Genomic DNA, 57,671 nt, shown 5'->3' with positions numbered 1-57,671 from the left:
TGCGCCAAAACCCCGATTAACACATAGAGAGGTTTACGATAAAGCTCCTTAAAATCTTCACCAGATAACGTAAGCCCCATCCCAAACATAATGACACCTAATAAAAAAGGGATATACGGTCCAATCTGAGAAAATACGTCAGGAAAAGTAAATCCAAGACATGCAAAGATAATGACCCAGATTGCAAAGGTTCTTCCTGCAAATTGACTAATGGTTAAAAGAATGTTCATTCATTGCTTCATCTCACTTTCCTCACATATCTTTCCTATTTTAAACGAATTTTCTGAAAAAACAACCCATTCTTTATAAAGGTGTTAATAATAAAATTATGTAAACTAAAAATACCCCATATAAGCATTGGCCTATATGGAGCATCGTTTTAAAAAGGGGTCCATCTCACTTGTTGTGCCTGCTTAAGCCTAGCTTCTGGCTCACGCCAGTCGACTACACTCCACCAACGATCTACGTATTTCGCTTTTTCATTCAGATATTGAAGGTAGTAGGCGTGCTCCCATACATCAAGGGCTAGAAGGGGGATCACGTCCCATTGTGACAAAAATTGATGGCGTTCTGCTTGTAAAATCTCTAATCGCTGAGATCTGGGCGCCCATACGAGAATGGCCCAGCCAACACCCTCTACTTGTTTGGCCGCTGCTGAAAATTGAGATTTAAATGCATCATAGCTGTCAAACGATTGTTCAATGAGACGAAGCATTTGTCCAGTGGGCTTTCGTTTTCCTGAAGGACTCATGGAAAACCAAAAAATACAATGTAAATAGTGCCCCGCACCATTGAAGGCAAGCTCCCGTTCCCAATGCTTAATCATTTTAAAATCATTGGTTCTTCTTGCATTTTTTAATGCAAGCTCAGCTTGGTTCAAACCATCTACATATGATTGATGATGCTTCTGGTGATGCAAATACATAATTTCTTTTGAAATAAACGGTTCTAGTGCATCATACCGGTAAGGGAGAGGAGGTAACTTGTGACTTCCAGCTGCTACCTCTCGCATGTCTTCTTGTGGGTTCATGTCCTCAGCAATACGTTCTGCCAGTTCGTACCACTCTTGTTCACTGGAATGTTCATCATCCATTGAGAACCATAAATGGTCTACTTTCTGACGGATGTTGTCATCTTGAATCGCGGGTTGAATGGAGCTAAGCCACTCTTTGAGCTGCAAACGGTACTCTTCCTTATTCATTCTTACGCCTCATTTCTTCTAAAAATGTGGAACAAGCCATCATCGGAAAGACAAATGGGTAGCTATGATAAGTGATGTAAAATTGCTTTGGCAGGCCAATGCCTACTGGATAGTGCAAGGCTTCACTCGTGTGCTGATGATGGATCAAAAATGAGATGGCTTTTAAAATCGTTTTGTCATCGGGCTTCTCATATTGTAAAAGTGCCTCTGCTGCCCAAGCCGTCTGAACCACTGTGCCAAACGGGAGGGGGACATACGTTTTTACCTCTGCACTTTTACATGATTCTCCGAAGCCGCCATCTTCTCGTTGAATCTGCTTTAAAAATCGGCATGCTTTTTGGACAGCAGGATGGGTGGAGGGGATGCCGGCAGCTTTTAGACCTGTTAATGCTGCCCACGTTCCATAAATATAGCAAACACCCCATCTGCCAAACCATGATCCATTTTTCTCTTGATGATTTAGGAGCCATTTGACACATTGGTCTTTTTGCCTGTGAATAGGCGGTGACATGTTTTTCTCTTCAAGACCCATGAGATGAAGCACGCGGCCTGTAATATCGGGAGTCGATGGATCAATAGCTGCATCCTCCGCAGATTCAAGCGGCAGATGTCGAAGCAGGAAGTGATCTTGATTTTTTTCAAAAGCAGAAAACCCGCCATCACGGTTTTGCATGGAAAGAAGCCAATTGAATCCTCGATTCCACTGAACTGGTGCGTACGTTCGAGGAATGGCTTTTAAGACAATTTGCGTATCATCACAATCAGGATTATTCGTGTTGATATCTGAAAAACCAAAGCCTCCCGGAGCAGCATGCCGGTTATGGATCGCCCAGTCTGCTTTCTTCATTTGCTGCCGGTTCAGTAAGTATGAGAAAGACTTTGTGATGACTGGGTCTTCTTGTTTTTTGCCAGCTTTTTGAGAAGCATAACTGACAAGTGCTGTATCCCAAACTGTGGATGTGGAATTTTCTGCATACATTCTGCCCTGACAGTTTGTGACTAGCTTTTTCATGCCTTTGACTGCTTTTAAAATGAGATGATGTCCCGGGGAGTATCCAAGGCTCATCAGTGCATAGACCATAAAAATACTTGCACTTAAATAGCTGTACAGTGTGCCATCTTTTTCGAGGCGGTCAAACATATATCGCTTTGCTGCTTCATATCCGAAAAAGTCCAGCCGGCTGTCGAGTGCTGTATACGATCGCATGTAAGTCAGAAAGTGATGAGTGGAACGTTCTTCTCTTGCCATAAACCAGTCAAATGGATTCTTAGACATGTTTGCATCAAGGTGTGCTAGGCTTGGAAATTTCTCATGAGAAGTATATCGTTTGTTGAGTGCAATCATCATTGGCACAAAGTGAATTCTTGCATATGCACTAAGATGATAGAAGTGAAGTGGAAAGTATGTAGGGATGAGTAAAAAGGAAAGTGGTGCATAGAAGTACGGCCAAGGGTGCATGCCGTTGACGGCGAGCATCCACTTTGTCATAAAGTGAACGTTCTTTAATCCGCCATTTGATCGAATATATTGCGCTGCTTTTTCCATATGAGGCTCATCTTGTTGAAACCTGCCTGAAACGAGCATTCCGCAATAGCCCTGCACAGTAGCTGTTACATGTCCCGTTTGATCATGATACAAAGAAAAAGACCCATCCTCATTTTGCTTTTCGCGTATCGCTTCTGCTAATTGATCAACGAAAGCTTGATCCGTATCGCCGACAGCCTTTAACAGCATAATCAAAAAAGCATTTGTCATCATTGGACCTTCAAAGCAGAAAACAAAGGCGCCATCTTCTCGTTGTCTTCGCTGCATTTGCATGTTCAATTCTTCAATAAATTCGTTTACTTTCAATTTAAAATCTTGCATATGCGGCCATGCTCCTTCCCTTTCATACTATATTCAGGAGCCGGCCTGTCACATGCAAACACAAAAAAGCCGATGACACGGTCACCGGCTTTTTTGACGTCATTAGTCTTGGAGATTAATCCATACACTTTTGACTTCTGTATAGTTGTTAAGGGCATATGATCCCATTTCTCTGCCAAGACCTGATTGCTTATATCCTCCAAACGGGGAGGCGGCATCAAAGACATTATAGCAGTTGACCCAAATCGTTCCTGCTTCAAGACGTGCAGCGATATCATGGGCATGCTTTAAGTTTTCTGTCCAAAGTCCTGCTGCTAATCCATATTCAGACTGGTTGGCTCGTTCAACCACTTCATCAATGGAATCGTAAGGAATGGCAGATAAGACAGGTCCAAAGATTTCCTCTTTAGCAATGGTCATTTCATCTTCTACATCTTTAAAAATAGTAGGGGAGACGAAATAGCCAGCCTCATAAGGGCAATCGCCCCCGACAACGGCTGTTGCCCCTTCGGATTTACCTTTTTCAATATAGCCTAACACGCGTTCGTGCTGTTCTTTACTTACAAGAGGTCCAATTTGCGTATCTTGATGAAGACCAGCGCCTTGCTTGAGGGATCCTGCATATTTGGCCATTTGATCGACCACTTCATCATATTGGCTCCGATGAACAAAGACTCTGGAACCCGCGCAGCATACTTGGCCTTGGTTAAACATGACGCCATTTAAAGCACCTGGAATGGCTTTCTTTAAATCGGCATCAGGTAAAATAATATTCGGTGATTTTCCGCCAAGCTCTAATGTGACCCTCTTAATGGTTTTAGCCGCTTTCTCCATAATTAATTTCCCAACACTTGTTGACCCTGTGAAGGCCAGCTTGTTCACGTCAGGATGATCAGTTAAGGCTTCTCCGGCTGTTTCGCCAAATCCAGGAACGATGTTAATCACGCCTTCTGGGAAGCCGGCTTTGTCCACTAATTCTGCTAAGTAAAGAGCAGAGAGTGGAGTTTGTTCGGCTGGCTTTAAAACGATGGTGCACCCTGTTGCAAGTGCGGCGCCCATTTTCCACATAGCCATGAGCAGAGGGAAGTTCCATGGGATGATTTGTCCTACAACACCAACCGGCTCATGTCGGGTATAATTAAAATATCCTTGACTGACAGGAAGGGTTTGTCCATTCATTTTTGTCGTCCAGCCCGCATAATAGCGCATGTGCTCTATAGCGAGGGGGATATCTGCATTTGTTGTTTCATTAATTGGTTTTCCGTTATCTAAAGTTTCTAGCTGTGCAAGCTCTTCCTGATTTTCTTCCATTAAATCAGCAAGCTTGAACATGAGGCGGGCGCGTTCAGCGGCAGACATGGAGCGCCAAGGACCATGAAAGGCTTTTTTTGCAGCTTTTACTGCCTCATCAATATCTTTTGCACCTGCTTCATAAACATCAATAAGGGTTTCGCCTGTGGCTGGGTTAGGAGTAGCAAAGGTTTTGTTATCGTGACTTGTGACAAACTGACCATTAATGTAGAGTTTTTTCGTCCCATGGAGAAAAGATTCGAGTTTTGAACTAATTTGAAGTGTTGTAGAGCTCATAAATAAACAAACCTCCTTAAAGATATGGATTGTTTTCTGCGAGTTCTAGGTGGGAAAAGCGGACATGCAACGAAACTTTATACGCACAAAGATGTAAACGTATACATTAATCATATTACACGACATGTTTGAAAGCAATCCATAACACTCATTGCATTTCGCGAAAATTTGGCTACAATAAATGTATAGATGAAAAAAGGAGTTTTTAAATCATGATCCATCAAAACTGGCAAACGGCTCAAACGTTAAAACAAGTAAAATGTGTACATACAAATGCGAAAAAATATATGGTCGATCGGGCATTAACGGTTGGAAGCACATATGAAGTGAAAAATGAAACAGAAGAATTTCTGTTTGTCGTTGACAATACGGGTAAAGTAGGCGGGTATTACAAGGAGTATTTCGAAGATATTTCAGCTGAATGATTTTGAGGACCATCACTCATACTAAGAAAAACAGTAAAGGGTGATGATGATGAAAAAGCAGCAAAATGACGAGCAGAAAAGTCAACATGCTTGGCATGAACATGAGGACGCTGATATGGCAATTACGCTTGAACAGATTTCCGACGTGTATGCCGAGGGAACCATTGATACACCAAAAGACGAATAGTCATTTAAAAACAGTGATTTGCATAATCACTGTTTTTTTATTGGAATGAAGCAGCATTTTTTCTCGAAAAGAACTGAAACTTTTTTCCTGCTTTAACAGTCTAAATAAGTAGAGGAAAGAGCATCGGATCAAAAAGAAAAAGTTAAATGAAATTTAATCTATTCGTAATGGAATAACGACCATTTATAGCGTATTCTATAAGTGAGAATAAAACGTACCCACAGAGCCGTGTGGCCGTTTTGTCATAAAGGAATTTGATGCAGGAAGAGGGGGTTTACGTGGGTATTTTTTCTGTCAGTAAACAAAATGATAAGAAATTCGAATCCTTATTGATTGAAGGGGAAAGAATTGAGGCTGTTTACAGACTGCGTCACGACCAAATTTGCTTTACCAATAAACGACTGATCTTTGGCGATAACCGCGTATTTTCTAAGAAGAAAGTCAGGGTCTCCTTGCCGTATCGATCAATTGAAAGTTTTGCCATACAAGAAGCTGGCGTGTTTGATCAGGACACAGGTATGCTGCTTGTCACAAGCTCAAAAGTATTTGAACTCGACTTTTCCAAAGAGACGGATTTGAGTGATGTGCAAGCCATTTTGACAAAACATCTTTGCTGATCAATCTTGCGATTACATAGATCATATGCACTTTTCTCATTCTTCGTTCTTATTTTTATAGATCGCACATTGCTAAGTCCTTCCCATCTGATGGGAAGGGCTTTTTTCTGCTTAAGTGTTTGAATGATAGCAAAAAAGGATAAAGATGAAACAGATACAGAAAGGAGAATGAACAATGAAAGTGTTAGTTGCAGGAGCAAATGGACATACAGGCAGACTTGTCGTTCGTTATTTAAAAGAAAAAGGACATGAGCCGCTTGCTCTCATTCGAGATGAAAAACAAGCTGATGCACTAAAGGAACTTGGTGCAGCACCTGTCATCGGTGATCTTGAAAAAGATGTGACAGATGCTGTAAAACAAGCAGACGCTGTCATCTTTGCAGCTGGTTCAGGCTCAAAAACAGGGGCAGATAAGACCATTGCGGTCGATCAAGAAGGTGCAAAACGCCTCGTTGATACAGCGAAAAAAGAAAACATCCAGCATTTTGTTATGCTTAGTGCCTATAATGCAGATGATCCGAACCAAGGAAAAGGGCAAGGAAGTATGGAAACCTATTATGAAGCAAAAAGAAAAGCCGATGAGCACTTAAGACAGTCTGGTCTTTCCTATACGATTGTCCGCCCAGGTGCCTTGCTGCATGAGGAGAAGACAGGAAAGATTGAAGCTGCCGAACATATTCCAGATGATCAAAACATCGAGATTTCAAGAGAGGACGTAGCCATTGTTCTTGTGGAGAGCTTAACAGAATCCAATGTGAAAAATAAGTCCTTCGACTTGATGAAAGGCGGAAAATCAGTAGAAGAAGCACTTCGCCATCTGTAAGAAAAGAAAGCTGCTGCCAAAGAGGCGGCGGCTTTTTTGATGTTTTCTTTTCCCTTTCAGCGGGAAGGTAATGAGAAAGGAGTGATTGACCGTGGGCTTAACGAAAGAACAACAAGCTGATTTATACGAAAGATTGATTCAATTAAAAGAAGATGTGAAGGGATCAAAAAAGAAAGAAGAATCGATGCTCGTTGAATCGAGTGAGATTTCAAATGGTGTTGGAAATCATATCGCTGATCATGGGAGCATCTATTTAGACCGCATGACAGAACAAACGCTGGATCAAGTCGATGATCAGCTTGAAGGTGAAATCGATGCAGCACTGAAACGAATGGAAGACGGAACATATGGGATATGTGAGAAAACGGGGAAAGAGATTCCATACGAGCGTTTAAAAGCAGTTCCATATACACGTTATTCAATCGATGCAAAGAAAAATGAAGAAAACACTCAAGATCCAAACGAATTTGACCGTTCATTCTCCGATCAAATGCGCGATTTAACAAATAGAGAAACAATGGATCAGATGCATTCAGATACGTATGAAAGATTAGAGGAAGAGCAGGATGTTGATGTAGATGAGGAAAAATAGGATCATAAGCGAAGGTTAATTTTTTCAGAATAATTTTTTCTTATGTACACATGAACAAATAACTTGTATACATGAGTATTTCATAGAAAAAAGATCTCTTGAAATTTAATAAACTTTCGTGTAATATAGTTTAAAGGCTGCGATGCGCGTAATGTTAATTAAGTTTTAACCTTTAAGCTGTAATAGGGAGTTTTATATTGAAGCCGGAATGTCATGCCTCCTTAGCGAGGAAGACAGGAACGTTTCTGCAAACACCCACTTTGAGGAGTGGTGGTTTAAAACTTTCTTACTTAGATTACGGCATCCGCAGCTTTTCCTAGGATGATTCAAGCCATTTTCCATTGCGGAAAATGGCTTTTTATTTTGTGAAAAAACGAAATTGCACAGTCGGCCGGAAGAGGCATGAATGTATGTTAAAATAGACAAAACAAAAGACGGAGAGGGAATTGGATGTTAGAACAAGCAGAAGCACTCCTGAAACAATACTTTGGCTTTGACGCATTTAGGCAGGGACAGAAACAAGCCATTGAATCGATTGTAAACAAACAGAAGGATACCGTCTGTATTATGCCGACAGGCGGAGGGAAATCGGTTTGCTACCAGATTCCTGCCCTGATGATGGAAGGAACAACGATCGTTGTATCCCCGCTAATTTCTTTAATGAAAGATCAAGTCGATGCGCTAAATGAGATGGGCATACGATCGTCCTTTTTAAACAGCACACTTTCCGCAGCTGAAATGAATAAAAGGCTGAAAAAATGTGAAGATGGGGAATATCAGCTGCTTTATATCACACCTGAACGTTTACAAAATGAGCGTTTTTTTCAGCTGCTTGATCGGTTAACGATCCCTTTAATTGCAATTGATGAAGCGCACTGTATATCTGAGTGGGGGCATGATTTTAGGCCAAGCTACCGGTTTATTCAAGAATGCTTAAATCAGCTGACAAAAAGACCAGTGATTGTCGCATTAACTGCTACAGCCACGAAAAAGGTCCACCGAGATATATGTGAACAGCTTGGCATGAACGAAGAAGAAACCATTTTTACTGGGTTTGCTAGAGAAAATTTATCTTTTCAGGTGGTCAAAGGAGAAAATAGTGACCGCTTTATCACACATTATATGAAGAAAAATAAACTTGAGTCCGGCATTATCTATACTGCTACAAGAAAAGAAGCCGAAAACATTTACAATCGGCTAAAGAAACAAAAGATCAAAGCTGGCATTTATCATGGCGGGTTAGATGACAATGTAAGAGAAGAGCAGCAAAACCTGTTTTTAAATGATGACATCCAGGTTATGGTCGCTACATCTGCATTTGGCATGGGAATTAATAAATCAAATGTCCGTTTTGTGATTCATCATCAAATTCCAAGGGATATTGAAAGCTACTATCAAGAAGCTGGACGCGCCGGCAGAGACGGGCTCCAAAGTGAATGCATTTTACTGTTCTCGCCGCAGGGCGTACGAATGCAGCGATTCCTCATTGAACAGTCAACAGAAGATGAAGTGCGCTATCAGCATGAACTGCTTAAACTAAGGCAAATGGTCGATTACTGTCACACTGAGCAATGTCTGCAGCAATTTGTGATGGACTACTTTGATCAATCAGCAAGTACCCCTTGCCAAAAATGCAGCAATTGCCTTGATGAAAGAGAGCGTGAAGAGGTCACTCGAGAAGCGCAAATGGTTTTATCGTGTACGGTTAGAATGAACGAGCGGTTTGGAAAAATGATGATTGCTCAAGTACTGGCAGGCTCTAAAAATAAAAAAGTACTTGACCTCGGTTTCGACCGTCTTCCTACATACGCTTTAATGAAGCAGCAATCAGCCCAGCAAATCAGTGATTTCATCGAATTTTTAATTACAGAAGAGTATTTGCACATGTCTGAAGGAGCTTATCCAACATTAAAAGTGACACATAAAGGAAAGAAAGTGTTAGTCGGGCAAGAGGCTGTGTATAAAAAACAGGCAGTGAAAAGAGAGGCGATTCAAGAAAACGATGCATTATTTGAGCAGCTGAGAGCGGTGAGAATGAAGCTGGCGAGAGAGCAGGGTGTTCCGCCATTTGTTGTATTTTCTGATCAAACCTTGAAGGAAATGTCAGCCGTTCAGCCTAAAACAGAAGAAGAACTTCTCCATATTAAGGGAATAGGCGCTCAAAAAAGAGAGAAATACGGGGATGTTTTTTTAGAAGAAATCCGTTTATTTATAGAAAAAGAAAAAAATAAAGAGGTTGAAGAAGAAAAATAAATTTTTTTCGCTGCGTTTGGACACGTTTTCAACAGGAGGTTTCTGATCCTTTCAAAACCTTGATATGGTGGGTAATCGAGCTGTTTTGTGGTCTGATTTACCAATGGAGAGAGATGTTTCATGTAAAGGAACTGTAATCTAAAACATATCGTTTTGTTATTGAATTGACATTTACATATGTTACGATAGCACTCGTTAGCCGCCATAAAAAGCTAACAAGGGAGGATTTACTTTATGAAGAAGACTATTATGTCCTTGGTTGCTGTTGCAGCAATCTCTACAACAGCATTTGGAGCACAGCAAGCTTCTGCAAAGGAAATCACTGTGAAGAAAGGTGATACACTTTGGGGAATCTCTCAAAAAAATGATGTGTCTCTAAAGGACCTAAAGGGTTGGAACAATTTATCAACAGACATGATTTATGTAGGTGATAAATTGACAATCTCTTCAAAAGAGAAAACTCAGGAGCAGTATAAAGTCCAGAAGGGGGACAGCCTCTGGAAAATCGCTCAAAAATTCAATGTGTCAATTAGCGATATTAAGTCTTGGAATAACTTAAACTCAGATATAATTATGATTGGTTCAACACTAAGTGTTGCTGGTCAAAGCTCAGCTCCGGTAAGCTCAGAGCCTGTACAAAAACAGGAGCCTGTCCAAAAAGAGCAAACAACACAAAAAGCTGCTCCTAAACAGGAAGCACCGAAAAAAGCTGCTCCTAAACAGGAAACAGCTAAAGCAGAATCATCTTCTGCTAGTCAAAGTGTACAAAAAGAAATGACTGTAACGGCTACGGCTTATACAGCAAATGATGGTGGCATCTCAGGTATCACTGCAACAGGGGTAAACTTAAATAAAAACCCAAATGCGAAAGTGATTGCAGTAGATCCTAATGTCATTCCATTAGGAAGTAAGGTTTATGTTGAAGGCTACGGTGAAGCCATCGCAGCAGATACTGGCGGCGCAATTAAAGGTAACAAAATTGATGTTCATGTACCAAGCAAATCCCAAGCAAAAAATTGGGGCGTAAAATCAGTCAAAGTAAAAGTACTTAACTAGTAACTTATTGTTTTTTGGAAGAAAGCATCAGGTGGCGGCCTGATGCTTTTATTGTACCCTTTTTTTGGTCAAAAAAACACACATTTTTCAGAAAAATTTGCATTTTCGACAAAAACCAGCGTATATTCCATCTTACACGCTGGTTTTTTGTCGTTAGCTGTCCACCCAATAAATTTCTCCGCTTTGTTCTTTCCAATTGATTTGGACATCAAATTGATGCTTTTCATAAAAATGAATCAAGCGGTCCACATGATTCCAATCTCTTTTGACGAGGTCACCTGTGATGACTGGGATGTTCTGCTCTCTTGCGATTTCTTTTAAATGCTTCATACAGATTGAGCCGTACCCATTATCGGGAGGGCCTTTTATATCAGCAATATGAATCTTTCCTTCTTCAGGATATTCCGCAATTAAGGAAAAATCAGATTGTCCGCGAAAAGCTTTTTCACAATCAGTCAGCATGATTTTACATGTATCAGCATTTTCAATGGCAGAGACAATCATCCATTCATCTTCTTTCGCCTGATCAATGCCAATGATCTTTGCCTTTTTCGAAATATCTTTCATATTTTCTTGCATTCGATACATTTGGAACTGCAATTGCTGTAATTCTTGCTCTAACGCCTTCACATCTTTGGGTGTTTCCTGTAAGATTGACAAGTCCATTACTCCTTTCATATAAGAAATGATAAAAATCACATAAATTCCAATTTTAAAGGAAGTGGATGAATCTTTCAACCCGTTAAAACGCCAGTAATCGGCAAGTTTGTCTAAAATTCGACGAAGACAGCGAATTCATTGACTTTATAGAGAAAGTTAAATAACATACTCTTAGTCGGAACTAATAAAGAGAGGTTTTCAAACATGAACGAACAGAATCAAAAACCGAAAAATTTCACCGGCATTGTTGTCATTTTAACAATTGCCATAAACGGATTAATCGCTTTATTATTTTTAATGCCAAAAACAGATAAATTTAGTCATCTGGATATTACATTTCTGCCGTTACTGAATGCCGTGATGAACAGCTTTACGTTTATCTTCTTACTTTCAGCACTCATTATGATTAAACAAAAGAACATTAAAGCACATAGACGATTTATCTTTGCTGCATTTTCAACAACACTTGTCTTTTTAATTTCCTATGTGACATATCATTCAATGGCAGCTGATACACACTTCGGAGGAGAAGGGATCATCCGTCCGATTTACTTCTTTATTTTGATTACACATATTGTACTCTCAGCTATTATTGTACCGCTTGCACTGATTACACTATTTAGAGGCGCACAGATGCAGGTCGAGCGTCACCGTAAGATTGCCCGCTGGACGATGCCGCTTTGGCTCTATGTTAGTCTCACTGGCGTCATTGTCTATATCATGATTTCTCCATATTACAGCTAACGTATGTCCAACTGGACATACGTTCTTTTATTTACAAGATGAAGTGCTTTGGATAGAATGGAAATTGGGTATCCGACTAGCACGGTATCTTCCCATCTATAGATTCACATCATTTTTGGCCGTTTGCTCGTTTGGAGATCAACAATTGGACGAAACGGGGGTTATATGATGACTGAACAATTGCAGTATAAACCGGGGCTTGAAGACATTGTGGCAAGCGAAACATCCATATCATACTTAGATGTGGAGCAAGAGGAAATTGTGATTCGCGGGTACGACCTCATTGAGCTGGCACAAAACAAGACATATTTAGAAACAGCCTATCTGCTTATTTATGGAAGATTACCAGATCAGATGGAATATCACCAATTTCAGCAAGATATATCCTCACAAACGAGCTTACATCCAACCATTCAAACCATATTAACGAATCTGCCAAAAACCACTCACCCTATGGATGCGATGAGAACGTGCTTATCTGCTCTTGCAGGGTATGATGACGCATTACATGATCGATCTGAAGCGTGCCAAGTAAGGCGTGCAGTTCGATTATTAGGCCAGCTGCCGGCCATTGTTGCTGGAAGCTATTATATTCTCACAAAAGACGCCGCTATTTCTCCAGATCAGTCCAAATCCTACACTGAAAACTTTTTATCCATGTTAACAGGACGCACCCCGGCACAAGACGAAATTACCGCTTTTGACCAAACACTCACATTATATAGCGAACATGAGCTACCGAATTCAACATTTGCGGCTAGAGTGATTGCATCCACGCATTCTGACATGTATGGTGCTTTTACTGGAGCGATCTCTTCATTAAAAGGTGACCTCCACGGAGGAGCAAATGAAGCTGTCATGCACATGCTTCTTGAAGGAAAAACAACAGAAGGATTTCTTGCGCTCATTGAACGAAAATTAGCCGCAAAAGAAAAAATGATGGGCTTTGGCCACAGGGTATACATGAGAAAAATGGACCCGCGAGCCGCTCTTTTAAAACGCTCATTGAAAACGCTTACGGAATCAAAGGGAGATACAACACTATATGACATGTGTGTAGCAGGAGAGGCATACATGAAAGAGCAGAAAAACCTTTATCCAAATCTTGATTATTATGCTGCACCGATTTATTACGTGCTCGGAATCCCCATTTCACTTTATACACCCATTTTCTTTGCTGCAAGAGCTAGCGGATTAGCCGCACATGTGATTGAACAGCATTTGCATAATCGCATTTTTAGACCGAGAGTCCGGTATCTAGGGCCAAGAGGATTAAAGGTTTCAAATGATGATGGAAAAACGGGGGAATGAACATGAACAAAACAGCAGTCGTCAATCAAACAGATCAGCTATTAGAAGAAATCGCTGCCTATGCAGTAGACGGAGAAATTACGAGCAAAGAGGCCATTGAAACCGCGCGGTATGTGCTCATAGACACGCTCGGGTGCGGAATGCTGGCGCTCAATTTTCCAGAATGTACGAAGCACCTTGGACCTATCGTACCTGGAACTGTTGTGCCTAACGGAGCAAGAGTTCCCGGCACTTCGTTTGTGCTAGATCCCGTTCAAGCGGCTTTTGATATTGGCTGTATGATCCGCTGGTTAGATTATAATGACACGTGGCTTGCACAGGAGTGGGGGCATCCGTCAGATAACTTAGGCGGAATATTAGCTGTAAGTGATTATATCAGCAGAACACGCCTTGCAAACGGAGAAGAGCCGCTAACGATGAATGATGTACTGCATGCAATCGTCAAGGCACATGAAATTCAAGGTGTCCTTGCTTTAGAAAATTGTCTAAATCGAAATGGATTGGACCATGTGTTATTTGTCAAAGTGGCAACAAGTGCAGTTGTGTGTGCAATGCTTGGCGGAACAAAGGAAGAGGTCCAGCATGTTTTATCACAAGCGTTTGTTGATAATTCCCCGCTTAGGACGTATCGCCACGCCCCAAACACAGGATCGAGGAAATCATGGGCAGCAGGGGACGCAACAAGCCGCGGAGTGAGACTGGCAATGATGACACGTAAAGGAGAAATGGGTTATCAAACGCCCCTCAGTGCAGAGAAGTGGGGCTTTGAAGATGTTCTTATGAAAGGAAAACCACTTACGCTCGCCCAGCCCCTTGGATCATACGTCATAGAAAATGTTCTTTTCAAAATTGCTTATCCTGCTGAATTTCATGCACAGACAGCTGCAGAGGCGGCTGTGATGCTGCATGACGCTGTAAAAGATCGTTTAGATGAAATTGACCGGGTAGAGATTACGACACATGAGTCAGCGATTCGGATTATTGATAAGAAAGGGCCGCTTTACAATCCGGCAGACCGTGATCATTGCTTGCAGTATATTACAGCCATTGGACTGATTTATGGTGAACTGACAGCTGACCATTATGAAGAAGAAACGGCGCAAAATCCAGCCATTGATCGTCTTCGTGATCGAATGATTGTGAAAGAGGATAAACGTTATACAGAGGATTATTTAGATCCGAAAAAGAGATCGATTGCAAACTGTGTACAAATTTTCTTTAAAGACGGGACGATGACAGACCGAATTGAAATTGAATACCCGCTTGGTCATCGCAGAAGAAGACAGGAAGGCATTCCGCTGCTTGAAAAGAAATGGGTCTATCATTTAAAGACAAGATTTCCACAAAAGCAAGTGGATCAAATTGTGTCACTCTGCCAAAATCCAAATCAATTAAAAACAACAACAGTACCAGCATTTATGGACTTATTCGTCATATAAGGGGGAGCTAGCGTGTGGATCGTGAATGAAGAAAGAAGTCAGGCTGATTTAGCCGCAGCCTTTAAAGAACAAATGAACAAATCAGCTTTATTTCAAATTCCAGGCGTTCACGATGGAATGTCTGCGCTCTATGCGAAAAAAATGGGCTTTCAAGGGCTCTATTTATCAGGTGCCGCTTTTTGTGCCAGCAAAGGACTGCCTGATCTCGGCATGATCCATTCAACAGAAATGGCAGAAAAAGCGAAGGAGATCATTCGAGCTTCCCAGCTGCCGCTTTTGGTCGATATGGACACAGGTTATGGCGGTGTTTTAAATGCAGCAAGAGCGGCAAAAGAAATGGTTGAGAGCAAAGTGGCAGCTGTTCAAATTGAAGATCAGCAAATGCCGAAAAAATGCGGGCATTTAAACGGGAAATCACTCGTTCCAGTAGAAGAAATGGTCGCAAAAATCAAAGCCATCAAACAAGCGGCACCAACGCTTTTGGTGATTGCGAGAACCGATGCAAAGTCCGTAAATGGAATGGAGGATGTCATCCGCCGGGCCAATCTTTACGTAGAAGCAGGAGCTGACGCTATTTTTCCTGAGGCACTCATCACAGCGGAGGACTTCACGCATGCGTCAAGTAATATTAAAGGGCCGCTCCTTGCAAACATGACGGAGTTTGGCAAGACGCCTTATTATCATGCAGACGAATTTTCTATGTTTGGCTTTCAAATGGTCATTTACCCTGTGTCATCACTTAGAGTCGCTGCAAAAGCGTATGAGCGTTTATTTACAGAAATCATGGAAAAGGGAACGCAGCAGGGGATACTTGGGGATATGCAAACGAGGAAAGAGCTGTATGAAACGATTCATTATGATGAATATGAGGAAATGGACCAGCATTTAGCAAAAACGATCCTCCCGGAAATTGGGAAAGAGCAGCGATAAAATGAAAAGCACTTCCGTCAAGGAAGTGCTTTTTTACGATGATGGTGTGGATGAAGAAGCCAATTTCATCTTTTCTTCAACTGTTTTCGTTTTTTCTTTTACTTTTTCAGCGTAAGTGAAGTCACCGTAGCAATACGGATAGCGGAAGTTATCTTTGTTGCCGCCGCACGTATAGACTTTGGGGTTTCGTTTCACTTGCTTTTTGGAGTATTGCTTTGCCAGTTTCTCGGAATGTTTTCCCCCGTTTTTTGCAACAAAATCAATATAGCCGATTCCCATGTTATAGCTTTGAATAATGGTTTCCAAATCAACGCCTTTTTTCTTCCCATGCTTGTACATAGTCGAAAAATGATGGACTCCTTGTTTAATGCTTTTCTGAGGGTCATTGATTTCATTTCGTTTCAAACCAAGAGATTCAGAGGCCTGCATTGGATCTCCGCCTCTGCCTTTTGATTCTTGATACATCATACCGAGGATTAACCCGGTATACTGATCTAAATCTTGATCTCTTAACTCTGTTTCTACAAGCGGTTTGTAATCATCCAATCTCGACAAAACAATTGATTCCGTATCAATCGGCAGCTTTTTTAACTCCTTTTGATTAAAGGAGATGGCAATGGCTGCTAATACGAAAACAAAGAGAAAAATCGTGAAACAGCCTGAAATGGCAAAACATCCTGTTTTTTTCTTTTTCAAGGTCAGTTCACCCCTGTTTTGCCCCGCTTTTAAAAGGGAAGTACAGCCTTTTTATTATGCCATATCCTGTGCAGGATACCAAGTGAAAACCTTATAATCAATCATATCCAAACGTAAATTCAGGTCGTGTTTTCAGCCTGAAGCAGAAATAAACAAAACCGATAATCAGCCACATCATGCCAATGATTAATGCATTTGTGCTGATGCTCGTTAACAGCCAAAGACAAAACGCCGTCCCGCATAGAGGGATCACTGCATATCTCAATGTATTCAGCACACCTCTTTGTTTTTGTCTGACGAAAAAGTACGCAAAAACAGACAAATTCACAAAGGTAAATCCAATTAACGCGCCGAAGCTGATAAAGGAATAAATGACTTCAAGTTCGCCAACGACTGCGGTTAAGGAGAAAGCTCCGATTAATAAAATATTAAAAACAGGGGTTTTTAATCTCGGATGAATATACCCGAAGAAACGCTTCGGTAACGATTGATCTCTTCCCATTGCATATAAAAGCCTTGCTGCACTCGCATGTGACGATAAGGAGGAAGAAATGACAGCCACCATTGTGCCTGCTAAAAAGAACGAGTGGAGAAATGCGCCGCCCACAAATTCTGCAATTTCAAGTGAGGCTGCATCAGGATGCTTGAACTGCTGAAAATTTGGAAACACCTGCTGCAAAAAATAAGACGTCAAAGTAAACAGTACGCCTCCAATCGCAACTGTTAAGAAAATGGCAAGCGGAATGGTCTTTTTTGGTTTAATGGTTTCCTCAGACATCGTCGAAATGGCATCAAATCCTAGAAAGGAGAAACATAAAATGGTCGCTCCTGAAAAAATAAGCGCTGGATCTAAGCTCGCTGAATAAAAAGGCCGGGCTGACAATAACGCTCCACTGCCAGTGTTTTGTGTGAGCCCATAAATAACAAACCCAACAAAGGTGACGGCGACAATGACCTGAAACGTCACAAATAGCGCCGTAATGTTGGCTGTAAGCCGTATACCGATGACATTGACAGTCGTTATGGCGATAGCAAGTATGATGATCCAAATGTAATGAGGTACATCAGGAAAGGCTGCGGTTAAATAAGCACTACCGATCGCAAAATTCACCATAGGCAGAAATAAATAATCCAGTAAAAGTGTCCAGCCCACAAGGAAGCCGACATGAGGATGAATACTTTTTTGCGCATATGTATAAGCAGATCCTGCTTTTGGAAAAGCCTTCACCATATTCCCATAGCTAAGCGCTGTCAATAGTAATGCAAGTAACGTAAATATATAAGCTGCAGCGACGTGTCCTTTCGTCAGCTGAGCAACAATGCCGTATGAATCAAATACGACAAGTGGATCCATATAAGCAAGCCCGATCACAACAAGTGGAAAGACAGTCAGGCTGCGTTTTAGTCTTGGCTCTTCAGTCAATTTGCCTATCAGCTCCTCTAAAAAAATGAATAAATAATGCTCATTTTAAAAAGAATGCTACCAAGTGTCAATGCTATTTGAATAAATCTTTTTTCTAAAGTGTGCCCGCTTTGCACGCCGGACGTTTTAGTATATGATGATACATAGAATAAGTCGTGATTTGACTAACAAGAAAGGTGAAGCGAAATGAAGGAAGAACTGAATACAAATCAAGAACAGGAACGGATGGAGCTGGATGAAGAAAGTTTATTTCTTGTCTCCCAAACGTTTAAAGCCTTATCTGATCCGACACGTATTCGTATTCTGCACCTGCTGTCTCAAGGTGAATACTCGGTAAATGATATCGCAGAAACACTGAATCTCATGCAATCAACTGTTTCTCATCAGCTGCGTTTTTTAAAAAACCTTCGTCTCGTGAAATCTAGACGAGCAGGGACATCGATTTTTTACAGCCCTGAAGATCAGCATGTGATGGAAGTGCTTGAACAAATGATTCATCATGCACAGCATGACTAATAAAAACCTTCCTATATGAGTAGGAAGGTTTTTACGCATGATGCATACGTGTTGATCGTTTACCTGCTTTCATCATTTGATAAGAAAAAACAACATAGTAAGCAGCTAACAGAAAAAAGCTGAGCATGGTCATGGCATCATCACTCACAATATGCTGATACAGTTCAACGACACCAATCTTTGTGAGCGAATGGTTCGTCAGCTCACCCAGCTTAAAACTAAGTCGAGATAAAAATAAGCATAAAATGAAGCTTTCAATCCATTTACTCGTTTTCACATAAAGACGGCCATTTTCTTCTTTCATGCGGATCGTCTCATATGCATGAACGGCCAGACTGCTTCCAAAGAGCATACCAATAGCGGCATAGATGAAAATGCTGTGATTTTGCCAGCCTTCTAATAAGAGAATAAGGGCAGTGAGTCCAAATACATACATTCTCATCAAAAGACTGATCGGGCGCACAAGCTGATAGCGTCTCATTCGATTCATTCGAAAGATGATGCAGATCAGCATAATGCCCCCAATTATGAATAACTGCCACACGTGATGTGTCATGATGCAACCTCCTCCTGCATGTGCAGGGATGTAAACGAATGCTGGCTGTTCCTTATCTTTACCATTCTTTCATTTTTTATCAAATCAAAACCTACATTTATGAAAAAGAGGAAAAGGCATGAAAATCGATCGTATTTTGTCTATTGTGATGCTGCTCATTAGCAAAAAGCAAATACAAGCGAAAGACCTTGCTGAACTTCACGAAGTGAGCGTAAGGACGATTTATCGCGATATTGAGACCATCAATCAAGCCGGGATTCCTATTGTGACAACACAAGGAGCAGGCGGAGGCATTTCGCTTGTTGACGACTATCGTTTAGAGAAAAAATTATTTACCGATGATGACATTGAGCTTATTTTAACTGCCCTTGAAAGCATGACGAGTGCATACTCCTTTAAAGAAAGTGAACATGTACTGAAAAAAATCAAATCTCTCATTCCTCCAAAAAGTGATGAAAGCGAGAAACAGCACCATGTCTTTATTGATTTAAGCTCATGGGGGAAAGACAGCCAGGCAGAAAAGAAGCTTCAGCTGATCCATACAGCTGCTTCCGCGCATCAATTCATTCAATTCACTTATCGCAATGCAAAAGGTGAAACACTTCCACGGAAAGTGGAGCCTTATACGCTTGTTTTAAAAGGAAGGCATTGGTACTTGTATGCGTTTTGTTGTGTGAAACATGATTTTCGTCTATTCAAGCTGACCAGAATGACAGACCTCATCACCATTTCAGCATATTTCAGGCCGAAAAGAATCAAAAATGAAGAGAAGCCTTGGAATGACTCTTGGCATGAAGAACCTTCAGTCACAACCCTCACGCTCAGGTTAACGGAAGCATCAGCTGGCAAAGTGAAGGAATGGGTGGATGAGAACGAATTGATCATATGTTCAGACGGGACCTATCTGGCAGCATTGACTGTGCCGCAAGATGATTGGCTGCACAGTTTCCTATTCCACTTAGGACCGGACGTCGACATTCTTTCACCTCAGCACATCAAGGAAGCATTTGATCTCCAATTAAAACAATTTATGAAGCGATTAGAAACTTGACACACTGTTGTCAGGTTTCTTTTTATATGATGGGAGAAAAGGAGATGAGAATGTATGTACGATATCGTCACATTAGAGAAACAATGGGTCAAAGGGTTGTCTATTCGAACAACAAATGAAATAGAGAAAACAAAAGAGCGGAAGATTGCACCGCTTTGGCAGGATTTTTTTGCGCAGCAGCTTTATGGGGGGCAAGCTCCAGTCATAGGGCTGTATTCAGATTATGAAAAAGATGAACATGGTTTTTATTTATTTACAGCTGGGCAATTTGCGGATCAGCAGATCGAACATGTAAAAGAGATTCCTGCATCCACCTACGCAAGATTTCAAACGAGAAAAGGACCGATTGAAGAGGTCGTGCTTGAAACATGGCACAAGATTTGGACGTGGGATCAGCGTCAATACCGCACTTATACAGGTGATTTTGAATGGTATGATGAAAGATCTATTGATCCAAAAGAAGCGCAAATTGATATTTATATTGCGGTTGATGAAAAAATGATTGCTAAAACTAATACCATTAGTTAATATAAAACTAACGATATTAGTTTTAGGAGGGCAATCATGAGATTAACAACTTTTGACCGTCTGCACCAGCTTACATTGATGCCGCGATTATTTCCGGTAAATTGCTATGTCTTTGAGGAAGAGGAAGGACTCATCTTAATTGATGCTGCTTTAAAAATGGCGGCGAACTCGATCATCGAATTTGCCCGTAAAAAGAACAAACCAATTCATAAGATTATTCTCACTCATAGCCATATGGATCATATCGGCGCATTAGATGAGGTGAAGAAGGCTTTTCCAGAGGCAGTTGTCTATTTATCAAAACGTGATGCACGCCTTTTTGAAGGTGACTTTACCTTGCTCCCTGATGAACCTCAGCAAAAAATCAAAGGCAGTTTTATGAAAAATATTTATACAAAACCAGATGTGCTTGTTGAAGAAGGAGATGAGATTGGGCCGCTTAAAGTGATTGCAACACCAGGGCATACACCCGGCAGCATTTCTTTATACGATGAAAGGTCAGGAGTTGTCATTGCAGGGGATGCACTTGTGACTAAAGGCGGCTTATCGGTTACGGGTGAGTTTCGGTGGAGCTTCCCGTTCCCGGCTTTTGCCACATGGGATGCAGAAACCGCACTAAAAAGCGCTGAAAAGTTACTGACATTGCGCATATCCTGTCTTGCTGCAGGACATGGTGACCTTATCATAGAGCCTCATGAAAAGCTTCAAGCTGCCGTTAAAAAAAGACAGCACCAGCTAAAAAAAGGAGGGCAGTAAACCGTGTCTCCAAGAATGGGAATTACACAAGAAAAAATTATGGATACAGCGGCTGCATTTGTTGATGAAGAGGGCTTCTCCGCTTTGACTATTGCTACATTGTCTAAAAGACTGAATATCAGGCCGCCTTCTCTTTATAATCATGTATCCGGCCTTCATGAGATTCAGGCAGCACTCGCAGTAAAAGGGCTCTCCATGCTTTGTGAGGAAGGGATGCAAGTCACAGAGGGGCTGGAAAAAGGAGAAGCTGTTTTAGCCTTTGCCAGACAATATGTGCACTTTGTCCGAGAACACCCAGGTCTTTATGAAGCTGCCTTTTCACATATGAACGAAAAAGAAGTACGTATTGCAGCAGAGCGCCTTGTTCAGTTTGTCCAAACCATCATGTCACGCTTTGGTGTAAAGGAAGAGGAAATGACACATGTCGTCAGAGGACTGAGAAGCTTACTGCACGGCTTCGGTGATATTTCTAATAAAAAGGGATTCCAACGAAAAGAACAGCTTGAAGAAAGTGTGAGTTATGCAGTTCGGCTCTATATCACAGGTGTATTGCAAAAAGAAGATCTGTCTATTTGACAGGTCTTTTTTTTTTACAGTGAACCGATATCATAGAGAAGCATCCTTCTGGAACCATTTTTTTGAGAGAAAACGAATAAAGATTTGACAGTTTTGTGAAACATGGTATGCTTATTATGTGAAATAATTCACATAGAGGAGTAGAGGCAGATGAAAAGAAAGCCTGTTTATGTGGAAACAACCATTCATGCACCTTTAGAGAAAGTATGGGAATATACGCAAAATCCAAAGCTTCATGAACAGTGGGATTTGCGTTTTTCAACCATTTCATTAAATGGACCTCAAGATGAACAGCCCCAAACCTTTTTGTATGAAAAGCATCTTGGATTTGGTGTAAGTGTCACAGGGACTGGAGCATATCGAACTAGAATGATGGATGAACGAAATGAAAGGTCATCCTCACTTAAATTCAAATCGTCACACCCGTTGTCTTTTATCAAAGAAGGCGGCGGCTATTGGAAATATGTGAAAACAAACGATCATATTGTGTTTCAAACGCAATTTGATTATGAACCGAAAGAAGGAAAAGGATGGGCGTGGGCAGATCGATTTCTTTTTCGCCCGATGATGGGGCTTATGACGGCCTTTAGTTTTGGCGCACTAAAGACGTGGCTTGAAAAGGGTACGCACCCTCGGTTGTTACTGGAGAGAACACTTGCCCATCATGGAATTTGTTTGCTGTTTGCCATCGTCTGGCTATGCCAAGCGGTTATTCCTTTTTCACATTCTGCTTTTGATCATAGCACCGGATTTCGGTTGTTTTATGCCCTTATAGGCGTATCATGGCTGATACCTAAGCTATCAAAGAAATATTTGTTCATTCTTCAAAGTGTGTTTCTGCTGCTGATGCTTTGTATCGGGATCCTCTCCCCCCAAACGACACTCCATGAGCCGCTTGTGATGAGTGCATTTTTGATCCTATCCATTGCAGGAATGATTAATTTAAAAGATTGTATAGACGTATTCTCGATCAAACGAAAAAGGGGAGGTAGACATGGTCGTTCATCGTCATCAAGTAAAGGATTACGATAAGCTTCATCCAAAATTAAAAGAGAGATACAACCGTGCGTTTACCGCTGAAGGCACTATGGAGGAAATAGGCGGCGGAACGAGGCTCATTCGATTTTTCTTCAAAATTGGTCCACTCTTTCGCTGTTTTTTCCCTGAGAGAGGAAAAAACATTCCCTTCCGAATTGTCAATAAACCCTTTATGACAAATAAGGGAGAGGAAGGCATGCACTGGTTCCGTACGTTTTATTTCCCAAAGAAGGAACGTCACTTTGATGCAGATATGATCATTGATCAGAAGAGTCATAAAGTACTAGACTATTTTGGAAAACCTAGACTTCTTATGTCAGAGCTTCATTTTACAGTAACAAAGCATGGGTTCCTTCACATTCAATCCGGCCGGCAGAAGCTGTTGATGTTAGGACGTGAGTGGCCGCTGCCTTCATGGCTTTACGGTGTGTCAGATGTGACAGAAGGCTACGACGAGCACGCGGGTGAGTATACCATTGATGTGCATGTGAAAAATCGACTGTTTGGGACCCTTTTTACATATAAAGGCCGGTTTACTGAAAGGGTGATGTCTCATGATGAATAAATGGCATTTGATATCAAGCCTCGTCTTCATGTGCTGGTTTATCACCACCCGTTTAATGACAGGTCCGTTAGCAGAGTTATTTGTACTGATAGCCATTCTGTTTTTCCTTCCTGCAGTTTTAGCCTTTTTTGTGAAGGCAGAGAGGGAGAGTAAGCCGGGGATACTGCTCGGCTTTTTAATGAAAGCCTTTCCATTAGCTGCTCTTTGTGCAACGGCTGCATTCATCTATCATTCTGCCTTGTTTGCATCGGGATGGTTTTTGTATACGATTCTTTTGGCGTTATATGGCTGTACTCGTTTGCTGAAAAGGGGAATCTTTCCGCTTCATGAATTGATGACGGGTGGAGCATGGATGTATCTCGCTTTAGGAGGGCTTTGGTTTTGGCTGTACACGGCAGATATACAGGTAATGACCTTTTCACCAATCATTGTGCTTTTGACCGCTATTCATTTTCATTACTCGGCTTTTTTTATCCCGCTTTTCTATGGATTATTAGGGAGGCAGCGAGAAAAAGAGACAGCTTTATACAAAGCGGCAGGATGGGTGATTTTGCTGTCGCCTGTGATGATCGCTGTTGGGATTAGCTTTTCCCGTCTATTTGATACGTTCAGCGTCACGCTATATGTCATTGCCCTCTACTTGTACGGCATTCTTTGTATGAAAACAAGGTTTCGATCGACTGTGGCAAAAGTGCTGATTGTGTTTTCTAGCTGCGTCTTAATGGGAACAATCGTGCTATCTCTTCTTTATTCCGCTGGCATGCTCATGCGCGTGACCTACATCAGCATTGATCAGATGATTTGGTTTCATGGCAGTATTAATGCCTTTTTTGTTATTTTACCAGGTTTGATTGGATGGCTGATCGAAGGGCCAAAGGATCAATTGAAGCAGAAGCACTTTCCGATATCAAAAGTGCATGGCCGTTTTCATTTGATCTCTTTTCAAAAGGAAAGAATGGGTGATCGAGAGAACCTAGGTTTAGTCAATTCACTTGATGATTTAAATGGAACGACATTTTCAGCTGAAAGGGTGTCACCTGTGATTCGAAGGTTTTATGAGAATCCGATGGCGTTTACGTTAAAAGCAGCAGTCTGTTTTCATTGGTGGGTGAGGCCGTTTGTTTTTTTACTTCAGCCCATTTTTAAGAAACTAGGGCAGCTCTATTTGGGAACATCTCGTAAGCCGTATGAAATGAAGGGGCGTCTGACTGCATTTCAACATCCTAAAGAAGAGCGAAAGGATGTCAGGGCGTGGATTCGTCACAACGAAAAAGGGGAGCAGGTCTTTTTTGCGCTTTATGCTCATCATCACGATGCAGCTGCGGGCTATATGAATATTGCGCTGCCGCTTCCATATTCTCAGATGACCGCTATTTTAAAACCTTTTAATGAAAGAGAAGATTTTCTATTAAAAAGTGCATGTCCAAAAGGCAGTACCGGTGACGAAGGGTTGTATTTGCATACACCTTTTATCACCATGAAACTGCCAATGGAAGAAAGCTTTCATATGAAGCCGGAGACAGATAAAAGTCTCACAGCGGTTCATCAAATGAAGCTATTCGGTATTCCCTTTTTAACGATTCATTATCAAATTGACAGCGGGAAGCCATCCTGTTAATCAATGATGTCACATGGTTCACCGTGCCGAATGATGTTCACAATTGCTTGCCCATCACTCGGATGATGATCTGCATACTGGACTGGCAGCAGTGCAAAAAATACATAGTAGACTGAGAAGTAAGCAAATTGATAGAAAAATTGATGTTCTGGCAGGATATCATTGGCGATCATTGTATTCAGTATGAGAACACTGAGCAGGTTGCATAATGATCCGCCTAGGTAGACAAGAATGTGCGAGAATCGGTTATTTTTCCTCATTTCTTCATAATGGCAAAATGCATCTAGAAAATAGATTCGTCTAATTTCCACAACACCTATTTTCAATACTTTTTTGCCTCTGCCAAGAGCAAAAGAAACCTTTGCGCCAAACATCCATGCGACCATAATATGGCCAAGCTGATGCAAGATGGCAACGATAGGAAGAATGACGAAAAACGACCAGCAAAATGTCCACATATCTGATAATGTAAACAAGTGTTAACCCCTCCCCAATATATTTGGGAGGAAGCAGTAGGATTATTTGCCATTTTACTGAATTCATTTTCAGGATGCAAACATTTAATACACGACGATAAAAATATTATGTAAACTAAAGGGTGGTTTTTGCCGTGAATCGGCTTTTTGACTCACTTTTTTACGAAATGAATGTGCTACAATGAAAAAACAATAGATGACTCTAGTAAATGAACTTACCCTTGAAAGAAGAGGAGAGAAACAGATGGCAGATATTGAACAGTTTTTGGCGTTAGATATTCGTGTTGGGACGATCATTGAAGCAGAATTCTTTGCAGAGGCAAGAGTTCCTGCATTGAAACTCAAGATTGATTTTGGTGAAGAGATTGGTTTAAAGCAATCCAGTGCTCAGCTGACAAAACGTTATACGGCTGAGAATCTCACTGGCAGACAAATCGTAGCAGTCGTCAATTTTCCGCCAAGAAGAATTGCAGGGTTCAAATCAGAAGTGCTTGTCTTAGGGGGCATGCCGTCAAAAGAAGACGTGGTTTTACTAGCCACAGATGAGCCTGTTGAAAATGGAACAAAAATAGGATAAGAAAAAAGACATCTTCCTGAGAAGATGTCTTTTGCGTATTGAGGCGGAATAACCACACGCCACATTCGTGTGTGTCTCAAGGAGACATGTTACCCGACTTACACAATTCAGCTCATCGCTTGATAAATATAGCATGGGATGAGCTGAATTGCAACCATTAAATGATTCACTTCAGTTTTTCACGTCATTTCAGTTGGAAAAATGACAAGAAATCAATTATTTGGATTATTTTTTCAAAAAATATTGAAAAGTCAGATCAGATTTTATAAAATGAATTCATCTTAGTTTGTTTAGTCGATAAACTAAGATGAATTCCAAGTGATGATCCGACTATTAAAGGGGATGATTCCGTCATTCAAATCATTTGCTGCGTATGTGGGCTAAGCTGAAAGATCAGATGTTCAGCTTCATTTTTACAACAAATTGAAAGCGCTTTATATTCTTCGCATTGACTGCTGCTGCCCTCCATCATCTGTTCGTTAGAAGAGGCTAAGAGAAGAAGGGAGAAAGCTCATGGTAAGTGAGAATTTAAAAAAGATTCGTATGTCTGAAAAAGTGGGATATGCTTCAGGAGATTTCGCATGTAACTTAATTTATGCAACTGTCTCTACGTATCTATTATTTTTTTATACAGATGTGTATGGTTTATCAGCGGCGGCAGCAGGGACGATGTTTTTAGTTGTCCGCGCCATTGATGCGCTTGCAGATCCGTTTATTGGTGCATTGGTGGATCGAACGAACAGCCGTTTTGGCAGGTTCAGACCTTACTTGTTATTCGGTGCGTTTCCTTTTGTAGTACTTGCTATCCTTTGCTTTACAACACCTGATCTTTCTGAAATGGGTAAACTCGTTTATGCCTACATCACGTATGTTGGTTTATCGCTTACATACACATTCATCAATGTTCCTTATGGTGCTTTAACATCAGCAATGACAAGAAATAACCAAGAGGTTGTCAGTATTACGTCTGTTCGTATGCTTTTTGCTAATCTCGGAGGTCTAGTTGTTGCTTTTTTTGTTCCTTTTCTTGCGACTTTTTTGAGTGATAAAACAGGAAATACAGCCCTCGGCTGGCAGATGACGATGGCTTTTCTCGGCGTTCTTGGCGGTGCATTACTTATTTTCTGTTTTAAAAGCACGAATGAACGTGTCACGCTTCAAAAGCCGGAGGAAAAAATTAAGTTCAGTGATATCTTTGTGCAGTTACGTGTCAATCGTCCGCTTGTTGTATTAAGCATTTTCTTTATTATTATTTTTGGCGTGAATTCGATCAGTAACTCTGTTGGGATCTATTATGTGACGTATAACCTTGGCAGAGAAGATTTAGTGAAATGGTACGGACTCATTGGCAGTCTGCCAGCATTAATGGTGCTGCCGTTTATTCCAAAACTGCACAAGCTGTTAGGAAAGAAAAAGCTGCTGAATTATTCATTATTGCTGAATATTGTAGGTCTTCTTGCATTACTTGTGATACCGCCGAGTCAAGTCACTTTAATACTTGTTTTCAGGCTTGTCGCAGCTGCAGGAAGTATTACAGCCGGTGCTTACATGTGGGCGCTCATTCCTGAAACCGTTGAATATGGCGAATATAAAACAGGAAAAAGAATGGGCGGGCTCATCTATGCCATCATCGGATTTTTCTTTAAATTTGGGATGGCATTAGGCGGGATTGTGCCAGGGCTTGTACTCGATCGCTTTGGCTATGTTGCCAACCAAATGCAAACACCAGAAGCTTTACTGGGCATTTTAATCACGACAACGGTGATTCCTGTATGCTTACTGATTTTAGCGATGGTGGATATTAATTTTTATAACCTAGATGAAGAAAAACATAAAAAAGTCGTACGGGAGCTTGAGAATAGAGACAAAGTGTATCTCGATCATATGGACGATTTTAAAATGTAGGTCTCTGAAAGAGGAGGAAGTTCAATGAAGATTACCAATCCAGTGCTCAAAGGGTTTAACCCCGATCCAAGTATTTGCCGTGTTGGAGAAGATTATTATATGGCCGTCTCTACATTTGAATGGTTCCCAGGGGTACAAATTTATCATTCGAAGGATCTCGTCCATTGGCGCCTTGCTGCGCGTCCTTTGCAAAAAACGTCGCAGCTGGATATGAAGGGAAATCCTGATTCTGGCGGAGTATGGGCGCCGTGCTTAAGCTATGCGGATGGGCAGTTTTGGCTTATTTATTCAGATATCAAAGTAGTGGATGGTCCATTTAAAGACGGTCATAATTATTTGGTCACGGCAAGCGAAGTGGACGGCGATTGGAGTGAACCGATCCGGCTCAACAGCTCCGGCTTTGATCCATCTTTATTCCATGATCAAAGCGGGAAGAAATACGTCTTAAATATGCTGTGGGACCATAGAGAAAAGCATCATTCCTTTGCAGGTATTGCCTTGCAGGAATATAGTGTGGCTGAAAAGAAGCTCATCGGTCGAAGGAAGGTCATTTTTAAAGGCACACCGATTAAACTGACAGAAGCGCCGCATCTGTATCATATCGGTGACTACTACTATTTATTAACGGCAGAAGGAGGCACCAGGTATGAGCATGCAGCAACGATCGCCCGTTCCTCGCATATTGAAGGGCCTTATGAGGTTCATCCTGATAACCCGATCTTAAGTGCCTTCCACGCGCCTGAACATCCGCTTCAAAAATGCGGGCATGCTTCAATCGTTCAAACGCATACAAATGAATGGTATCTCGCTCATCTCACTGGCCGTCCGATTCAATCAAACAAGGAATCTATTTTTCAACAGAGAGGTTGGTGTCCTTTAGGAAGAGAAACAGCGTTACAAAAGCTTGAATGGAAGGATGGCTGGCCTTATGTTGTAGGCGGAAAGGAGGGGACGCTTGAGGTTGAAGCGCCAAAGATCGAAGAAAAGGTTTTTGCACCAACCTATCATACAGTCGATGAATTTAGAGAATCAACACTAAATAGACACTTCCAAACATTAAGAATTCCGTTTACCGATCAGATTGGTTCGTTAACGGAGAAACCTCAGCATTTAAGGTTATTCGGCCGCGAATCTTTAACGTCTAAGTTTACCCAAGCATTTGTTGCAAGACGCTGGCAAAGCTTTTATTTTGAAGCAGAGACAGCTGTTTCGTTCTTCCCAGAAAACTTTCAGCAATCAGCTGGTCTTGTGAATTATTATAATACGGAAAACTGGACAGCACTCCAGGTGACATATGATGAGGAACTTGGCCGCACGCTTGAACTATCTGTCTGTGAAAACCTTGCCTTTTCTCAGCCATTGGCACATAAAATCATCATTCCTGACGAGGTCACTTATGTCTATTTAAAAGTGACCGTTCGGAAAGAGACATATAAATATTCTTATTCATTTGATCAGAAAGAGTGGAAGGAAATTGATGTACCGCTTGAATCCATCCATTTATCCGATGATTTTATTCGAGGCGGGGGGTTTTTTACAGGGGCATTTGTCGGTATGCAGTGCCAAGATACGAGCGGCGAGCGTCTTCCTGCTGATTTTCACTATTTTCGCTATGAGGAAACAGACGAATAAGAAAGACAACTCGCTACGAGCTGTCTCTTTTTGAAAAACAAATAGGTCATGTTGTGAGGGTGGCATCTTGCAGAAAAGCTTCTATGACAAGAGATGTCATCCCCAATACTGGCGCATTGTGTCCTAATGATGAAGGGAGCAGCTCTACATGTGAGCTGAATTGCGTATCCATTCGCGAGGATACCTCCTCCTCAATCACATGTAGAACCGCCTGATGTGATTCGATCACTTTGTTTCTTAAAATAATGGCTTGCGGGTTAAAGGTATGCAGGACGTTTGTGAGACCGACACCAAGGTAAAAGCCAAAGTTGCGCAGGGCATTGAGCGTTTTCATATCATTTAACTTGGCCAGCTGTTCCAGGTCTTGATGGGAGATGTGCTGATCATCTGTTTGAAGAGACTGAAACAAGGCTTTCTCAGAAGCATACAATTCCCAGCATCCACGGTTCCCGCAGCTGCATGTCGGTCCGTTAAAATCGATTGTCATATGTCCCATTTCACCAGAAAAGCCGTACGCCCCTCTGTATAAATGATGATCGATGATGATTCCGATCCCGATGCCAGTGCCGATGCTTGCATAGATCAAATGGTCATAATGTTTAGCGGCACCAAAGATTTTTTCACCATATGCACCGGCATTTGCTTCATTTTCAATGAAGATCGGTACTTGGAATGTCTCTTGCAGCGTGGTTTTCAGATCAACATTTTTCCATTTGGAATGAGGCGTAAACACGATTTGTTCACCTGCATCCACTAAACCATGTATGCATAGGCCAATGCCAATGAGCCCGTATGGGGAAGAGGGCATTCGTGAGATGAGCTGCTGTATTAATTCAATTAATTTACGTATTGTGACCTCAGGAGAGCTGGGTGGGAGCTTGATCTGCTCTTCGTAAAGAATGGACCCTTCAAGGTCAGTTAATATGCCATTGACATAATCAACGCCGACATCGATTCCGATGGAGCAGCCAGCACGTTTATTAAACATTAGTAAAACCGGTCTTCTCCCGCCGCTAGACTCACCTTGACCGATTTCATAGACAAGATGTTCTTTCATTAATGTACTTACTTGAGAAGAAACAGTCGATTTATTTAATCCAGTGCGTTCAGATAATTTTGCTCTCGAAATGGGCGCATGCTGGAGAATTTCTTTTAATAATAGTTTTTGATTTATTTTTTTTACAAAGTTCTGATCAGCGATATCCACGTTATCCACTCCATTTGTTTCGTCTTTAGATTAAGTTGAGAAGAGCTGCTTTTTTCAGCATGTATTTAGTAAGATAAATGATTTTAACTTTATTATAACGAAAATATTTTTAAAAAACTAAAAAATATGGAAAATTCAAAGTGATTTTTTCATAGATTGATCATTAGTTTGTTGAATCAACTTACAAAGTGTACTCAGGAGGAATGAAGAATGACCAAATCAAATATGAAAACGTTATACAGCTTAGAAGGAATCGGCAAAATTCAATATGAAGGAAAACAATCAAAAAATCCACTCGCCTTTCAATACTATAATCCAAGCGAAGTGATTGGCGGAAAAACAATGAAAGACCACCTGCGTTTTTCAGTCGCTTATTGGCATACATTAACTGCTGATGGAACAGACATGTTTGGAACTGGCACGATGCAAAGAGCGTGGGACTCTTATAGCGGAATGGATTTAGCAAAAGCTAGATTGGAAGTCGCCTTTCAGCTTTTTGACCTGTTGGATGTTCCGTATTTTTCATTCCATGATCGTGACATCGCGCCAGAGGGGGAGACGCTTCAAGAGACCAATCAACAATTAGACATCATTTTAGAAAGAATGAAAGAATACATGAAGCAAAGCGGAGTAAAGCTGCTGTGGAACACGGCCAATATGTTCAAGCATCCTAGATTTGTACACGGTGCTGCGACATCTTGTCATGCAGATGTCTTTGCCTATGCGGCCGCACAGGTCAAAAAAGGCATTGAAACCGCCAAAGAACTCGGTGCAGAAAATTATGTTTTCTGGGGTGGACGAGAAGGGTACGATACGCTGCTCAATACAGATATGAAAAGAGAGCTTGATCACATGGCGGCTTTCTTGCATATGGCTGTTGAATATGCAAAAGAAATTGGGTACACTGGCCAATTTTTAATCGAACCAAAACCAAAGGAACCAACCACTCATCAATACGACACAGATGCAGCGACATCCATCGCCTTTTTAAAACAATACGGATTAGATTCCCATTTCAAATTAAATATCGAGGCCAATCATGCGACACTGGCCGGCCATACGTTTGAGCATGAATTACGTGTCGCAAGAATTCATGGGCTGCTCGGTTCTGTTGATGCAAACCAAGGAAATTCGCTTCTTGGGTGGGATACAGATGAATTTCCAACCGATCTGTATGCCACAACTCTTGCCATGTATGAAATTCTGCAAAATGGCGGTCTAGGGTCTGGCGGTCTTAATTTTGATGCAAAAGTGAGAAGAGCTTCCTTTGAACTTGAAGATATTTTATATGCCCATATTGCCGGGATGGATGCATTCGCAAAAGGACTGCGGGTCGCTCATAGACTCATAGAAGACCGTGTGTTTGAAGATGTTATAAAGCACCGGTATCGCAGCTTTTCTGAAGGAATTGGACGTGATATTTCAGAAGGAAAGGCAAACTTTCATACATTAGAAGAATATGCGCTGAAACATCCTTTGATCAGAAACGAATCGGGAAGAGAGGAACAGCTGAAAGCCCGTTTAAATCAATACTTGTTAGAAGATTAATTGAAGGGGCTGACCTGTTTTGAAGGAGTGAAAACATGAAATATGTGATGGGAATTGATCTGGGAACAAGCGGGGTCAAGGCGATATTAGTGGATGAGAGCGGGAAGGTGTGCTGCGAAGCCTCTAAGCCGTACCGCCTCATTCAAGAGAAGCCTGGATATTGTGAGCAGCACCCCGAGGATTGGGTAAAGCAGACAATGGCTGCGATGAAAGAACTGATGGCAAAGCAGCCTGTTCATTCAAGACGAGTTGAAGGCATCAGCTTTTCCGGCCAGATGCATGGATTAGTTCTATTAAATGAATCTCGCGAAGTGCTCCGCCCTGCAATTTTATGGAATGATACACGGACGACAGCACAATGTACGCACATGACAAAAAAGCTGGGAGACCGGCTGCAAAAGATCACAAAAAACCAGGCGTTAGAAGGATTCACACTGCCAAAATTATTATGGGTAAAGGAACATGAACCACATATTGATCAGCAAATCGACATGTTTTTACTCCCAAAAGATTATGTCAGATTTCGTTTAACAGGCGCAGTCCATATGGATTATTCTGATGCGGCTGGCACCTTGCTGTTAAATATCGGTGAACAGACGTGGAGTGAGGAGATTTGTCAGGCATTTGATATTTCTCCTCACATTTGCCCGCCGCTTGTCACATCAGAGGCAGAGGTTGGTACACTTTTGCCGCACATTGCACGTGAAGTTGGGATGAAAGAAGGCGCAAAGGTTTTTGCCGGCGGGGCAGATAATGCCTGCGGAGCAATTGGTGCTGGCATCTTGTCCTCTGACCGCACGTTATGCAGTATCGGCACATCTGGGGTCATTCTTTCCTATGAAGAGGATCATGAAAGGGAGCTTCAAGGGAATTTGCATTTGTTTCATCATGCAAAAAAAGGCGCTTTTTACACAATGGGTGTCACCCTTTCAGCAGGATATAGCCTGAACTGGGCAAAACACTTACTGGCTCCTGAGGAATCGTTTCAGTCACTTTTAGAAGGTGCGGCTCATGTTGCACCAGGAGCGAAAGGATTGCTCTTTACACCCTATTTAGTCGGGGAAAGAACACCTCATGCGGATTCGATCATTCGCGGCAGCTTGATTGGATTAGACAGCAGGCATGAAAGGGCACATGTTGTCAGAGCTGTTTTAGAGGGAATTACCTTTTCGCTAAATGAATCTATCGCATTATTCCGGCAGGCAGGAAAAAACATAGATTCTATTGTATCTATTGGCGGCGGTGCGAGAAGCCGGACATGGCTTCAAATGCAAGCAGACATTTTTCAGGCTGAAGTCATCCAGTTAGACAATGAACAAGGGCCCGCTTTAGGTGCAGCGATGCTTGCCGCAGTTGGCTGCGAATGGTATCCGTCACTTGAAGTATGTGCACATCAGTTGATCCATCAAGCTGCTGTTTATGAGCCAAATCAGCCGCACGCAGAAGTATATGCCGATCTATTTCATTTGTATCAAAGGATTTATACACAAACAAAAGACATCCATGCCGGGCTAAAGCAGTATCGTTCCATCTAACTGAGAAGGCTGCATGAAAGGAGGTGATGGGTTTTTCACCTTAGGGATGACAGAACAATACGGATGAAAAAAGGAGAGGGATGGAAAATGAATTTGAAAAGATTGAGGCTGTTGTTTGTGATGTGTATTGGATTTGTGCTGACACTGACGGCTGTGCCAGCTCATGCGGAAACGATTTATGATAATAGGATAGGGACACACAGCGGATACGATTTTGAATTATGGAAGGATTACGGAAATACCTCGATGACACTCAATAACGGCGGGGCATTTAGTGCAAGCTGGAACAATATTGGAAATGCCTTATTTCGAAAAGGAAAGAAGTTTGATTCCACTAAAACTCATCATCAACTTGGCAACATCTCCATCAACTACAACGCAGCCTTTAACCCGGGCGGGAATTCCTATTTATGTGTCTATGGCTGGACACAATCTCCATTAGCTGAATACTACATTGTTGAGTCATGGGGCACATATCGTCCAACAGGAACGTATAAAGGATCATTTTATGCCGATGGAGGCACATATGACATATATGAAACGCTCCGTGTCAATCAGCCTTCTATCATTGGAGACGCTACCTTCAAACAATATTGGAGTGTACGTCAAACAAAACGCACAAGCGGAACTGTTTCCGTCAGTGAGCATTTTAAAAAATGGGAAAGCTTAGGCATGCCAATGGGAAAAATGTATGAAACAGCATTAACTGTAGAAGGCTACCGAAGCAACGGAAGTGCGAATGTCATGACGAATCAGCTGATGATTCGATAAAAGCATATGAAAAAAGCCAGCAAAAAACGGCTGGCTTTTTTCTATGATAATTTTTCAACTTCCACTCTGCCAGAAAAGAACGTCGCGCCGCCGCCCATATCTGCCAATCGATCAGGTGTTAATCCATTCACTAAATGCTTTTTGCCTTTTTGATCTGCCCATAATCCTTGACTGACCACAACACCAGATAATACATTTTGACCGACTGACACGACAAGCTCACACTCTCCTCGGTCGTTTAGCACACGCACCATGTCACCATCTTCAATTTTTCTTTCCTTTGCATCCTGTTCATTCATGTGAAGCTTCGGAAATTTCTCAAGCTTTTGATGCTTTTCATGAAGTGAGAAGGTGGAGTTCAGAAAATTATGGTTCGGTCCCGGTATAAAGGTAAGCGGATAATCGCTTTCCTGATAAAGGGGCACATAGGTTGGAAGTGCTGGATACCCGTTTTTTTTCATTTGTTCAGAATAAAGCTCAATTTTCCCGCTTGGGGTTTGAAGCTTTAATTCCTGGAAAGGTCCACGTTTCGCTTTGATCCATTTCTTTTCTTTTAATGCTTCGTATGAAATGTCCTCATAATGTGGATTTTCTGGATGATGAAGAGCTTGTTCCATCAGTTCAGCGTCTGTCTCGCGGAAGGCTTCATCTTCAAAGCCCATCGCATGGGCTAACAGGCGGAATACTTCAGTATTGGATTTGCTTTCTCCGTAGCGTTCTATCACTGGCTCCTGAATTTGAATATAATGATGCCAGTATGATGTATAGAAATCCTCGTTTTCAAAGGCTGATGTCGCCGGCAGGACAATGTCTGCATACGCCGCTGTTTCTGTCAGGAATAAATCATGAACCACTGTAAATAAGTCCTCTCTCAGCAAACCTTCTCTGACTTTATTCGCTTCAGGTGTCACAACCGCTGGGTTGCACGAGTAGATAAAGAGAGAATCAACGGAAGGCTCTGCGCTTGTCAGCACGCTGCCCAGCTGATTCATATTGAATGATCTAGGCGTGCGTTCTTTTAATAAATCCGGCCGCTGAAGGGCTGTTTCATTATAGCTGAGAAAAGAAGAGTTTGATTTCATCGCGCCGCCGCCCTTGTGAAGCCATTGGCCAGTCAGGGCAGGGAGGCAGGAAATGGTTCTAATACTCATCCCGCCATTATCATGGTGCTGCAAACCATTCCCAATGCGAATAAGAGAGGGTGATGTCTCAGCGTACATTCTTGCAAGTGTAATGATGTCGCCTTTAGGGACACCTGTGATGCGCTCAACTGTGTCTGGATCATACTGCTTTACATGCTCGCGCAGCTCTTTATGGCCGACCGTGTAAGTCTCTAAAAAGGCTTCATCTGTACGTTCCTCTTTAAAAAGAACATGCATGATGCCAAGGGCAAGTGCACTGTCAGTACCAGGACGAAGCGGAATGAACCAATCTGCCATCCGGCCGGTTTGGTTCTTGTGAACATCAATCACGACAATCTTAGCTCCTTGCTTTCGCGCTTTTTGTGCCAAGGTGATTTGGTGCATATTGGTCGACACAGCATTGATGCCCCAAAAGATAAATAGTTTCGTATGAATGGTGTCTTCAGGATCTGTCCCAATGCTTGCGCCCATTGTATATTTATAGCCAGTCGTTCCTGCTGACTGACAGATCGTCCGGTCTAACTGGCTTGAACCAAGACGATAAAAAAAGCGGCGGTCCATTCCTTCTGCGTTGAGATTGCCCATGTTCCCATAGAAGCTGTAAGGCAGAATGCTTTCTGGTCCTTTTTCTTCGATCAGCTTTGTCCATTTTTGACGAATGGTTTCAATGGCTTCTTCCCACGTAATCGGCACAAACTGTGCTTCGCCTTTTTGGCCAACACGTTTTAACGGAGTGGTCAGTCTTTTTTCATCATATAAACGTGCTGTGACATTACGCACTTTGTTGCATATGTTTCCTTGTGTGACAGGGTGGTCCGGATCTCCCTGCACTTTCACGATCTTTCCATTTTCTTTATGTATTAAAAGACCGCACTGATCCGGGCAGTCTAACGAACAAACTGATTTGAATATTCCGTCTTTCATCGCTGTATAATCGGTCATGAGTTTTTGGCTTCCTTTCTTCATTCCGTTATCACTTTGTATGGACTTTATTTTAGCATGTTCGGAGGTGGAAGGTAAGAAAGAGATGATGAATTGAAGAAAATGAAAAAAAGCCCCTGAAAAAGGGACTTTTAAAAACGGGTGACATGTACAGGAAATTCTTTTACCCCAAAAACAAACGTGCTTTGAATAGGTTTTAGCTGTTCTGCCACGCAGGTGATGTCTTGAAACGTATGGAGTAAAACGTCAAGCGCAATGTTGCTTTCAAGCCGGGCAAGCGGTGCACCGAGACAAAAATGAATGCCAAATCCAAAGCTCATATGCGGATTTGATTTTCGGTCAAGCCGGAACGTATCTGGATCTTCAAACTTCTGTTCATCCCGATTTGCTGAAGCAACCCAGCTGATGAGGTAGTCTCCTTTTTGAATGTGCGCGCCTGCAATTTCAACATCCTCTGCGGCGATTCGGCCAATGGCTTGAACAGGGGGATAATACCGCAGCGTTTCCTCAGTCAATTGAGGAATAAGAGAGGGGTCCTGCCGAACTGATTCAGCAATATGCGGCTGCTCTGTCAGCAGTCGTACGGCATTGGTTATTAAATTGGTCGTTGTCTCATTGCCTGCAACGAGTAATAGAATACAAAAGCCAAGCAGTTCATTCTCGGTTAAACGCTCTCCATCAATTTCTGCTTGAATGAGAAGCGAGATCAAGTCATCGGCAGGCGTTTCTTTTCTTTTTTTAATCAAATGAGCAAAATAAATGGACAGCTCCTCTTCAGCGCGTTTCTGCATATCTACAACAGCCTGAATGGCTTCCTTTGATTCATCCTTAGCACCTGCCACAAGGGCATCAGAATGTTTTTTAATCAGCTCTCTGTCCTGCACCTCTGCACCGAGAAGCTCAGCGATGATCATCACTGGCAGGGGAGCTGCTAAATCTTGCACAATATCAAACGTACGTTGATCCTTTACTTGATTTAATAGATCATGTGTCAGGTCCTTGATCTTATCTTCTAATTGCTTGATCGCTTTTGGGGTGAATGCTTTATTCACAAGCGCTCTCATCTTTGTATGTTTTGGAGGATCCATCGTTAAAATACTTGTTTTAGATGTGCTTCTTCCTCGCTGTGAAGAGAACACTTTAGGCTGCTTTAGAACAGACTGGATATCCGCATATCGAAAAAGATCCCAGCACTTTCTTGTCTCATCATATCTAATATCACTCTCTGCACGCAGCTCATTGTAAATAGGGAATGGGAAAAGAAGGTCATCGGTAGAACGGATTTCTTTCATTGGAATCACATTGACATAGTTTTCTTTCACTTTCATTATGAACGCTCCTTTTTCACATGATTTCTCTTTCACGGTATCACCAGTAAAATATCATTTCAACGGACATGTTTTCTAAAATATGTCAATAGTCTAATCGAAAGATTCAAGCACATTCACCATATAGGAAAATAGAAAGTCATTAAAATGAGAGCGCTTTCTAAAAAATAGAATTGAAGTCACCGAAACCAAAAATAAAATGGTGAATTCAGTCGAACGAAAGGGTCCTATGATTCAAATGATCATAGTTCTTTTGATCTAAAATGCTGTATTTGAAAAACACGGCTAACATACTTGCAGCAAGCTGCCGGCCATGCATTCGGGACTTTTGAAAAACGCTGGCTCTTTCTTGACACGATTTCTCATCATGTTACGATTACTAACGTGCGAAAAACACGAACAAAAAGCGAACAAGGGAGAGGATCAATATCATTGATCAAAAGAAAGTTGCTTTCATTGGAGCAGGTTCTATGGCGGAAGGAATGATCGCAGGGATTGTGCGATCAGGACAGATGCCGCTAGGCCAAATTTACGCAACAAACAGACAAAATCAACTTCGATTGAATGAACTAACGAAACGATACGGCATCCAAACAGCCGCAATGGATTCATTTCCTTTTGAAGAAATGGATATGTTGATCCTGGCCATGAAGCCAAAGGATGCTGAAGCAGCCCTTGAATCATTAAAACCTCGTATTCAGCCAGATCAGCTCATCATGTCTGTCCTTGCAGGTGTTAAGCTATCGTATATTGAAGACATGCTGCATGAAGGCCAGCCTGTTATGAGGGTCATGCCAAATACATCAAGTACGATCGGGGCGTCAGCGACTGCTTTATCTGCTGGACGTTATGTGAAAAGCGATCATATGAGCATAAGCCAGGCTCTTTTATCTGAAATGGGCGAAGTCTATACCATTCAGGAAGAGCAAATGGATATTTTCACTGGAATTGCTGGAAGCGGGCCCGCCTACTTTTATTTCTTAATGGAAAGAATCGAAGAAGCAGGAGAAGAGGCAGGTTTATCAAAGGAATTGTCTCGCCAAATTGGCGCGCAGACACTCCTCGGTGCGGCAAAAATGCTGCAAGAAACAGAGGAAAATCCTTCTGTCTTAAGAGAGAAAATTACGTCACCAAATGGAACAACTGCTGCAGGACTGAATGCATTAGATGATTTTGGCGGGGGAGAAGCGATCAAGCAAGCTGTCAAACATGCTGCCAATCGATCAAAAGAGATAAGCAATCAGCAAAAACAAAAAGTATCTATATAAATAGAGCTCAGGTACAGGAGTGATTAGGTGTACGCAGATAAAGAGAGAAAACGAATTGTTGTGAAAATCGGAAGCAGCTCTCTTACTAGCTTTCAAGGTGAGATTAGTTTGAAAAAACTAGAAAACCTCGTCAATCAAATTGTGAAACTTAAAGATGAAGGACACGAAGTCATTTTGGTTTCATCTGGTGCGGTTGCAGCTGGTTACCGAAAACTAGGATTTATCGATAGACCCAAAACACTGCCGGAAAAGCAGGCATCTGCCTCAATTGGGCAAGGGCTATTAATGGAATCATATTCTACTTTATTTTTATCACATGGTTATATTGCTTCACAGCTCTTAATCACAAGAAGTGATTTTTCTGATGAAACGCGCTATCAAAATGTGCGTAACACAATGAACGTGTTATTGGATCGAGGCATCATCCCAATTATTAATGAGAATGATACAGTGACGATCAATCGGTTGAAGTTTGGAGACAACGATACATTGTCTGCAAAAGTAGCTGGACTCATTGATGCGGATTTCCTTGCTATTTTATCTGATATTGATGGCTTGTATGAAGATAATCCTCATACTAATCCAAATGCGAAGAGAATTCTTGAAGTCACTGATATCACAGAAGACATCGAAGCAGCTGCTGGAGACGCAGGCAGCAGCGTAGGTACAGGCGGAATGAAATCAAAGCTCGATGCCTTTAAAATATCAATGGCCGCAGGGATCAACGGCTTTTTAGGAAAAGCAGATACGCCTCACATTTTAGACAAAGCGATCAATGGGACAGAGGACGGCACTTATTTTACCGCTGACGAAAATGTAGCGCCGCTCAATTATAAGAAGCAGTGGATTGCCTTTCATTCTGGACCAAAGGGTGAGATCGTGGTTCAAGAGAAAACACAGGAATTTCTCATGCACCGTGAGGGAAGTCTTGATTCTGATGGGATTGTCAATGTGAAAGGTTCATTTAAAAAAGGCGATGTTGTCCGTATTTTAGATCAAGATGGAAGAGAAATAGGGCTTGGCGTTGTGAATTATGCATCAGATGAACTCGCACGTAAGAGTCACTTGTTACAAGATGAAATCGTGCATGTCGTTGATCTTGAAGCATTTGTTTGTCATTTAGATTTATCGATTCCAGTTTGTTAACCAAAAGGGAGGAATTCCATGACACTGACAGCTGAAGTTGTCACATCGGTCAAAGAAAAAGCGAAGAAAGCAAAGCATGTTTCAAAAAAACTCGGTTTACTTCAGACAGAGGAAAAAAATGACGCGCTGCTTAAAATGGCAGAAGCGTTAGAGCAAAACAGCCGTTTCATTTTACAGGAGAATCAAAAGGATTTAGATACTGGGAAAGAAAAGGGCTTCTCAGAGGCACTCATGGATCGATTAATGTTAAATGAAGAAAGAATTCACGAGTTTGCTGAAAGTTTGCGGCTTGTGACGAGATTAACAGATCCTGTTGGAGAAATATTGGATGAATGGACTCTTGATAACGGCTTACACGTGAAAAGCCGAAGAGTACCGCTCGGCGTGATCGGGATGATCTATGAAGCGAGACCGAACGTCACTGTCGATGCAGCAGGCCTTGCCCTTAAGGCAGGCAACTCAGTGATTTTAAAAGGCGGTTCCTCCGCTATTTCTTCCAACAAAGCCATCGTCAGTGTGATCCATGAAGCATTGGATCAAACAAAGATTCCTCGTGATGCGGTGCAATTAATTGAACAAACAGACCGTTCATCGGTTCAGGCGATGTTTCAACTAAAAGAATGGATTGATGTTTTAATTCCGCGAGGCGGAGCATCTTTAATCAAAACAGTGGTAGAAGAATCCACTATCCCAGTGCTTGAAACAGGGACAGGAAACTGTCATGTCTATGTTGATCAAACCGCGAATGTGAAAAAAGCCATTGAGATTGTAATCAATGCGAAAACGAATCGTCCGGCCGTATGTAATGCACTTGAGACGCTGATTATTCATCGCGATTGGCTGAAAGAGAATGCAGCCTCATTAAATGAAGCTTTGCAGGAGCATCGTGTCACTGTACATGGCGACCAGGCAGCAGAGTCTTACTTCTCAAACGCGGTTCCTGCTTTGGAAGTGGATTGGACAGATGAGTATTTAAGTCTGGATCTTGCGGTAAAGGTAGTCGATTCAATCGAGGAAGCAATCAGCCATATCGATCAGTACGGCACAAAACATTCAGAAGCCATCGTGACAGAAGATGAAAAAAATGCACTCACGTTTCTAAACGAAGTAGATGCGGCGGCTGTTTATCATAACGCATCGACTCGCTTTACAGACGGCGGTGCACTTGGCTATGGAGCTGAAATCGGCATCTCTACTCAAAAACTGCACGCAAGAGGGCCAATGGGACTTCCTGCACTTACGACAACTAAGCTGCTTCTGTGTGGTGACGGTCAGATTAGAAGCTAGAAAGATTCAAGAAACACTACCTTTTTATGAGGTAGTGTTTTTAACTTTATTTAAAAGAAATACACGTTATCCTACGTTTGCACAATTTTTCTTCATGACCTTCTCAAATTTAAAAAATTCAAATTCCTCAGGTGCTAAAGGTTCATTGCCGTGATGTGCTTCATGATGTGCGTTTGGATCTGGATGGTGTAAGTGATAAAATTCAACTATTTGAAAACCGCATTTATTGACATAAAAATGAATGTTGCGTTTTTCAAAGTATGGAGTCACAACCTCCCATACAATCGTTTCTGGATATTGCGCCTCGATGGCTTTCCATGCTGCCTGACCAATGCCCCGGCCGTGAAAGGATGATGAAATGTATAGCAAATCAACCGAGTTGTGATGTGTCTCTTGGTTGATTTTGATCACAACGCCGCCTGCCTTTTCACCATTTAGCATAATATGATAAACAATGTGTTCATTTGAATGAAAGGATTCATCAATCACTTCATCTGGAGGAATTGGTCCACCATGCGCATCGCCAAATGCGTCGATTACGCCAGCTGTAAAAGCTTTCTGAAGCTCTTTTTTCATAGAAGGGAAATCCTCTTTATTTGCATGTGCTAATGTCACTTCATGTTGAATTATTTTGTTCATTTTCTTATCCTTTCCATGCGTAGTGATGTTTCTGGATGTTATAATAAAGGATGGAGTTACTCCATAGTCAAGAAAGGAGCCTTCATCATGATCAATGATGTGCAAAAAACGTTTTTCACTGGAGAATTTGCCAAGCTATTTGATGTCAAAAAAGATACGCTTCTGTATTATGATAAAATCGATTTATTTAAGCCGGCTGGTGTTCACGAAAATGGATACCGTTACTATACACTTGAGCAATTTGACCATTTTATTGCGATTCAATCCTTGCGAGCTGTTCAATTTCCGATCAAAGAGTTAAAACAATATTTCACAGAACCTTCCCGCGAGAGACTGCAAAGCCTAGCGGCCGACCAAATAAAAAAGGTCAAACAAGAGATTGAAAAACTTCAAGACATCCAGGCTTTTCTTATGCGGGTGATGGAGACGACACTTGAATTAGCAAATGTGAAAATAGGGGAGGTCCTGTTTCAAGAGCTGCCAGAAGAACCCGTTGTACTAAGTGCATCAAACCCGATCGACTTCAATACACCTGTAGAAGAAATATCACGTATTGTAGGGGAATTTTTAAAGGGAGTTGGCATAAAAGGGGCTGCGGCAAATGGTTCTGTCTTAAAAAAGGAGCAGTTCCGTAAGCGGCACTATCATCAGTCAGATCAGCTGTTCTGCCGAATGGATGGCCCGGGGGCAGTCAAAAAACCTGGCGGGCTCTATGCGGTGATGTATGATCAAGGAACATTTGATCAGATCGAATCTGCTTATTCGCATTTGTTAGATGAAATCGAGAAAGAGGGCATGATGCTGGATGGAGATGTATTTGAGGAGTATTTACTTCATTCGCTCATGTCTAAAGATGAAGCAGAGTATATAACGAAGCTCAGTGTAAAAGTGAAGAAGCGAGCAGATGACAATTGAAAAGAGGATAGACAGCATGTGACATGCGTGTCTATCCTCTTTTTTTGATGTTATCCCACTTGATTTTCGGCAAATTGACTCATATATAAGTCTGCATAGAAGCCTTTTTGTTTTAAGAGTTCGCTGTGCGATCCTTTTTCAATGATGCTTCCATCCTTCATGACTAAAATAAGGTCTGCATCCTTAATCGTTGAAAGTCTGTGTGCAATCACGAAGCTCGTTCTGCCTTTCATCAATTCATTCATTGCTTTTTGAATATGCATCTCTGTCCGTGTATCCACACTGCTTGTTGCTTCATCTAATATCAAGATCTTTGGATCAGATAAAATGGCACGGGCGATGGTTAACAGCTGGCGCTGACCTTGAGACAGGTTGCCTGCATCTTCTGTTAAGAGTGTGTCATATCCATCTGGAAGCGTGCGGATGAAATCATCTGCATAGGCATGTTTGGCGGCTTTGATGACATCCTCTTTGGAAACGTGCTGCCTGCCATAGGCAATGTTGTCGTAAATCGTTCCTTCAAAGAGCCATGTATCTTGAAGAACCATCGCAAATAATTCTCGTACTTGCTGACGGCTGAGGTCAGTTGTTTTGACACCGCCAATGCGTATGGAGCCTTGATCTAATTCGTAAAAACGCATTAAAAGATTAATGATGGTTGTTTTTCCTGCACCTGTTGGCCCAACAATGGCAACCGTCTGACCTTCTTGCACATCTAAATCCAAACCTTTAATAATCGGATGATCTTTTTCATATCCGAATTGAACTTGTTCAAAGCTCACATCGCCTGAGAGTGATGCAAGATCAATTGCCGCATCTTCTTCGGTACTTTCTTCTTCCTCATCAAGGATTTCAAAGACCCTTTCAGCAGAAGCGATCGCCGATTGAACTAAGTTTGCGACGCTTGATGCTTGCACAAGCGGCTGAGACATTTGCTGTGTGTATTGGATAAACGCCTGCACATCCCCGACACGAATATTCCCGTTAATGACTAGAATCCCGCCGGCTACACTGACTGCCACATAGCCAAGGTTCCCGATAAAGGTCATCATTGGCATCATTAAACCAGAAATGAACTGTGCTTTCCTTGAAGATTCATACAGCTTTTCATTTAATTGATCAAATGTATCGATTGCTTTCTTTTCGTAGCCATACGCACGAACTGTCTGATGTCCTGTGAACATCTCATTAATATGTCCATTGATCGTGCCAAGCTCTTTTTGCTGCGCTTTAAAATGCTTTTGAGAAAATGACGTAATGCCGCGAATCGCAAACAGGCTGAGTGGCAGCGTCAAACAAACAAGCAACGTAAGCAGCGGACTGATGAAGAGCATCATCACGACAATCCCAATGACTGTAATCACAGATGTAATCACTTGGGTGAGCGCCTGCTGAAGCGATGTATTAATATTATCGATATCATTCATCACACGGCTCAGCGTGTCCCCGTGGGTTGTTTTATCAAAATAACGAAGGGGGAGACGTGTGAGCTTGTCATTTGCTTCCTGCCGTAATTCAGCAATGGTCTGTTGAGAGACACCAGCCATGACATATTGCTGAACGAATGAAAAGAGGGAAGCAACGACGTACAGCACGACAAGCAGCAAAAGAATTCGTGAAATGACATCAAATTGAACGCCTGTTCCATTCGTAAAGCTGTCAAATAAGGAAGAGGTGGCATCCCCAAGCAGCTTTGGACTAATGACGTTAAAGACAGTTGAACCAATCGCTGCAATAAGGACGATGATCAGCTGAAATTTCCTTGGTTTTAAATAGCCTGTCAAACGAAGCAGTGTTTTCTTAAATTCCTTCGGTTTTGCGGCTGGCCCTTTAGGGTGGCCGCCTTTATGGCCCATGCCTGAAGACATTTTCTTACTCATCCTCGCTCACCTCCTGACCTTCCTGAGATGCGACAATCTCTTGATATACAAGATTATCCTTTAATAATTGTTCGTGTGTTCCGATACCTGCGATTTTCCCTTCATCAAGTACAATGATTTTATCACTATGCTTCACTGTACTGATTCGTTGAGCCACAATGATGAGGGCTGCATGAGCTTTTTCTGCTTCTAATGATGCCCGCAGCTTCGCATCTGTTTTGTAATCAAGTGCTGAAAAGCTATCGTCAAACAGATAGAATGATGGTCTTCTCACTAGCGCCCTTGCAATGGAAAGCCGCTGCTTTTGGCCGCCGGATAGATTGGAACCACCTTGATCAATTTCTGCATCAATTCCGCCATCTTTTTGCAAAACAAATTCTTCGGCCTGCGCAGTTCGCAGCGCCTGCCAGACGTCTTCATCGCTTGCATCCTGATTGCCAAAGCGCACATTTTCGGCAATGGTTCCGCTGAATAAAACAGCTTTTTGAGAGACATAGCCCATTTGGTTTCTCAGTTTCTCCTGAGGCAGTTCTCTAATGTCTACACCATCTAGTGTAATCCGGCCTTCTGTCACTTCATAAAAGCGCGTCATCAGCTGGAGAAGTGTTGTTTTCCCAGAACCCGTACTTCCGATGATGGCTGTCGTTTCACCAGTTTTGGCTTCAAACGTGATACCTTGAACGGCTGGTTTCTCAGCATTTGAGTAATAAAATGACACATCCTCAAAGCGAATGGATTGGGAGGGCTCGTGAAGCTCAGTCATAGACTCTTCTTTGTCTTTAATCTTTGGTTCCATGTTTAACACTTCATTCATGCGTTTAGCTGATGCTTGTGCTCTTGGGACCATAATAAAGCTCATCGACAGCATAATAAGTGCCATTAAAATCATCATCGCATATTGAATGAAGGCAATGAGATTTCCAACTTCCATTTCTCCGGCATCAATTCGGTTTGCGCCAAGCCAGACAATGCCGATATTCGTGAAGTTCATGATAATCAGCATAAATGGAAACAAGTAAGCCATTAATCGGTTGACTCTAAGACCAGTATCCTTATAGGACGTGTTGGCTTCTTGGAATCGCTCCTTTTCATCATCCACACGGTTAAAAGCGCGAATGACGCGGATGCCTGAAAGAGATTCTCGCATAATTAAATTCAGCCGGTCTGTTTTTTTCTGAAGCTGGCCAAATAGCGGAATGGCTTTTCTTGACACCAAATAGATAAATCCGCCAAGAAGAGGGAGGGCCGCTAAAAAGATAAGAGACAGGACAGCATCCCTGGAAACAGCCAAAATAATTCCGCCTACAAGCATGAGCGGGGCCCGCGTCATCATTTGTAAAATCATGATTGTCACATCTTGGACTTGTTTCACATCATTTGTTGATCTTGTAATAAAGGAAGACGTGCCGATCTTTTGAAATTCTTCTAATGAAAATTTTTCGACATGTACAAACAGCTGTCTTCTCATATCACGCCCGAAGCCAAGTGCTGTTTTTGATGACAAGTAAGACTTCCAAATGGTGAGCAAAATGGCGAGTAAAGAACAAGCCACCATCCAGCCGCCAACCTTCCATATGTAAGCAATATCTCCCTGGACGATACCGACATCAACGATATCTGCTGTTAACGTCGGTAAATACAGTTGGAGCATACTGCTTAAAAAGGTGAGAATGACAATGGACACAACGGACAGCCGATACGGCTTTAAAAACGATAAAATTGATTTCATACGAATACCTTTCTTCCATATAGTCTTTTGTTCTGTAACCCATCATATACAAAGTGGGATTATTTCTACAAATGAAATGTCTTGTTTTAGTGAATTATTTATATTGTTCAATTTTAGAAAAGAAATCCTTCACAAACACATAAAAATCATGGGCAGAAGGAGACATTTCGCGCGTTTTAGATGCAATAATTCCAACCGTTCTTCTCACTTGAGGGAAATCGATCGGAATTTTCACTGTAAATCGCGGTGTTGTTTCATAAAAGGCGCTTTCGGGTAATAAGGTAACGCCCATACCTGCAGATACGAGACCTTTAATGGCATCCAAATCTTCTCCTTCAGATGAAATGGTAGGCTCATAGCCTGCCTGCTTGCAAGCATCAACCGCAATTTGTCTCAGCACATACCCTTCAGGAAATAACACGAAATGATCCTTTCTTAAATCACTTAAATGAATACTTCTTTGTCCACTAAAGGGGTGGCTAACCGGTAAAAGGGCATAAATGCTTTCGGAAAACAAAATATTTCCTTCTATTTGAGAATCGTTTGTCGGTACGGGTCCTAAAAAGGCGAGATCGATATCTCGGTTTTTGACCGCTTCAATGAGAAATTTATAGGACCCTTGACGAAGTAAAAAATCGACCTCTGGATATTCCTGCTTAAAGGCGGAGATGACAGAAGGGAGTACTTGGCTTGCTAGACTTGTAGGAAAGCCAATATTCACCGTTCCTTTGTGCGGATCTAAGTATTCATCAATTTGCTCTTTCGCATAATCAATGGCTTTGAGTGCAGTTCTGACATGATCTAAAAATTGTCTGCCGATCTTCGTTAATTTGATATTTCGTCCTTCTCGTTCGAATAAGGCCACTCCAAGTTCTTCTTCTAAATTCGCAATCTGCCGGCTGATGGCAGATTGGGCAACATGTAAGTTTTCAGCCGCTTCTGACACGTGTTCACGGTCTGCGACTTCTACAAAATAACGTAACTGACGAAGCTCCATTTTTGCACTTCACACCCATCTATCTCAAAAAGAGATTGTTTTGATCTAAATTATATATTGTTTATATCAATTTGAAAACTTAAAATAAGTTACAGAGTTTGTGAGATTTTATTACTGTGAAAAAACGGATCTTTTAAACGGGGGAGAGAAACGATGACTTATAATCAACTACCACAACCACAAGGTCTCTACCGTCCTGAATTTGAACATGATGCATGTGGAATCGGACTGTACGCCCATTTAAAAGGGGAGGCGACACATAGCATCGTCAAAAAGGGATTACAAATGCTGTGCCAGCTTGATCATCGCGGCGGGCAAGGCAGTGATCCGTATACAGGTGATGGTGCCGGTTTAATGGTACAGCTGCCAGACGCTTTCTTTAGAAAGAACTGCAAAGAATTTGCACTTCCTGAAAAAGGCCGTTACGGGGTAGGAATGGTCTTCTTTTCAAAAGATGATGACGAAAAAACGCGTCAAGCCATCGAACAGAAAATCAACGGGTTCATTAAACAAGAAGGCCAAACATTAATTGGCTGGAGAACAGTTCCTGTCGATGCCGGAAAAATTGGTACTGTCGCAGCGAAGAGCTGTCCGGTTGTGAGACAGGTCTTTATCGGAGCAAACGACAAGATCACAGATCGTTTGTCATTTGAACGAAAATTATATGTCATCCGTAAACAGGCTGAGAACTGGGGAACAAGAGAAGAAAAACAATTTTACTTTGTCAGCCTGTCGAGTCAAACCATCGTATACAAGGGGCTTTTAACATCAGATCAAGTCGATGCTTTTTATCTTGATCTACAGGATGAAACATTTGTTTCTGCATTTTCACTTGTCCATTCAAGATTTAGTACAAATACATTTCCTACATGGGAAAGAGCCCATCCAAACCGTTACTTAATTCACAACGGAGAAATCAACACATTAAGAGGGAACATCAATTGGATGAGAGCAAGAGAGCAACAATTCGTATCTGAAGCCTTCGGAGACGATTTAGACAAGATTTTGCCAGTGCTGAATGCAGACGGAAGTGATTCATCCATTTTAGACAATGCCTTTGAATTCTTTGTGCTTGCAGGCCGTACACCTGCTCATACAGCAATGATGCTGATTCCTGAGCCTTGGACGGAAAACACGCACATGTCGAAAGAGAAACGGGCATTTTATGAATACCATAGTTCTCTCATGGAGCCGTGGGATGGACCAACAGCCATTTCCTTTACTGACGGGAAACAAATCGGGGCCATCTTAGACCGAAATGGATTAAGACCGGCAAGATATTATGTCACGAATGATGATCATATCATTTTCTCTTCTGAGGTTGGCGTAATCGACACAAATGAAGAAGATGTTAAGTATAAAGATCGACTTGAGCCTGGTAAAATGCTGCTCATTGATCTAGAAGAAGGACGAATTATTTCTGACGAAGAAGTGAAATCGACCATTGCGAATGAACTGCCTTATCAAAAATGGCTCGATGAAGAAATGGTCCACGTCAATCGCTCGGAAGAAAATTCAGAAAATTCTAGTATAATGGATGATTTATTGACACGTCAGCGTGCGTTCCATTATACGTATGAAGACATTCAAAAGTATTTAATTCCTTTACTAGAGGAAGGCAAGGATCCAATCGGTTCAATGGGAAGTGACACACCGCTTGCTGTGTTATCAGATCGTGCGCAGTCTCTTTTTCATTATTTTAAGCAGCTGTTTGCACAAGTCACGAACCCGCCGATTGATGCCATTCGTGAGCAGCTCGTGACATCAACCATGACTTGGTTAGGTGCCGAAGGCGATATTTTACATCCGAATGAATATTCATGCCGAAGAATTAAACTTTATACACCGGTCTTAACGAGCGGGCAATTTAACGGCTTGAAAACGATTGTTCATAATGCCTTTAAAAGCAAAACAATCCATACACTTTTCACCGATGATTTAAAGCGCGGACTGGATGCGATGTTTGAAGAGGCGGAAAAAGCGATCAGAGAAGGTGTCTCTTTATTAATCCTTTCAGATCGTGAAATGACAGAAGAAAAAGTACCGATTCCACCACTTCTTGCGCTAAGTGCACTTCATCAGCATCTTGTGCGTCAAGGCCTGCGGACAAAGGTCAGTCTGATCGTTGAATCTGGAGAGGTGAGAGAGGTCCATCATTTTGCCGCACTAATTGGCTACGGGGCAGATGCGATCCACCCTTACCTTGTCTATGAAACGTATAAACAGCTGATTGCAGACGAAGCGATTTCGATCAGCTTTGATGAAGCTGTTACAAAGTTTGGTAAAAGCGTGACAGAAGGTGTCGTCAAAGTCATGTCCAAAGTGGGAATTTCCACTGTGCAAAGCTATAGAGGCGCGCAAATCTTTGAAGCAGTCGGGATTAGTGAAGACGTCATTCAAGCGTATTTCACAGGAACAGCTTCTCAGCTTGGCGGAATTGATCTTGACACCATTGCTCATGAGGCAAAACTCCGCCATGAAGCAGGGTATCAAGCAGCAACTGACCAGACACTTGAATCAGGCAGTGAATTCCAGTGGAGAAAAAATGGAGAACATCATGCTTTTAACCCAAAAACGATCCATACGCTCCAGTGGGCATGCCGTAATGAAGATTACGATCTATTTAAACAATATACAAAAGCAGCGGATGAAGAAAGAATCGGCTTCCTCAGAAACTTGTTTGCATTTCAGCCAAAACAAAAGCCGGTTCGTCTGGAAGAGGTTGAATCTGCTGAATCCATCGTGCGCCGCTTTAAGACAGGTGCCATGTCATTTGGATCTTTAAGTAAAGAAGCGCATGAGGCACTTGCGATTGCGATGAACCGAATTGGCGGTAAAAGTAACAGCGGAGAAGGCGGAGAAGATCCTGCCCGCTTTACAGTAGATGAACATGGTGATGACCGCAGAAGTGCAATTAAACAAATCGCTTCTGGCCGATTTGGTGTGAAAAGTCATTACTTAGTCAATGCAGATGAACTGCAAATTAAAATGGCGCAAGGAGCAAAACCTGGAGAAGGCGGACAGCTGCCAGGAAATAAAGTGTATCCTTGGGTTGCCGATGTACGTGGTTCTACGCCAGGTGTCGGATTGATTTCACCACCGCCGCATCATGATATTTATTCCATTGAGGATTTGGCACAGCTGATTCATGATTTGAAAAACGCGAACCGTGATGCCCGCATCAGTGTCAAGCTTGTATCTAAAGCCGGCGTTGGCACGATTGCAGCAGGTGTAGCAAAAGGAACTGCGGACGTCATTGTCATCAGTGGTTATGACGGCGGTACCGGAGCTTCACCGAAAACGAGTATTAAACACACAGGGCTTCCTTGGGAGCTTGGATTGGCAGAAGCGCATCAAACCCTTGTGTTAAACGGTCTTCGCGAAAGAGTCGTTCTTGAAACAGACGGAAAGTTAATGACTGGCCGCGACGTTGTGATGGCTGCGATTTTAGGAGCAGAAGAGTATGGCTTTGCGACAGCTCCACTTGTCGTGCTGGGCTGCGTGATGATGAGAGCATGTCATTTAGATACTTGCCCAGTCGGAGTAGCCACACAAAATCCAGAGCTTCGCAAAAAATTCATGGGTAACCCCGATCACATTGTGAACTTCATGATGTTTATTGCAGAGGAAGTAAGAGAAATCTTAGCGGAACTCGGCTTTACATCAATGGATGAATTAATCGGACGCACGGACGTCCTAGCGGTCAGTGAACGAGCAAAAGCACACTGGAAAGCAGGCCAGCTAAACCTTGAAACACTGCTTTATCAGCCAGAAGGAGCGCGGACATTCAGAACACCTCAAAATCATAAAATTGATGAATCGCTGGATATGAATGAAATCCTTCCTTATGTGCAAGAAGCGCTGAATCATCAAACACCGGTTGATCTATCATTGAACATTCGCAATATCAACCGTGTGGCCGGAACCATTACTGGCAGTGAAGTGTCTAAGCGCTACGGGGAAGAGGGCTTGCCAGAGGATACCATCACACTAAGATTCACTGGTTCAGCTGGACAAAGCTTCGGCGCATTTGTGCCAAAGGGCATGTCTCTCTATTTAACAGGTGATTCAAATGACTATATCGGCAAAGGACTCTCAGGAGGCAAAATTGCTGTTAAAACGTCTGATCATTTTGTACAAAATGGACATGAAAACGTCATTGTAGGGAACGTTGCATTTTACGGCGCAACTAGCGGAAAAGCTTATATTAACGGGCGTGCTGGTGAACGATTTGCTGTTCGTAATTCAGGTGTACATGTGGTTGTTGAAGGAATCGGAGATCACGGCTGTGAATACATGACTGGCGGACGTGTCGTTATTTTAGGAGACGTTGGGAAAAACTTTGGTGCAGGTATGTCTGGCGGTGTGGCTTACATCCATACATCGGATGCAAAACAGTTCAAAAGAATGTGCAATATGGAAATGATCATGTTTGAAAAGCTCACAGATCATGAAGAAGAACAAGAACTGAAACAAATGATCAAGGAACACCTTGATTATACAAACAGCTCAAAAGCAGCAGCACTTCTTGAAAACTGGGAGCAAGAAAAGGATCAATTCATCAAAGTCATTCCGAGAAATTACAAAATGATGCTTCAAAGCATCGAAGAACAAAAACAAGCGGGCCTCAGTCATGAAGAAGCGGTGATGTATGCCTTTGAAGCAAACACAAAACCGAAAAATCAAGAAACGGCAAACGGGCAAAAAGCAGCCCTCGCTCATTAAGAAAGGGGAGAGGACAATGGGCAAAGCAACAGGTTTTATGGATTATAAAAGAGAAAAGCCAAATGAACGTGACCCTCTCACTCGTCAAAATGACTGGAAAGAATATTCAGCTCCTTATACAGATGACGTATTGAAAAAGCAGGGCGCTAGATGTATGGATTGCGGAACACCGTTTTGTCAAATTGGGATGGAGATCAGGGGCGGCGTGTCTGGCTGCCCGATCTACAATTTAATTCCAGAGTGGAATGATCTTGTCTATCGAGGAAGATGGAAAGAAGCTCTCGAAAGACTTCAAAAAACAAATAATTTCCCAGAGTTTACTGGGAGAGTATGTCCGGCACCTTGTGAAGGGTCATGTACAGTCGCTATCAATGATCCAGCTGTTTCGATTAAAAATATCGAACGTACGATCATTGATAAAGGCTTTGAAAATGGATGGATCACACCAAGAATCCCTTCAAGCCGTACAGGGAAGAAAATTGCCATTGTCGGCTCAGGACCAGCAGGACTTGCAAGTGCTGATCAATTAAACCAAGCAGGACACGCTGTAACAGTGTTCGAGCGTTCTGACCGCCTTGGCGGACTGCTGACATACGGGATTCCGAATATGAAGCTCGACAAAGAAGTGGTCGAGCGAAGAGTCAAACTTCTAAGACAAGAAGGCATTGACTTTGTGACGAACACAGAAATCGGTGTGGATATCACTGCCGACGAACTGAAAGAACAGTTTGATGCGGTTATCCTTTGTACAGGTGCACAAAAGCAGCGTGATCTGTTGATTGAAGGCCGGGAAGCAAAAGGAATTCACCTTGCGATGGATTATTTAACCCTGGCAACGAAAAGCATGCTTGATTCAGGATTTAAAGACAAAAACTTCATTGATGCAAAAGGAAAAGACGTGATTGTGATTGGCGGAGGAGACACAGGTGCAGACTGCGTTGCAACTGCACTTCGCCAAAAAGCAAAAAGTGTTGTTCAATTCGGGAAGCATCCAAAGCTTCCGGATACACGTGTAGGGGATAACATGTGGCCAGAACAGCCTTATGTCTTCTCGCTGGATTATGCTTATGAAGAAGCACAAGCCAAATTCGGAGAAGATCCGCGTCAATATTCAATTCAAACCACAAAAATTGTGGCAGATAAAAATGGGAAATTAAAAGAGCTTCATACCATTCAAATGGAAAAGGTGAAAAACGAACAAGGGAAGTTTGAATTTCATGAGATTCCAGGGACAGAGAAGGTATGGCCTGCTCAGCTCGTCTTTATTGCAATTGGTTTTGAGGGAACTGAACAGCCGCTTGTGAAACACTTTGGCGTGGACAGCAAAAACAATCGCATTGACGCAAAATATGGGGAATATACAACAAATGTAGAAGGCGTATTTGCAGCGGGAGATGCAAGACGCGGGCAAAGCTTGATTGTCTGGGCAATTAATGAAGGCAGACAAGTGGCGCACGAGGTAGACCGTTATTTAATGGGGAGTTCGGTTCTGCCAAAATAGGTCAAACAAAGGGTGTTACAATATAAAGAAAAGCCATGACCAACGTGTGGTCATGGCTTTTTATGATTCAGAAATGGTATGATTGATCAACACTTTTTTACGTTTAAGCTGCGATACGACTAAACAGAGGAAGACAATCAGAACAAAAAGAGAAATGGTCAAAAAGCCAAACGTATATGAGCCAGTCAATTCTTTTAAACTGCCAAGAATATTAGGTAAAAAGAATCCGCCAATGCCTCCAGCAGCCCCAACAATTCCGGTCACAATCCCAATTTCTTTATGAAATACTTGAGGCACCAGCTGAAAAACAGCGCCATTTCCCATCCCAAGGCACATCATCCCGGCAAATAAAAGCGCAATGACCACAGGTAAAGCTGGAAGACTGCTCACTCCCCCTAAGCAGATGCCGATGATTCCGAATAATCCAAGCAGTACTTTCATTCCACCTATTTTATCGGCAATGAGACCGCCCACAGGACGAAAGAAGCTGCCTGCCGCCACACAAAGGGTCACAAAATCACCAGCATGAATCTTCGAAACCCCATATTGATCCACAAAGAAAATACTGAGGAAACTAGAAAGCCCGACAAACCCTCCGAATGTGATCGCATAAAGCAGACAGAAAAACCATGTCGATTTCACTTGAAATACTGAAAAGTACGACCAAATCGGCTGAGGAGCGGGCTGATTTGGTGCATCTTTTGCAGTGAAAATAAAGAACAAAAAGACAAGACTTAACGGAATCAGAGCGAGCCCCATTACGGCATGCCACCCGTAAATCTCCGCAAGCCTTGGACCAAATAATGTGGAGATCAGTGTTCCACTATTCCCGGCGCCTGCAATCCCCATAGCTACTCCTTGTAAGTGAGGGGGATACCAGCGGCTTGCCATTGGCAGAGCAACAGCAAAACTTGCTCCTGCTACTCCAAGCAAAATCCCAATCAGTACGAGCTCTGAAAGGGTTGTACCAGCGATAAACCCCCAAATGAGCGGAAGGGTCGTTAAAAGCATTCCCATCACTGCAGTCTTTTTAGGTCCTATTCGATCGGTGAATAAACCGAGCACAATCCGAAAAAAAGAACCAGATAGAATTGGAATGGCGACAATCATGCCTTTCTCTACGGTTGATAAAGCAAAATCTTGCGCAATAAAAGCACCCAGCGCTCCTAACAAAACCCAGATCATAAAGCTCACATCGAAATATAAAAAGGAACCAAACAATGTCTTAGGATGACCACTTGATTTTAATTCTGAGAGTTTCATAAAACGCCTCCTCTATTGAATTTTCTGACTTAAAGATAGCGAGTTCACTTATGTAATGAAAGTATTATGTGAGAAAAATTTACATGAATAAACACTTTTTTACAAGTGTGTGCCATAATCAATCCATACAATGTGCTCGAGCAAGAGGCTTAGAAAGGTTGATTTCAGATGGCAAAACGCAAACTTGTGTTTATCGGAAACGGCATGGCGAGTATGAAATGTATCGAAGAGATCATTCAAAAGCAGCCAGAACATTACGCCATAACAGTCATTGGAAAAGAGAAGCACTCTGCCTACAATCGAATAAAACTTTCGCCCATTCTACAAAAAAGCGAATCATTAGCTCAAATTGAACTAAAGGATAAAGAATGGTACACCGCGCATGACATCACATTGTACAAAGGAGAATCAGTTATACATATCGATACAAATCGAAAATGTGTCATGACAGATGCGCGCCGGGAAATTTCCTATGACAAGCTCGTCATTGCAACGGGTTCATCGCCGAATTTTCTTCCTATTCAGGGTGTGTCCAAAAAAGGGATATACGCTTTTCGAACAATTGATGATTATGAGGCCATTTGTGCGGATGCGGTGCATTATCAACAAGCAGCAGTGATCGGAGGCGGCGTGCTTGGTGTGGAGGTGGCAGCTGGTCTGCAGATTGCGGGGCTGGAAACCACCATCATTCATCATACGGAGCGGCTCATGCAGCGACAATTAGATGAAACAGCCGCCGGATTATTACAGCGACAATTTATACGAAAAGGGATTCAGGTGAAAACAAATGCCCATACCATTGCATGCTTAGGCGGTGAGAGGGTAGAAGGCGTTCTATTGAAAAATGGCGACATCGTGGAGGCTGATCTTGTTGTTTTTACAACAGGTATCCGTCCGAATATACAGCTTGCAGAGAATCATGGCATACACACGAGAAAAGCCATTGTTGTCAATGACGTGATGGAGACAAATATCCCAAATATTTATGCGATTGGAGAATGTGCAGAGCACAAAGGGATGGTGCACGGTCTTGTTCAGCCCGTTTATGAACAAGCAAGCGTGCTCGCTAAGCATCTTTTAGGGGAAAAAATCACACATACACCCAAGCCCATTTACTCAACAAAATTAAAAGTACCTGATTTGCCGATTTATTCTGCTGGATGTATTGAACATCATGCTCCGTTTATGTCAGCTGTGACTTATTTAGATGAAGAGCAAGAGGTATATAAAAAATTCGTCTTTGAACGTGAGGCGCTGGCAGGCATTTTATTCGTCGGAGAGCTGGAGCATGCCGATCAGCTTTTGCAAGATGTGAAAGTGGGACGTGATAAAAGTGTGGTCATGAAATCCCTTTATGAAAAGCAAGCATCCCCACTAGATTCATTAAAAATGGAAGATCTCGTCTGCCAATGTCAAACCGTTACAAAAGGGACGATTTTAAAAAGCATTTCGGTTCATCAGCTGACAAACTTAGAAGAGGTGAAAAAACAGACAGGGGCAGCAACCGGGTGCGGCGGGTGTCAAGAGCTCGTCCGTGCTTGCTGCCAGTTATCATCACATGAACAAACGGAATTGCAGGCCTTTTATTGTCCATGTACAGAAGTAGATGAGCAGACCATTTTTTCGTTTATTAAAAAGCAGCAGCCGGTGAATGCTGAAGAAATAAGAAGACATTTTCAATGGAAAACGAATCACGGCTGCGGCATCTGCCGGCCGGCCATTCAATACTATCTCGAGCAATTTCAAGGATCGGTGGAAAAAATCGGCGCTGCTGAGCAGGAAGACATGTTGATTCCTCAATTATATGGAGGCCGGCTTGATTTGGATTTTTTGAAAATCATTACGTCTTTGTTAGAGAACAGGCTGATTGAGCAGGCAGAGCTGACAAAGCATAAACGAATACGGCTTATCGGTGTGTCAAAACAGGCGGCACAAATCGTCAAAAATCATTGGCCAATTATGCCCAATGAGAAAAGAAGACTATCTCATATCCTTTCATGCGACTGCAGTGATCCAGCAGTCACGTCACTTGTGATAGAGCTGGAAAGACAAGTGGAAGATACACTTTTTCCAGCTGTCACCTCCATTCATATCACCGGTGCTTCCTGCACGTGTAAACTTGCTCCAATTGATGACATCTGTCTGAAAAAGCAGCTGGGTGAATGGAACATTTATATAGGAGGCCAGCTTTTTTACACCTTGGCTCATTCAAGTGAGCTTATTCCTTTTTTAAAAGCGCTGCT

Annotated in this window: 49 protein-coding genes and 1 other RNA gene (2 of these 50 only partly in view); 33 read left to right on the top strand and 17 right to left on the bottom strand. The window is 42.1% G+C overall.

Annotation, left to right across the window (positions count from 1 at the left end; translation table 11 throughout):
- From NST65_RS09485 to NST65_RS09470, 4 genes are all read right to left on the bottom strand, one after another.
- On the bottom strand, nt 1-230 hold the 5' portion of the coding sequence (locus NST65_RS09485) for a bile acid:sodium symporter family protein (RefSeq protein WP_046311474.1). Its footprint begins 721 nt before the window's first position; the window shows 230 of its 951 coding nt (coding positions 1-230); its start codon is at nt 228-230; its stop codon lies beyond the left edge, outside the window.
- Nucleotides 231-379: 149 nt separating this feature from the next.
- Complete coding sequence (locus tag NST65_RS09480; RefSeq protein WP_034280588.1) at nt 380-1,201, bottom strand: superoxide dismutase; 822 nt, start codon at nt 1,199-1,201, stop codon at nt 380-382.
- Nucleotides 1,194-3,068, bottom strand: a complete 1,875-nt coding sequence (locus tag NST65_RS09475; protein ID WP_342488795.1) for a prenyltransferase/squalene oxidase repeat-containing protein — start codon at nt 3,066-3,068, stop codon at nt 1,194-1,196. The genes NST65_RS09480 and NST65_RS09475 overlap by 8 nt, the downstream gene beginning before the upstream one ends.
- Before the next feature lie 102 nt (nt 3,069-3,170).
- On the bottom strand, nt 3,171-4,655 hold the full coding sequence (locus NST65_RS09470) for an aldehyde dehydrogenase family protein (RefSeq protein WP_046311469.1): 1,485 nt from the start codon (nt 4,653-4,655) through the stop codon (nt 3,171-3,173).
- Between the two features lie 212 nt (nt 4,656-4,867).
- Here NST65_RS09470 and NST65_RS09465 point away from each other — a divergent pair, with 212 nt between their 5' ends.
- From NST65_RS09465 to NST65_RS09430, 8 genes are all read left to right on the top strand, one after another.
- Nucleotides 4,868-5,080, top strand: coding sequence for a DUF6501 family protein (locus NST65_RS09465; protein WP_024422683.1), 213 nt, complete (start codon nt 4,868-4,870; stop codon nt 5,078-5,080).
- Nucleotides 5,081-5,129: 49 nt separating this feature from the next.
- A complete protein-coding gene (locus NST65_RS09460; protein ID WP_080701155.1) occupies nt 5,130-5,267 on the top strand; it encodes a DUF4025 domain-containing protein in 138 nt (45 codons plus the stop codon).
- Between the two features lie 278 nt (nt 5,268-5,545).
- Nucleotides 5,546-5,884: a PH domain-containing protein gene (locus tag NST65_RS09455; protein ID WP_024422682.1), complete on the top strand. Its 339-nt coding sequence runs from the start codon at nt 5,546-5,548 to the stop codon at nt 5,882-5,884.
- 175 nt (nt 5,885-6,059) lie between these two features.
- Nucleotides 6,060-6,707 carry an SDR family oxidoreductase gene (locus NST65_RS09450; protein ID WP_046311467.1) on the top strand — a complete coding sequence of 216 codons (648 nt, stop codon included), beginning with the start codon at nt 6,060-6,062 and terminating at the stop codon, nt 6,705-6,707.
- A 91-nt stretch (nt 6,708-6,798) separates the two neighbouring features.
- Nucleotides 6,799-7,299 carry a TraR/DksA family transcriptional regulator gene (locus NST65_RS09445; protein WP_111926555.1) on the top strand — a complete coding sequence of 167 codons (501 nt, stop codon included), beginning with the start codon at nt 6,799-6,801 and terminating at the stop codon, nt 7,297-7,299.
- A gap of 131 nt (nt 7,300-7,430) precedes the next feature.
- Nucleotides 7,431-7,616: non-coding RNA, 6S RNA (ssrS, locus tag NST65_RS09440), on the top strand.
- Nucleotides 7,617-7,749: 133 nt separating this feature from the next.
- Nucleotides 7,750-9,552 carry a DNA helicase RecQ gene (recQ, locus tag NST65_RS09435; protein WP_046311465.1) on the top strand — a complete coding sequence of 601 codons (1,803 nt, stop codon included), beginning with the start codon at nt 7,750-7,752 and terminating at the stop codon, nt 9,550-9,552.
- A gap of 234 nt (nt 9,553-9,786) precedes the next feature.
- Nucleotides 9,787-10,608 (top strand): 3D domain-containing protein, encoded by an 822-nt coding sequence (locus NST65_RS09430; protein WP_024422678.1) that lies wholly within the window; start codon nt 9,787-9,789, stop codon nt 10,606-10,608.
- Nucleotides 10,609-10,761: 153 nt separating this feature from the next.
- Here the strand turns inward: NST65_RS09430 and NST65_RS09425 are convergent, their stop codons facing one another.
- Nucleotides 10,762-11,274 (bottom strand): GNAT family N-acetyltransferase, encoded by a 513-nt coding sequence (locus tag NST65_RS09425; protein WP_029708157.1) that lies wholly within the window; start codon nt 11,272-11,274, stop codon nt 10,762-10,764.
- A 198-nt stretch (nt 11,275-11,472) separates the two neighbouring features.
- On the opposite strand from NST65_RS09425, the gene NST65_RS09420 reads away from it, so the two are divergent.
- The 4 genes from NST65_RS09420 to prpB all read left to right on the top strand — a co-directional run bounded on the left by NST65_RS09420 (nt 11,473) and on the right by prpB (nt 15,692).
- Nucleotides 11,473-12,012, top strand: a complete 540-nt coding sequence (locus NST65_RS09420; RefSeq protein WP_024422676.1) for a DUF420 domain-containing protein — start codon at nt 11,473-11,475, stop codon at nt 12,010-12,012.
- Between the two features lie 168 nt (nt 12,013-12,180).
- Entirely contained in the window at nt 12,181-13,323 is a 1,143-nt protein-coding gene (mmgD, locus tag NST65_RS09415) for a citrate synthase (RefSeq protein ID WP_046311463.1), read from the top strand.
- Nucleotides 13,324-13,325: 2 nt separating this feature from the next.
- Nucleotides 13,326-14,762, top strand: a complete 1,437-nt coding sequence (locus NST65_RS09410; RefSeq protein ID WP_046311459.1) for a bifunctional 2-methylcitrate dehydratase/aconitate hydratase — start codon at nt 13,326-13,328, stop codon at nt 14,760-14,762.
- 12 nt (nt 14,763-14,774) lie between these two features.
- The gene (gene prpB / locus NST65_RS09405) at nt 14,775-15,692 is read left to right on the top strand and encodes a methylisocitrate lyase (RefSeq protein ID WP_046311457.1); all 918 of its coding nucleotides are present in this window, start codon (nt 14,775-14,777) and stop codon (nt 15,690-15,692) included.
- A gap of 33 nt (nt 15,693-15,725) precedes the next feature.
- Here the strand turns inward: prpB and NST65_RS09400 are convergent, their stop codons facing one another.
- Both NST65_RS09400 and NST65_RS09395 read right to left on the bottom strand, forming a co-directional pair.
- Nucleotides 15,726-16,388, bottom strand: a complete 663-nt coding sequence (locus tag NST65_RS09400) for a lysozyme family protein (protein WP_041117684.1) — start codon at nt 16,386-16,388, stop codon at nt 15,726-15,728.
- Between the two features lie 97 nt (nt 16,389-16,485).
- The gene (locus NST65_RS09395) at nt 16,486-17,811 is read right to left on the bottom strand and encodes an APC family permease (protein ID WP_046311455.1); all 1,326 of its coding nucleotides are present in this window, start codon (nt 17,809-17,811) and stop codon (nt 16,486-16,488) included.
- 186 nt (nt 17,812-17,997) lie between these two features.
- Here NST65_RS09395 and czrA point away from each other — a divergent pair, with 186 nt between their 5' ends.
- The gene (czrA, locus tag NST65_RS09390; protein WP_024422670.1) at nt 17,998-18,327 is read left to right on the top strand and encodes a Zn(II)-responsive metalloregulatory transcriptional repressor CzrA; all 330 of its coding nucleotides are present in this window, start codon (nt 17,998-18,000) and stop codon (nt 18,325-18,327) included.
- Nucleotides 18,328-18,358: 31 nt separating this feature from the next.
- Here czrA and NST65_RS09385 read toward each other — a convergent pair whose 3' ends face one another.
- On the bottom strand, nt 18,359-18,883 hold the full coding sequence (locus NST65_RS09385; protein WP_024428348.1) for a hypothetical protein: 525 nt from the start codon (nt 18,881-18,883) through the stop codon (nt 18,359-18,361).
- 118 nt (nt 18,884-19,001) lie between these two features.
- Here NST65_RS09385 and NST65_RS09380 point away from each other — a divergent pair, with 118 nt between their 5' ends.
- The 7 genes from NST65_RS09380 to NST65_RS09350 all read left to right on the top strand — a co-directional run bounded on the left by NST65_RS09380 (nt 19,002) and on the right by NST65_RS09350 (nt 25,015).
- Nucleotides 19,002-19,934, top strand: a complete 933-nt coding sequence (locus NST65_RS09380; protein WP_025093129.1) for a YafY family protein — start codon at nt 19,002-19,004, stop codon at nt 19,932-19,934.
- A 54-nt stretch (nt 19,935-19,988) separates the two neighbouring features.
- Nucleotides 19,989-20,462, top strand: coding sequence for a GyrI-like domain-containing protein (locus tag NST65_RS09375; RefSeq protein ID WP_111926557.1), 474 nt, complete (start codon nt 19,989-19,991; stop codon nt 20,460-20,462).
- 36 nt (nt 20,463-20,498) lie between these two features.
- Nucleotides 20,499-21,218 (top strand): MBL fold metallo-hydrolase, encoded by a 720-nt coding sequence (locus NST65_RS09370; RefSeq protein ID WP_034280629.1) that lies wholly within the window; start codon nt 20,499-20,501, stop codon nt 21,216-21,218.
- Nucleotides 21,219-21,221: 3 nt separating this feature from the next.
- Nucleotides 21,222-21,794 (top strand): TetR/AcrR family transcriptional regulator, encoded by a 573-nt coding sequence (locus tag NST65_RS09365; RefSeq protein ID WP_041117675.1) that lies wholly within the window; start codon nt 21,222-21,224, stop codon nt 21,792-21,794.
- A gap of 150 nt (nt 21,795-21,944) precedes the next feature.
- Nucleotides 21,945-22,826, top strand: coding sequence for a hypothetical protein (locus NST65_RS09360; RefSeq protein ID WP_111926559.1), 882 nt, complete (start codon nt 21,945-21,947; stop codon nt 22,824-22,826).
- Nucleotides 22,789-23,397 carry a DUF4166 domain-containing protein gene (locus NST65_RS09355; protein WP_034280637.1) on the top strand — a complete coding sequence of 203 codons (609 nt, stop codon included), beginning with the start codon at nt 22,789-22,791 and terminating at the stop codon, nt 23,395-23,397. Before NST65_RS09360 ends, NST65_RS09355 begins: the two co-directional genes overlap by 38 nt.
- Nucleotides 23,390-25,015 carry a YndJ family protein gene (locus tag NST65_RS09350; RefSeq protein WP_111926597.1) on the top strand — a complete coding sequence of 542 codons (1,626 nt, stop codon included), beginning with the start codon at nt 23,390-23,392 and terminating at the stop codon, nt 25,013-25,015. The genes NST65_RS09355 and NST65_RS09350 overlap by 8 nt, the downstream gene beginning before the upstream one ends.
- Here NST65_RS09350 and NST65_RS09345 read toward each other — a convergent pair.
- Nucleotides 25,012-25,491, bottom strand: a complete 480-nt coding sequence (locus NST65_RS09345) for a hypothetical protein (RefSeq protein WP_024422662.1) — start codon at nt 25,489-25,491, stop codon at nt 25,012-25,014. The genes NST65_RS09350 and NST65_RS09345 overlap by 4 nt on opposite strands.
- Nucleotides 25,492-25,735: 244 nt before the next feature.
- On the opposite strand from NST65_RS09345, the gene csaA reads away from it, so the two are divergent.
- The 3 genes from csaA (at nt 25,736) to NST65_RS09330 (ending at nt 29,605) form a co-directional block, all read left to right on the top strand.
- On the top strand, nt 25,736-26,068 hold the full coding sequence (gene csaA, locus NST65_RS09340) for a chaperone CsaA (protein WP_034280640.1): 333 nt from the start codon (nt 25,736-25,738) through the stop codon (nt 26,066-26,068).
- A gap of 513 nt (nt 26,069-26,581) precedes the next feature.
- Entirely contained in the window at nt 26,582-27,973 is a 1,392-nt protein-coding gene (locus tag NST65_RS09335; RefSeq protein ID WP_046311424.1) for an MFS transporter, read from the top strand.
- A gap of 24 nt (nt 27,974-27,997) precedes the next feature.
- Nucleotides 27,998-29,605, top strand: a complete 1,608-nt coding sequence (locus NST65_RS09330) for a glycoside hydrolase family 43 protein (protein ID WP_111926561.1) — start codon at nt 27,998-28,000, stop codon at nt 29,603-29,605.
- 46 nt (nt 29,606-29,651) lie between these two features.
- Here NST65_RS09330 and NST65_RS09325 read toward each other — a convergent pair whose 3' ends face one another.
- Nucleotides 29,652-30,812: an ROK family transcriptional regulator gene (locus tag NST65_RS09325; RefSeq protein WP_111926563.1), complete on the bottom strand. Its 1,161-nt coding sequence runs from the start codon at nt 30,810-30,812 to the stop codon at nt 29,652-29,654.
- A 210-nt stretch (nt 30,813-31,022) separates the two neighbouring features.
- Between NST65_RS09325 and xylA the strand changes: the two genes are divergently transcribed.
- The 3 genes from xylA (at nt 31,023) to NST65_RS09310 (ending at nt 34,666) form a co-directional block, all read left to right on the top strand.
- The gene (xylA, locus tag NST65_RS09320; RefSeq protein WP_034280650.1) at nt 31,023-32,360 is read left to right on the top strand and encodes a xylose isomerase; all 1,338 of its coding nucleotides are present in this window, start codon (nt 31,023-31,025) and stop codon (nt 32,358-32,360) included.
- 35 nt (nt 32,361-32,395) lie between these two features.
- Entirely contained in the window at nt 32,396-33,895 is a 1,500-nt protein-coding gene (gene xylB / locus NST65_RS09315; protein WP_111926565.1) for a xylulokinase, read from the top strand.
- Nucleotides 33,896-33,982: 87 nt separating this feature from the next.
- Nucleotides 33,983-34,666 (top strand): glycoside hydrolase family 11 protein, encoded by a 684-nt coding sequence (locus NST65_RS09310; protein WP_024422656.1) that lies wholly within the window; start codon nt 33,983-33,985, stop codon nt 34,664-34,666.
- Nucleotides 34,667-34,707: 41 nt separating this feature from the next.
- On the opposite strand, the gene NST65_RS09305 is transcribed toward NST65_RS09310, so the two are convergent.
- On the bottom strand, nt 34,708-36,750 hold the full coding sequence (locus NST65_RS09305) for a molybdopterin oxidoreductase family protein (RefSeq protein WP_111926599.1): 2,043 nt from the start codon (nt 36,748-36,750) through the stop codon (nt 34,708-34,710).
- 131 nt (nt 36,751-36,881) lie between these two features.
- On the bottom strand, nt 36,882-38,078 hold the full coding sequence (locus NST65_RS09300) for a cytochrome P450 (RefSeq protein WP_070326580.1): 1,197 nt from the start codon (nt 38,076-38,078) through the stop codon (nt 36,882-36,884).
- Nucleotides 38,079-38,500: 422 nt separating this feature from the next.
- Here NST65_RS09300 and proC point away from each other — a divergent pair, with 422 nt between their 5' ends.
- From proC to NST65_RS09285, 3 genes are read left to right on the top strand one after another with little or no spacing between them, the layout of a single operon-like run.
- A complete protein-coding gene (proC, locus tag NST65_RS09295) occupies nt 38,501-39,346 on the top strand; it encodes a pyrroline-5-carboxylate reductase (protein WP_111926567.1) in 846 nt (281 codons plus the stop codon).
- Nucleotides 39,347-39,373: 27 nt separating this feature from the next.
- Nucleotides 39,374-40,492: a glutamate 5-kinase gene (gene proB / locus NST65_RS09290; protein ID WP_061109237.1), complete on the top strand. Its 1,119-nt coding sequence runs from the start codon at nt 39,374-39,376 to the stop codon at nt 40,490-40,492.
- Between the two features lie 18 nt (nt 40,493-40,510).
- Nucleotides 40,511-41,779, top strand: coding sequence for a glutamate-5-semialdehyde dehydrogenase (locus NST65_RS09285; RefSeq protein ID WP_111926569.1), 1,269 nt, complete (start codon nt 40,511-40,513; stop codon nt 41,777-41,779).
- 66 nt (nt 41,780-41,845) lie between these two features.
- On the opposite strand, the gene NST65_RS09280 is transcribed toward NST65_RS09285, so the two are convergent.
- Nucleotides 41,846-42,418, bottom strand: a complete 573-nt coding sequence (locus NST65_RS09280; RefSeq protein ID WP_111926601.1) for a GNAT family N-acetyltransferase — start codon at nt 42,416-42,418, stop codon at nt 41,846-41,848.
- Between the two features lie 87 nt (nt 42,419-42,505).
- Here NST65_RS09280 and NST65_RS09275 point away from each other — a divergent pair, with 87 nt between their 5' ends.
- On the top strand, nt 42,506-43,333 hold the full coding sequence (locus NST65_RS09275; protein WP_070326584.1) for a MerR family transcriptional regulator: 828 nt from the start codon (nt 42,506-42,508) through the stop codon (nt 43,331-43,333).
- A 50-nt stretch (nt 43,334-43,383) separates the two neighbouring features.
- Here the strand turns inward: NST65_RS09275 and NST65_RS09270 are convergent, their stop codons facing one another.
- From NST65_RS09270 to NST65_RS09260, 3 genes are all read right to left on the bottom strand, one after another.
- Complete coding sequence (locus NST65_RS09270; RefSeq protein ID WP_111926571.1) at nt 43,384-45,213, bottom strand: ABC transporter ATP-binding protein; 1,830 nt, start codon at nt 45,211-45,213, stop codon at nt 43,384-43,386.
- The gene (locus NST65_RS09265; protein WP_111926573.1) at nt 45,206-46,942 is read right to left on the bottom strand and encodes an ABC transporter ATP-binding protein; all 1,737 of its coding nucleotides are present in this window, start codon (nt 46,940-46,942) and stop codon (nt 45,206-45,208) included. The genes NST65_RS09270 and NST65_RS09265 overlap by 8 nt, the downstream gene beginning before the upstream one ends.
- A gap of 94 nt (nt 46,943-47,036) precedes the next feature.
- Nucleotides 47,037-47,939 carry a LysR family transcriptional regulator gene (locus tag NST65_RS09260; RefSeq protein ID WP_034280677.1) on the bottom strand — a complete coding sequence of 301 codons (903 nt, stop codon included), beginning with the start codon at nt 47,937-47,939 and terminating at the stop codon, nt 47,037-47,039.
- 153 nt (nt 47,940-48,092) lie between these two features.
- On the opposite strand from NST65_RS09260, the gene gltB reads away from it, so the two are divergent.
- Both gltB and gltD read left to right on the top strand, forming a co-directional pair.
- Nucleotides 48,093-52,664 carry a glutamate synthase large subunit gene (gene gltB, locus NST65_RS09255; protein ID WP_111926575.1) on the top strand — a complete coding sequence of 1,524 codons (4,572 nt, stop codon included), beginning with the start codon at nt 48,093-48,095 and terminating at the stop codon, nt 52,662-52,664.
- 16 nt (nt 52,665-52,680) lie between these two features.
- Nucleotides 52,681-54,165: a glutamate synthase small subunit gene (gene gltD, locus NST65_RS09250; RefSeq protein WP_024428371.1), complete on the top strand. Its 1,485-nt coding sequence runs from the start codon at nt 52,681-52,683 to the stop codon at nt 54,163-54,165.
- A 60-nt stretch (nt 54,166-54,225) separates the two neighbouring features.
- Here gltD and NST65_RS09245 read toward each other — a convergent pair whose 3' ends face one another.
- Entirely contained in the window at nt 54,226-55,428 is a 1,203-nt protein-coding gene (locus tag NST65_RS09245; protein WP_081124491.1) for a nitrate/nitrite transporter, read from the bottom strand.
- Nucleotides 55,429-55,596: 168 nt separating this feature from the next.
- On the opposite strand from NST65_RS09245, the gene NST65_RS09240 reads away from it, so the two are divergent.
- Nucleotides 55,597-57,671 carry the 5' portion of an FAD-dependent oxidoreductase gene (locus tag NST65_RS09240; protein ID WP_111926577.1) on the top strand. The gene runs 175 nt beyond the window's last position, so 2,075 of the gene's 2,250 nt are visible here — the first part of the coding sequence; the start codon lies at nt 55,597-55,599; the stop codon falls past the right edge of the window.

This window comes from Bacillus sp. FSL P4-0248 (assembly GCF_038593305.1).
GTDB classification, from domain to species: domain Bacteria; phylum Bacillota; class Bacilli; order Bacillales; family Bacillaceae; genus Bacillus; species Bacillus safensis.
Note: the sequence above shows the minus strand (reverse complement) of the source record. Positions and strands in the feature narration are given on the sequence as shown.

Excerpts from the sequence above, each read along its gene's own strand:
- NST65_RS09470 (WP_046311469.1), bottom strand. The coding sequence starts at position 4,655 with ATGAGCTCTACAACACTTCAAATTAGTTCAAAACTCGAATCTTTTCTC.
- czrA (WP_024422670.1), top strand. The coding sequence starts at position 17,998 with ATGAAGGAAGAACTGAATACAAATCAAGAACAGGAACGGATGGAGCTG.
- NST65_RS09425 (WP_029708157.1), bottom strand. The coding sequence starts at position 11,274 with ATGGACTTGTCAATCTTACAGGAAACACCCAAAGATGTGAAGGCGTTA.
- NST65_RS09280 (WP_111926601.1), bottom strand. The coding sequence starts at position 42,418 with ATGAACAAAATAATTCAACATGAAGTGACATTAGCACATGCAAATAAA.
- NST65_RS09375 (WP_111926557.1), top strand. The coding sequence starts at position 19,989 with ATGTACGATATCGTCACATTAGAGAAACAATGGGTCAAAGGGTTGTCT.
- NST65_RS09275 (WP_070326584.1), top strand. The coding sequence starts at position 42,506 with ATGATCAATGATGTGCAAAAAACGTTTTTCACTGGAGAATTTGCCAAG.
- NST65_RS09370 (WP_034280629.1), top strand. The coding sequence starts at position 20,499 with ATGAGATTAACAACTTTTGACCGTCTGCACCAGCTTACATTGATGCCG.
- NST65_RS09380 (WP_025093129.1), top strand. The coding sequence starts at position 19,002 with ATGAAAATCGATCGTATTTTGTCTATTGTGATGCTGCTCATTAGCAAA.
- NST65_RS09420 (WP_024422676.1), top strand. The coding sequence starts at position 11,473 with ATGAACGAACAGAATCAAAAACCGAAAAATTTCACCGGCATTGTTGTC.
- NST65_RS09360 (WP_111926559.1), top strand. The coding sequence starts at position 21,945 with ATGAAAAGAAAGCCTGTTTATGTGGAAACAACCATTCATGCACCTTTA.
- NST65_RS09475 (WP_342488795.1), bottom strand. The coding sequence starts at position 3,068 with ATGCAAGATTTTAAATTGAAAGTAAACGAATTTATTGAAGAATTGAAC.
- NST65_RS09480 (WP_034280588.1), bottom strand. The coding sequence starts at position 1,201 with ATGAATAAGGAAGAGTACCGTTTGCAGCTCAAAGAGTGGCTTAGCTCC.
- recQ (WP_046311465.1), top strand. The coding sequence starts at position 7,750 with ATGTTAGAACAAGCAGAAGCACTCCTGAAACAATACTTTGGCTTTGAC.
- NST65_RS09245 (WP_081124491.1), bottom strand. The coding sequence starts at position 55,428 with ATGAAACTCTCAGAATTAAAATCAAGTGGTCATCCTAAGACATTGTTT.
- NST65_RS09285 (WP_111926569.1), top strand. The coding sequence starts at position 40,511 with ATGACACTGACAGCTGAAGTTGTCACATCGGTCAAAGAAAAAGCGAAG.
- NST65_RS09265 (WP_111926573.1), bottom strand. The coding sequence starts at position 46,942 with ATGAAATCAATTTTATCGTTTTTAAAGCCGTATCGGCTGTCCGTTGTG.
- NST65_RS09260 (WP_034280677.1), bottom strand. The coding sequence starts at position 47,939 with ATGGAGCTTCGTCAGTTACGTTATTTTGTAGAAGTCGCAGACCGTGAA.
- NST65_RS09300 (WP_070326580.1), bottom strand. The coding sequence starts at position 38,078 with ATGAAAGTGAAAGAAAACTATGTCAATGTGATTCCAATGAAAGAAATC.
- NST65_RS09385 (WP_024428348.1), bottom strand. The coding sequence starts at position 18,883 with ATGACACATCACGTGTGGCAGTTATTCATAATTGGGGGCATTATGCTG.
- NST65_RS09270 (WP_111926571.1), bottom strand. The coding sequence starts at position 45,213 with ATGAGTAAGAAAATGTCTTCAGGCATGGGCCATAAAGGCGGCCACCCT.
- gltD (WP_024428371.1), top strand. The coding sequence starts at position 52,681 with ATGGGCAAAGCAACAGGTTTTATGGATTATAAAAGAGAAAAGCCAAAT.
- csaA (WP_034280640.1), top strand. The coding sequence starts at position 25,736 with ATGGCAGATATTGAACAGTTTTTGGCGTTAGATATTCGTGTTGGGACG.
- NST65_RS09350 (WP_111926597.1), top strand. The coding sequence starts at position 23,390 with ATGAATAAATGGCATTTGATATCAAGCCTCGTCTTCATGTGCTGGTTT.
- xylB (WP_111926565.1), top strand. The coding sequence starts at position 32,396 with ATGAAATATGTGATGGGAATTGATCTGGGAACAAGCGGGGTCAAGGCG.
- NST65_RS09355 (WP_034280637.1), top strand. The coding sequence starts at position 22,789 with ATGGTCGTTCATCGTCATCAAGTAAAGGATTACGATAAGCTTCATCCA.
- mmgD (WP_046311463.1), top strand. The coding sequence starts at position 12,181 with ATGACTGAACAATTGCAGTATAAACCGGGGCTTGAAGACATTGTGGCA.
- NST65_RS09460 (WP_080701155.1), top strand. The coding sequence starts at position 5,130 with ATGAAAAAGCAGCAAAATGACGAGCAGAAAAGTCAACATGCTTGGCAT.
- xylA (WP_034280650.1), top strand. The coding sequence starts at position 31,023 with ATGACCAAATCAAATATGAAAACGTTATACAGCTTAGAAGGAATCGGC.
- NST65_RS09330 (WP_111926561.1), top strand. The coding sequence starts at position 27,998 with ATGAAGATTACCAATCCAGTGCTCAAAGGGTTTAACCCCGATCCAAGT.
- NST65_RS09335 (WP_046311424.1), top strand. The coding sequence starts at position 26,582 with ATGGTAAGTGAGAATTTAAAAAAGATTCGTATGTCTGAAAAAGTGGGA.
- NST65_RS09465 (WP_024422683.1), top strand. The coding sequence starts at position 4,868 with ATGATCCATCAAAACTGGCAAACGGCTCAAACGTTAAAACAAGTAAAA.
- gltB (WP_111926575.1), top strand. The coding sequence starts at position 48,093 with ATGACTTATAATCAACTACCACAACCACAAGGTCTCTACCGTCCTGAA.
- NST65_RS09430 (WP_024422678.1), top strand. The coding sequence starts at position 9,787 with ATGAAGAAGACTATTATGTCCTTGGTTGCTGTTGCAGCAATCTCTACA.
- NST65_RS09310 (WP_024422656.1), top strand. The coding sequence starts at position 33,983 with ATGAATTTGAAAAGATTGAGGCTGTTGTTTGTGATGTGTATTGGATTT.
- NST65_RS09410 (WP_046311459.1), top strand. The coding sequence starts at position 13,326 with ATGAACAAAACAGCAGTCGTCAATCAAACAGATCAGCTATTAGAAGAA.
- NST65_RS09450 (WP_046311467.1), top strand. The coding sequence starts at position 6,060 with ATGAAAGTGTTAGTTGCAGGAGCAAATGGACATACAGGCAGACTTGTC.
- NST65_RS09305 (WP_111926599.1), bottom strand. The coding sequence starts at position 36,750 with ATGACCGATTATACAGCGATGAAAGACGGAATATTCAAATCAGTTTGT.